56 protein-coding genes (1 of these 56 running past the window's edge) are annotated in these 56,102 nt (G+C 75.5%); 33 read left to right on the plus strand and 23 right to left on the minus strand.

Features of this window, described 5'->3' with window-relative positions:
- Window positions 1-37 precede the first annotated feature (37 nt).
- The 7 genes from OO48_RS12790 to OO48_RS12820 all read left to right on the plus strand — a co-directional run bounded on the left by OO48_RS12790 (window position 38) and on the right by OO48_RS12820 (window position 13,281).
- Window positions 38-3,445, plus strand: a complete 3,408-nt coding sequence (locus tag OO48_RS12790; RefSeq protein WP_051732095.1) for a discoidin domain-containing protein — start codon at window positions 38-40, stop codon at window positions 3,443-3,445.
- Between the two features lie 141 nt (window positions 3,446-3,586).
- Entirely contained in the window at window positions 3,587-4,987 is a 1,401-nt protein-coding gene (locus OO48_RS41170) for a DUF1996 domain-containing protein (protein WP_033215402.1), read from the plus strand.
- A gap of 103 nt (window positions 4,988-5,090) precedes the next feature.
- A complete protein-coding gene (locus tag OO48_RS12800) occupies window positions 5,091-5,678 on the plus strand; it encodes a hypothetical protein (protein WP_051732068.1) in 588 nt (195 codons plus the stop codon).
- 197 nt (window positions 5,679-5,875) lie between these two features.
- Window positions 5,876-6,925, plus strand: a complete 1,050-nt coding sequence (locus tag OO48_RS12805) for a LacI family DNA-binding transcriptional regulator (protein ID WP_033215404.1) — start codon at window positions 5,876-5,878, stop codon at window positions 6,923-6,925.
- Between the two features lie 786 nt (window positions 6,926-7,711).
- The gene (locus OO48_RS35100) at window positions 7,712-8,182 is read left to right on the plus strand and encodes a hypothetical protein (RefSeq protein WP_063830671.1); all 471 of its coding nucleotides are present in this window, start codon (window positions 7,712-7,714) and stop codon (window positions 8,180-8,182) included.
- Window positions 8,183-8,184: 2 nt separating this feature from the next.
- Entirely contained in the window at window positions 8,185-12,009 is a 3,825-nt protein-coding gene (locus OO48_RS35105) for an ATP-binding protein (protein ID WP_051732070.1), read from the plus strand.
- A gap of 30 nt (window positions 12,010-12,039) precedes the next feature.
- Complete coding sequence (locus OO48_RS12820; RefSeq protein ID WP_033215406.1) at window positions 12,040-13,281, plus strand: tetratricopeptide repeat protein; 1,242 nt, start codon at window positions 12,040-12,042, stop codon at window positions 13,279-13,281.
- 19 nt (window positions 13,282-13,300) lie between these two features.
- On the opposite strand, the gene OO48_RS12825 is transcribed toward OO48_RS12820, so the two are convergent.
- The 8 genes from OO48_RS12825 to OO48_RS39225 form a co-directional block, all read right to left on the minus strand.
- Window positions 13,301-13,570 carry a hypothetical protein gene (locus OO48_RS12825; RefSeq protein WP_033215408.1) on the minus strand — a complete coding sequence of 90 codons (270 nt, stop codon included), beginning with the start codon at window positions 13,568-13,570 and terminating at the stop codon, window positions 13,301-13,303.
- 145 nt (window positions 13,571-13,715) lie between these two features.
- On the minus strand, window positions 13,716-13,952 hold the full coding sequence (locus tag OO48_RS12830; RefSeq protein ID WP_033215410.1) for a ferredoxin: 237 nt from the start codon (window positions 13,950-13,952) through the stop codon (window positions 13,716-13,718).
- Window positions 13,949-15,181: a cytochrome P450 gene (locus OO48_RS12835; protein WP_033215412.1), complete on the minus strand. Its 1,233-nt coding sequence runs from the start codon at window positions 15,179-15,181 to the stop codon at window positions 13,949-13,951. Before OO48_RS12835 ends, OO48_RS12830 begins: the two co-directional genes overlap by 4 nt.
- A gap of 234 nt (window positions 15,182-15,415) precedes the next feature.
- Window positions 15,416-15,820, minus strand: a complete 405-nt coding sequence (locus tag OO48_RS12840; RefSeq protein WP_033215414.1) for a RidA family protein — start codon at window positions 15,818-15,820, stop codon at window positions 15,416-15,418.
- Window positions 15,821-15,917: 97 nt separating this feature from the next.
- Window positions 15,918-16,733 carry an ATP-grasp domain-containing protein gene (locus OO48_RS12845; protein WP_033215416.1) on the minus strand — a complete coding sequence of 272 codons (816 nt, stop codon included), beginning with the start codon at window positions 16,731-16,733 and terminating at the stop codon, window positions 15,918-15,920.
- Between the two features lie 298 nt (window positions 16,734-17,031).
- Window positions 17,032-17,538, minus strand: a complete 507-nt coding sequence (locus OO48_RS12850) for a GNAT family N-acetyltransferase (protein WP_033215418.1) — start codon at window positions 17,536-17,538, stop codon at window positions 17,032-17,034.
- A gap of 37 nt (window positions 17,539-17,575) precedes the next feature.
- Window positions 17,576-18,715 carry a hypothetical protein gene (locus OO48_RS12855; protein WP_157845435.1) on the minus strand — a complete coding sequence of 380 codons (1,140 nt, stop codon included), beginning with the start codon at window positions 18,713-18,715 and terminating at the stop codon, window positions 17,576-17,578.
- Window positions 18,716-19,000: 285 nt separating this feature from the next.
- Window positions 19,001-20,521, minus strand: a complete 1,521-nt coding sequence (locus OO48_RS39225) for a DUF2252 domain-containing protein (protein ID WP_033215422.1) — start codon at window positions 20,519-20,521, stop codon at window positions 19,001-19,003.
- Window positions 20,522-20,660: 139 nt separating this feature from the next.
- Here OO48_RS39225 and OO48_RS39230 point away from each other — a divergent pair, with 139 nt between their 5' ends.
- Together OO48_RS39230 and OO48_RS12870 are read left to right on the plus strand one after the other, a co-directional pair.
- Window positions 20,661-21,299: an ATP-binding protein gene (locus OO48_RS39230; protein WP_245194618.1), complete on the plus strand. Its 639-nt coding sequence runs from the start codon at window positions 20,661-20,663 to the stop codon at window positions 21,297-21,299.
- Window positions 21,300-21,320: 21 nt separating this feature from the next.
- A complete protein-coding gene (locus tag OO48_RS12870; RefSeq protein WP_033215424.1) occupies window positions 21,321-21,722 on the plus strand; it encodes a pyridoxamine 5'-phosphate oxidase family protein in 402 nt (133 codons plus the stop codon).
- 430 nt (window positions 21,723-22,152) lie between these two features.
- On the opposite strand, the gene OO48_RS12875 is transcribed toward OO48_RS12870, so the two are convergent.
- Entirely contained in the window at window positions 22,153-22,878 is a 726-nt protein-coding gene (locus tag OO48_RS12875) for a MerR family transcriptional regulator (protein ID WP_033215426.1), read from the minus strand.
- Window positions 22,879-22,940: 62 nt separating this feature from the next.
- On the opposite strand from OO48_RS12875, the gene OO48_RS12880 reads away from it, so the two are divergent.
- On the plus strand, window positions 22,941-23,402 hold the full coding sequence (locus OO48_RS12880; protein ID WP_033215427.1) for a DUF6194 family protein: 462 nt from the start codon (window positions 22,941-22,943) through the stop codon (window positions 23,400-23,402).
- A gap of 45 nt (window positions 23,403-23,447) precedes the next feature.
- Here OO48_RS12880 and OO48_RS12885 read toward each other — a convergent pair whose 3' ends face one another.
- The gene (locus OO48_RS12885) at window positions 23,448-24,224 is read right to left on the minus strand and encodes a methyltransferase domain-containing protein (protein WP_033215428.1); all 777 of its coding nucleotides are present in this window, start codon (window positions 24,222-24,224) and stop codon (window positions 23,448-23,450) included.
- Between the two features lie 179 nt (window positions 24,225-24,403).
- On the opposite strand from OO48_RS12885, the gene OO48_RS12890 reads away from it, so the two are divergent.
- Window positions 24,404-25,186, plus strand: a complete 783-nt coding sequence (locus tag OO48_RS12890) for a hypothetical protein (protein ID WP_033215430.1) — start codon at window positions 24,404-24,406, stop codon at window positions 25,184-25,186.
- A gap of 23 nt (window positions 25,187-25,209) precedes the next feature.
- Here OO48_RS12890 and OO48_RS12895 read toward each other — a convergent pair whose 3' ends face one another.
- On the minus strand, window positions 25,210-26,823 hold the full coding sequence (locus OO48_RS12895) for an ADP-ribosyltransferase domain-containing protein (protein ID WP_033215432.1): 1,614 nt from the start codon (window positions 26,821-26,823) through the stop codon (window positions 25,210-25,212).
- A gap of 141 nt (window positions 26,824-26,964) precedes the next feature.
- Here OO48_RS12895 and OO48_RS12900 point away from each other — a divergent pair, with 141 nt between their 5' ends.
- From OO48_RS12900 to OO48_RS12915, 4 genes are all read left to right on the plus strand, one after another.
- The gene (locus OO48_RS12900) at window positions 26,965-27,648 is read left to right on the plus strand and encodes a macro domain-containing protein (RefSeq protein WP_033215433.1); all 684 of its coding nucleotides are present in this window, start codon (window positions 26,965-26,967) and stop codon (window positions 27,646-27,648) included.
- A gap of 116 nt (window positions 27,649-27,764) precedes the next feature.
- Complete coding sequence (locus OO48_RS12905) at window positions 27,765-28,397, plus strand: hypothetical protein (protein ID WP_033215434.1); 633 nt, start codon at window positions 27,765-27,767, stop codon at window positions 28,395-28,397.
- A gap of 99 nt (window positions 28,398-28,496) precedes the next feature.
- Entirely contained in the window at window positions 28,497-30,038 is a 1,542-nt protein-coding gene (locus OO48_RS12910; protein WP_033215435.1) for an alkaline phosphatase D family protein, read from the plus strand.
- The gene (locus tag OO48_RS12915) at window positions 30,031-31,293 is read left to right on the plus strand and encodes a hypothetical protein (RefSeq protein WP_033215436.1); all 1,263 of its coding nucleotides are present in this window, start codon (window positions 30,031-30,033) and stop codon (window positions 31,291-31,293) included. Before OO48_RS12910 ends, OO48_RS12915 begins: the two co-directional genes overlap by 8 nt.
- 49 nt (window positions 31,294-31,342) lie before the next feature.
- Here the strand turns inward: OO48_RS12915 and OO48_RS12920 are convergent, their stop codons facing one another.
- Window positions 31,343-31,816 (minus strand): MarR family winged helix-turn-helix transcriptional regulator, encoded by a 474-nt coding sequence (locus OO48_RS12920; RefSeq protein ID WP_033215437.1) that lies wholly within the window; start codon window positions 31,814-31,816, stop codon window positions 31,343-31,345.
- Window positions 31,817-31,935: 119 nt separating this feature from the next.
- Between OO48_RS12920 and OO48_RS12925 the strand changes: the two genes are divergently transcribed.
- A complete protein-coding gene (locus tag OO48_RS12925) occupies window positions 31,936-33,036 on the plus strand; it encodes an epoxide hydrolase family protein (protein WP_033215439.1) in 1,101 nt (366 codons plus the stop codon).
- 7 nt (window positions 33,037-33,043) lie between these two features.
- On the opposite strand, the gene OO48_RS12930 is transcribed toward OO48_RS12925, so the two are convergent.
- The gene (locus tag OO48_RS12930) at window positions 33,044-33,568 is read right to left on the minus strand and encodes a 2'-5' RNA ligase family protein (RefSeq protein WP_033215440.1); all 525 of its coding nucleotides are present in this window, start codon (window positions 33,566-33,568) and stop codon (window positions 33,044-33,046) included.
- Between the two features lie 140 nt (window positions 33,569-33,708).
- On the opposite strand from OO48_RS12930, the gene OO48_RS35110 reads away from it, so the two are divergent.
- Window positions 33,709-34,200 (plus strand): ribosomal maturation YjgA family protein, encoded by a 492-nt coding sequence (locus tag OO48_RS35110; protein ID WP_051732071.1) that lies wholly within the window; start codon window positions 33,709-33,711, stop codon window positions 34,198-34,200.
- 83 nt (window positions 34,201-34,283) lie between these two features.
- Window positions 34,284-35,381 carry a baeRF3 domain-containing protein gene (locus OO48_RS12940; protein ID WP_033215442.1) on the plus strand — a complete coding sequence of 366 codons (1,098 nt, stop codon included), beginning with the start codon at window positions 34,284-34,286 and terminating at the stop codon, window positions 35,379-35,381.
- 65 nt (window positions 35,382-35,446) lie between these two features.
- On the opposite strand, the gene OO48_RS12945 is transcribed toward OO48_RS12940, so the two are convergent.
- The gene (locus tag OO48_RS12945) at window positions 35,447-36,190 is read right to left on the minus strand and encodes a VIT1/CCC1 transporter family protein (protein ID WP_033215444.1); all 744 of its coding nucleotides are present in this window, start codon (window positions 36,188-36,190) and stop codon (window positions 35,447-35,449) included.
- A 91-nt stretch (window positions 36,191-36,281) separates the two neighbouring features.
- Between OO48_RS12945 and OO48_RS40655 the strand changes: the two genes are divergently transcribed.
- A complete protein-coding gene (locus OO48_RS40655; protein WP_280842399.1) occupies window positions 36,282-36,416 on the plus strand; it encodes a hypothetical protein in 135 nt (44 codons plus the stop codon).
- Between the two features lie 7 nt (window positions 36,417-36,423).
- Here OO48_RS40655 and OO48_RS12950 read toward each other — a convergent pair whose 3' ends face one another.
- Together OO48_RS12950 and OO48_RS12955 are read right to left on the minus strand one after the other, a co-directional pair.
- The gene (locus OO48_RS12950) at window positions 36,424-37,002 is read right to left on the minus strand and encodes an EF-hand domain-containing protein (RefSeq protein ID WP_033215448.1); all 579 of its coding nucleotides are present in this window, start codon (window positions 37,000-37,002) and stop codon (window positions 36,424-36,426) included.
- 108 nt (window positions 37,003-37,110) lie between these two features.
- Window positions 37,111-37,791 carry a transglycosylase SLT domain-containing protein gene (locus OO48_RS12955; protein WP_033215450.1) on the minus strand — a complete coding sequence of 227 codons (681 nt, stop codon included), beginning with the start codon at window positions 37,789-37,791 and terminating at the stop codon, window positions 37,111-37,113.
- A 279-nt stretch (window positions 37,792-38,070) separates the two neighbouring features.
- Between OO48_RS12955 and OO48_RS12960 the strand changes: the two genes are divergently transcribed.
- Window positions 38,071-38,709 carry a DUF6542 domain-containing protein gene (locus OO48_RS12960; protein WP_033215451.1) on the plus strand — a complete coding sequence of 213 codons (639 nt, stop codon included), beginning with the start codon at window positions 38,071-38,073 and terminating at the stop codon, window positions 38,707-38,709.
- Complete coding sequence (locus tag OO48_RS12965; RefSeq protein ID WP_081952085.1) at window positions 38,702-40,420, plus strand: LCP family protein; 1,719 nt, start codon at window positions 38,702-38,704, stop codon at window positions 40,418-40,420. Before OO48_RS12960 ends, OO48_RS12965 begins: the two co-directional genes overlap by 8 nt.
- Window positions 40,421-40,511: 91 nt before the next feature.
- Here the strand turns inward: OO48_RS12965 and OO48_RS12970 are convergent, their stop codons facing one another.
- A complete protein-coding gene (locus tag OO48_RS12970; RefSeq protein WP_033215452.1) occupies window positions 40,512-41,441 on the minus strand; it encodes a M56 family metallopeptidase in 930 nt (309 codons plus the stop codon).
- A gap of 3 nt (window positions 41,442-41,444) precedes the next feature.
- Window positions 41,445-41,885 (minus strand): BlaI/MecI/CopY family transcriptional regulator, encoded by a 441-nt coding sequence (locus tag OO48_RS12975; protein WP_033215453.1) that lies wholly within the window; start codon window positions 41,883-41,885, stop codon window positions 41,445-41,447.
- 255 nt (window positions 41,886-42,140) lie between these two features.
- Between OO48_RS12975 and OO48_RS12980 the strand changes: the two genes are divergently transcribed.
- The 5 genes from OO48_RS12980 (at window position 42,141) to OO48_RS13000 (ending at window position 46,991) form a co-directional block, all read left to right on the plus strand.
- A complete protein-coding gene (locus OO48_RS12980) occupies window positions 42,141-43,253 on the plus strand; it encodes a glycoside hydrolase domain-containing protein (RefSeq protein WP_342449644.1) in 1,113 nt (370 codons plus the stop codon).
- A gap of 195 nt (window positions 43,254-43,448) precedes the next feature.
- Window positions 43,449-44,804: a histidine-type phosphatase gene (locus OO48_RS12985; protein WP_033215454.1), complete on the plus strand. Its 1,356-nt coding sequence runs from the start codon at window positions 43,449-43,451 to the stop codon at window positions 44,802-44,804.
- Between the two features lie 183 nt (window positions 44,805-44,987).
- Window positions 44,988-45,275 (plus strand): hypothetical protein, encoded by a 288-nt coding sequence (locus OO48_RS12990; protein WP_033215455.1) that lies wholly within the window; start codon window positions 44,988-44,990, stop codon window positions 45,273-45,275.
- Window positions 45,276-45,495: 220 nt separating this feature from the next.
- A complete protein-coding gene (locus OO48_RS12995; RefSeq protein ID WP_051732073.1) occupies window positions 45,496-46,047 on the plus strand; it encodes an SsgA family sporulation/cell division regulator in 552 nt (183 codons plus the stop codon).
- Between the two features lie 605 nt (window positions 46,048-46,652).
- Window positions 46,653-46,991, plus strand: coding sequence for a hypothetical protein (locus tag OO48_RS13000; RefSeq protein ID WP_033215456.1), 339 nt, complete (start codon window positions 46,653-46,655; stop codon window positions 46,989-46,991).
- 20 nt (window positions 46,992-47,011) lie between these two features.
- Here OO48_RS13000 and OO48_RS13005 read toward each other — a convergent pair whose 3' ends face one another.
- Complete coding sequence (locus tag OO48_RS13005; RefSeq protein ID WP_033215457.1) at window positions 47,012-47,518, minus strand: macro domain-containing protein; 507 nt, start codon at window positions 47,516-47,518, stop codon at window positions 47,012-47,014.
- Window positions 47,519-47,835: 317 nt separating this feature from the next.
- Here OO48_RS13005 and OO48_RS13010 point away from each other — a divergent pair, with 317 nt between their 5' ends.
- Window positions 47,836-48,174, plus strand: a complete 339-nt coding sequence (locus tag OO48_RS13010; protein WP_157845436.1) for a hypothetical protein — start codon at window positions 47,836-47,838, stop codon at window positions 48,172-48,174.
- Window positions 48,175-48,325: 151 nt separating this feature from the next.
- On the opposite strand, the gene OO48_RS13015 is transcribed toward OO48_RS13010, so the two are convergent.
- Window positions 48,326-48,964: a gamma carbonic anhydrase family protein gene (locus OO48_RS13015; RefSeq protein ID WP_033215589.1), complete on the minus strand. Its 639-nt coding sequence runs from the start codon at window positions 48,962-48,964 to the stop codon at window positions 48,326-48,328.
- Window positions 48,965-49,226: 262 nt separating this feature from the next.
- On the opposite strand from OO48_RS13015, the gene OO48_RS38220 reads away from it, so the two are divergent.
- Together OO48_RS38220 and OO48_RS13020 are read left to right on the plus strand one after the other, a co-directional pair.
- Window positions 49,227-49,388 (plus strand): hypothetical protein, encoded by a 162-nt coding sequence (locus OO48_RS38220; protein ID WP_157845437.1) that lies wholly within the window; start codon window positions 49,227-49,229, stop codon window positions 49,386-49,388.
- Window positions 49,385-49,708 (plus strand): hypothetical protein, encoded by a 324-nt coding sequence (locus tag OO48_RS13020; protein WP_033215460.1) that lies wholly within the window; start codon window positions 49,385-49,387, stop codon window positions 49,706-49,708. Before OO48_RS38220 ends, OO48_RS13020 begins: the two co-directional genes overlap by 4 nt.
- A gap of 130 nt (window positions 49,709-49,838) precedes the next feature.
- Here the strand turns inward: OO48_RS13020 and OO48_RS13025 are convergent, their stop codons facing one another.
- Complete coding sequence (locus OO48_RS13025; RefSeq protein WP_033215590.1) at window positions 49,839-50,291, minus strand: PIN domain-containing protein; 453 nt, start codon at window positions 50,289-50,291, stop codon at window positions 49,839-49,841.
- Between the two features lie 195 nt (window positions 50,292-50,486).
- On the opposite strand from OO48_RS13025, the gene OO48_RS13030 reads away from it, so the two are divergent.
- Window positions 50,487-50,858, plus strand: coding sequence for an MHYT domain-containing protein (locus OO48_RS13030; RefSeq protein ID WP_280842401.1), 372 nt, complete (start codon window positions 50,487-50,489; stop codon window positions 50,856-50,858).
- A 149-nt stretch (window positions 50,859-51,007) separates the two neighbouring features.
- Here the strand turns inward: OO48_RS13030 and OO48_RS13035 are convergent, their stop codons facing one another.
- Window positions 51,008-51,952 carry a helix-turn-helix transcriptional regulator gene (locus OO48_RS13035; RefSeq protein ID WP_033215462.1) on the minus strand — a complete coding sequence of 315 codons (945 nt, stop codon included), beginning with the start codon at window positions 51,950-51,952 and terminating at the stop codon, window positions 51,008-51,010.
- A 163-nt stretch (window positions 51,953-52,115) separates the two neighbouring features.
- Here OO48_RS13035 and OO48_RS13040 point away from each other — a divergent pair, with 163 nt between their 5' ends.
- The 3 genes from OO48_RS13040 (at window position 52,116) to OO48_RS13050 (ending at window position 54,890) form a co-directional block, all read left to right on the plus strand.
- On the plus strand, window positions 52,116-52,967 hold the full coding sequence (locus tag OO48_RS13040) for an NAD(P)H-binding protein (RefSeq protein WP_033215466.1): 852 nt from the start codon (window positions 52,116-52,118) through the stop codon (window positions 52,965-52,967).
- A gap of 206 nt (window positions 52,968-53,173) precedes the next feature.
- Entirely contained in the window at window positions 53,174-54,169 is a 996-nt protein-coding gene (locus OO48_RS13045) for a GlxA family transcriptional regulator (RefSeq protein ID WP_033215467.1), read from the plus strand.
- Window positions 54,170-54,269: 100 nt separating this feature from the next.
- Entirely contained in the window at window positions 54,270-54,890 is a 621-nt protein-coding gene (locus OO48_RS13050) for an isochorismatase family protein (protein ID WP_033215471.1), read from the plus strand.
- On the opposite strand, the gene OO48_RS13055 is transcribed toward OO48_RS13050, so the two are convergent.
- Window positions 54,880-56,102: the 3' portion of an MFS transporter gene (locus tag OO48_RS13055; protein WP_425338536.1), read on the minus strand. Its footprint extends 130 nt past the window's final position; 1,223 of the gene's 1,353 nt are visible here — the last part of the coding sequence; its start codon lies off the right edge, out of view; its stop codon occupies window positions 54,880-54,882. The genes OO48_RS13050 and OO48_RS13055 overlap by 11 nt on opposite strands.

Raw genomic sequence — 56,102 nt, forward strand, 5'->3', positions numbered from 1 at the left:
CGCCAGCCCCACCCCCTCCGCACCCCCCGTCCGCGCCCTGGCCGCGGCCCTCGCCGCCGCCCTGGTCGCGGCGCTGGTCCTGCTGCTGCCCGCCACCCGCGCCCAGGCCGCGCCCGTCCTGCTCTCGCAGGGCAGGACCGCCACCGCCTCCAGCACCGAGAACTACGGCACCCCCGCGTCCAACGCCGTCGACGGTGACACCGGAACCCGCTGGTCCTCGGCGAATTCCGACCCGCAGTGGCTCCAGGTCGACCTCGGCGCCCCCGCCGCCCTCAGCTCCGTCACCCTGCGCTGGGAGGCGGCGTACGCGAAGGGCTACCAGATCCAGCTGTCCACCGACGGCACCACCTGGACCACCGCGTACACCACCGCCAACGGCGCCGGCGGCACCGAGACCGTCCCGATCACCGGCACCGCCCGCTACGTGCGGATGAACGGCACCGCCCGGGCCACCGGCTACGGCTACTCGCTCTGGGAGTTCCAGGTCTACGGCGCCACCGGCGGCGGCGACCAGGGCTGCACCACCGCGAACGCCGCCAAGGGCAAGACCGCCACCGCCTCCAGCACCGAGAACTACGGCACCCCCGCGTCCAACGCCGTCGACGGCGACGCCGGAACCCGCTGGTCCTCGGCGAATTCCGACCCGCAGTGGCTGCAGGTCGACCTCGGCTCCGCGCAGAGCGTCTGCGGCACCTCGGTCACCTGGGAGAGCGCGTACGCCAAGGCGTACCGGATCCAGCTCTCCACCGACGGCACCACCTGGAACGACGCCTGGACCACCGCCAACGGCGCCGGCGGCACCGAGAAGCAGGACTTCACCGGCACCGCCCGCTACGTCCGCCTGTACGGCACCGCCCGGGCCACCGGCTACGGGTACTCCGTCTGGGAGTTCCAGGTGTTCACCGGCGGCTCCGGCTCCACCGGCACGCCCAGCAACCCGCCGACCAGCCCGCCGCCCACCGGCACCACCCCGCCCGGCAACTGGAACACCGTCTTCACCGACAACTTCGCCGGCAGCAGCGGCAGCGCCCCCTCCGGCACCAACTGGACGGTCCGCACCGGCACCTCCGAGCCCGGCGGCGCCGCCAACTGGGGCACCGGCGAGATCCAGAACGACACCGCCAGCCCCGCCAACGTCGCCGTCGACGGCAACGGCCACCTCAACCTGACCGCCGTCCGCGACGGCGCCGGCAACTGGACCTCCGGCCGGGTGGAGAGCAAGCGCGGCGACTTCGCCGCCCCCGCCGGCGGGCAGCTGCTCATCTCCGCGCAGATCAAGCAGCCCGGCGTCGCCGACGGCACCGGCTACTGGCCGTCCTTCCGCGCCATCGGCGGAGGCGACCGCAGCGGCGGCTGGCCCGGCACCGGCGAGACCGACATCCTCGAGGACGTCAACGGCCGCAGCCAGACCTCCGCCACCCTGCACTGCGGCACCGCCCCCGGCGGCAACTGCAACGAGTACAACGGCATGACCAGCGGACTCGCCTCCTGCCCCGGCTGCCAGAGCGACTACCACACCTACAGCCAGGTCATCGACCGCACGGTCAGCGACGAGCAGATCCGCTGGTACCTCGACGGCCGGCAGATCTGGCAGGTCAACGAGTCCCAGGTCGGCACCACCGACTGGAAGAACGCCGTCGACCACGGTTTCAAGCTGGTCTTCAACCTCGCCATCGGCGGCTCCTTCCCCGACAGCGTCTGCGGCTGCACCACGCCCAGCGCCACCACCACCTCCGGCGGCGCCCTGTCCATCGGCACCGTCACCGTCGCCACCACCACCGGCACCGCCCCCGCGCCGCTCGCCGACCCGCCCGCCGCCACCGGCAAGAACACCGTCAAGGTCACCGGCGGCCAGGGCAACTGGGGCCTGAGCGTCAACGGCCAGCCCTACCAGCTCAAGGGCGTCACCTGGGGCCCGGCCCAGTCCACCGCCGACGCGCACATGCGCGACCTCAAGGCGATGGGCGTCAACACCCTGCGCACCTGGGGCACCGACGCGGCCAGCAAGCCGCTGCTGGACGCCGCCGCCGCGTACGGCATCAAGGTCGTCAACGGCTTCTGGCTCAACCAGGGCGCCGACTACGTCAACGACACCGCCTACAAGACCAGCACCCTCGACTCCGTCAAGCAGTGGGTGGCCACCTACAAGGACCACCCCGGCACCCTGATGTGGGACGTCGGCAACGAGGTCATCCTCACCACCCAGGACCACGCCTACAACGGCGCCACGGTGGAGCAGGAGCGCGTCGCCTACGCCAAGTTCGTCGAGCAGGTCACCCAGGCCATCCACGCCGTCGACCCCGACCACCCGGTCACCTCCACCGACGCCTACACCGGCGCCTGGCCGTACTACAAGCAGTACGCCCCGAGCCTCGACCTGCTGGCCGTCAACTCCTACGGCGCGGTCTGCAACGTCAGGCAGGACTGGATCAACGGCGGCTACACCAAGCCGTACATCGTCACCGAGTCCGGCGACGACGGCGAGTGGGAGGTCCCGAACGACGCCAACGGCGTCCCGACCCAGCCCACCGACACCCAGAAGCGCGACGGTTACACCAGGGCCTGGAACTGCGTCTCCGGCCACACCGGCGTCGCGCTCGGCGCCACCATCTTCAACTACGGCACCGAGAACGACTTCGGCGGCACCTGGTTCAACCTGATCCCCGGCGGCTGGAAGCAGCCCGCGTACTACTCCGTCGCCAAGTCCTACGGCGGCAGCGCGCAGAGCGGCAACACCCCGCCGGTGATGCCGAACGTCACCCTCAGCAGGACCTCCGACGTCCCGGCCGGCGGCACCTTCACGCTCAACTCGCCCGCCACCGACCCCGACGGCGACCTGGTCCGCTACCAGCTGTACTACAGCTCCAAGTACGTGGACGGCGGCACCGGCTTCAGCCAGGTCCGCTTCACCCAGACCGGCGACGGCCAGTTCACCGTCACCGCGCCCAGGACCCTGGGCGTCTGGAAGGTCTACGTCTACGCCTACGACGGCCACGGCAACGTCGGCATCGAGTCCAAGTCCTTCCGGACCGTCGCCCCGACGCCGAGCGGCACCAACGTCGCCAAGGGCAGGACCACCACCGCCTCGACCTACCAGGCCGTCGGCAACGGCGCCCCCTACCCGCCGTCCAACACCACCGACGGCAACTGGTCCACCCGGTGGGCCAGCGAGTGGGCCGACCCGCAGTGGCTCCAGGTCGACCTGGGCCAGACCACCTCGTTCAAGCACGTGCAGCTCGGCTGGGAGTCCGCGTACGGCAAGGCGTACCAGATCCAGACCTCCAACGACGGCACCAACTGGACGACCGTCTACACCCAGGCCAACGGCACCGGCGGCATCGACGACATCGACGTCAACGGCAGCGGGCGCTACGTCCGGGTCACCATGACCCAGCGCGGCACCGCGTACGGCTACTCGATGTACGAGTTCGGCGTCTACGCCTGACGACCGCCCCGGCGGAGGGACGTCCGGGCCGTGCCACCGGACCGGACGCCCCGCCCACCCCCCACAGACCCCCGGTGCCGCGCGGCAGGGAGCGCCGCGCGGCACCGGGCCCCCACCCACCCTTCCTCTTCCGGAGGTCCGATGAAACACCGCACGTCGCGCGGCGCGCCCCACCGCACCGCGCTCGCCGGCGCCGCCGCCGCGATCCTCGCGGCCGGCGCCCTCACCGGCGGCGTCCTCACCCAGCAGGCGGTCGCCGCGACCGACCCGCTGATCAGCCAGTCCAAGCCGGTCACCGCCTCGTCCGTGGAGAACGCCGGCTTCCCCGCCGCGGCCGTCGCCGACAACAACCTCGCCACCCGCTGGGCCAGCGCCTGGACCGACTCCCAGTGGGTCCGGATCGACCTGGGCGGCACCGCCAGCATCAGCCACGTCGAACTCGACTGGGAGGCCGCGTACGCCAGCGGCTACCAGGTGCAGACCAGCAACGACGCCACTAGCTGGAACACCCTCTACACCAAGGCCAACGGCACCGGCGGCACCGAGCAGATCGACCTCGCCGGCAGCGGACGGTACATCCGGCTGAACCTCACCAAGCGCGGCACCCAGTACGGGTACTCGCTGGAGGAGTTCAAGGTCTACGGGCAGGTCGCCACCCCGGGCGGCGCGGGCTACGTCCTGGCCAACCCCCAGGTCACCGGCGCCACCCCGGCCACCGGCAACCCGCCGCACGCCTACTTCCACGAGTTCCAGGCCAACTGCACCGCCACCCACGACCTGCCCGACGACCCGATCGTCTACCCGGGCAAGCCCGGCGCCTCCCACATGCACACCTTCATGGGCGCCCTCAACACCAACGCCAACTCCACGCTGGAGTCGCTGCAGGCCAGCACCACCAGCTGCCTCGCCCCCGGCGACAAGTCCGGCTACTGGATGCCCACCATGTACGACGGCAGCACCCCCGTCGACCCGGTCGGCCTGCAGACCATCTACTACAAGAGCGGCATCAACGACTACACCGCCGTCCGCCCGTTCCCGGCCGGCCTGCGGTTCGTCGTCGCCAGCCCCACCGACAGCGCCACCGACTTCACCACCCACCCCGGGTACGTGGCCGGCTGGGAGTGCGGCAACAGCTACCGCACCTCCGACCTGCCCACCGAGTGCCCCGGCGGCGGCCAGCTCAACATCCGCTTCCAGGCCCCCAGTTGCTGGAACGGTCTGTACCTGGACACCCCCGACCACAAGAGCCACATGGCCTACCCGATCGAGGGCGTCTGCCCGGCCGACCACCCGGTCGCGCTGCCGATGATCGAGTTCAAGATGGCCTTCCCGGCCAACCTGGACCACCTCGCCCAGCTCCACCTCTCCAGCGGACGGGGCTTCTCCTTCCACTACGACTTCTTCAACGCCTGGGACGCGCCCACCCTGGCCGCACTGGTCGACCACTGCATCGTCGGTGGCCTGCAGTGCAACGCCCGGGGCTACGACGAGACCCTCCCCAACCGGGGCGCGGCGCTCAACGAGCAGTACCTTCTGCCGTAAGCACCGAGCCGTAGCCCGAACGCGGAACCCCGGCCCCGCCGCCACGGGCCCCCACGTCCGGCGGCGGGGCCGGCCCGCGCCCCACCCCCACGGAGGACCACCGATGAGGCTTCGCCGCACCGCCGCGCTGCTCCTGCTCCCGCTCCCGCTGCTCGCCGCCGCCGGATGCGGATCAGGCGCCGGTACCGGTACCGGCACCGACGCCGCGCCCCCCGCCGCGAGTTCGCCCGCCGCGCCCGCGCCCGCGCCCAGCGCGCCCGACCGGCCCTCCGACGCCACCTCGATGATCTGCAACCCGTACTTCCGGCAGGAACTCGCCGGCGCCCTCGGCACCGACGTCACCCAACCGCTCGCCCCCACCTGGGAGAAGCGCGTCTACAGCTGCGCCTACCACTACGCCGGCGGCACCATGACGCTCTCCGTCAAGGAACTCCCCGACGCCGTCACCGCGCTCGCCCAGTACGACGGACTGCGCGGTAGCGCCGGCGCCGTCACCGACCTCAACGGCCTCGGCGAGGCCGCGTACAAGCGCGCCGACGGCACCACCGTGGTCCGCAAGGACAGCTTCGTGCTCACCGTCGACGTCGCCGAGCTGCCCGAGACCTTCGGCACGCCCCCGCGCAGCCGCGCCGACGTCGCCGTGATGACGGCCACCACCGTGATGATCTGCTGGCAGGAGCACAGCTCGTGAGCGGACGCCCGCTTCCGCTGGGCCGCGACCGGGGGAGCGCCCCCGGTCGCGGCCCCGGTCGCGCGCCCGTTCCGGCGCTCGGCCAGGCACCCGTCCGCACCCCGGAACGGGCGCCCGGGCGCGCCTTCGAACCCGGTTCGGACCAGGGGGCGGAACGCGCTGGGAGAGCGCTCTCCGAGCGTGCTATAAAGGGCCCCATGAGCAGCGAAGCCCTCAAGCGCGCCAGCACCCTGGAGGACGTGGCGCGGGTCGCGGGCGTCTCCAGGGCCACCGTCTCCCGCGTCATCAACGGCGTCCGCAACGTCGACCCCGCCATCCAGGAGGCCGTCCGCCAGGCCATCGCCCGCACCGGCTACGTCCCCAACAGCGCCGCCCGCTCGCTGGTCACCCGGCGCACCGGAGCCCTCGCCCTGGTCATCTCCGGCAGCGACGCCCCCGAGACCCCCGACCACCACGTCGGCGGCGAGATCTTCGCCGACCCGTTCTTCGGACGCGTCGTCAGCGGCGTCTTCACCGGCCTGCGCCCGCTCGACCTGCACCCCGTCCTGATGCTCGCCGACAGCGCCGAAGCCCGCGACAAGGCGCTCACCTACCTCCGGCAGGGCAACGCCGACGGCGCCATGGTCGTCTCCACCCACAGCCGCGACCCGCTCCCCGCCCAGCTGCTCGCCGCCGGCATCCCCACCGTCCTGTTCGGCCGTCCCCCGACGCCGCTCTCGCTCTCCTGCGTCGACCTCGACAACCGCGAGGGCGGCCGGATCGCCGCCGACCACCTGCACGCCCGCGGCCGCCACCGCGTCGCCGCCATCTCCGGCCCGCTCGGCGTCCGCGCCGCCCGCGACCGGCTGTCCGGCTTCCGGGAGGCCATGGCCGACCACGGCATCCACCAACTCCCGCACGTCGAAGGGGACTTCACCCGCGAGGACGGTGAGCGCGCGATGGCCTCGCTGCTGCGCCGCTACCCCGACCTGGACGGCGTCTTCGCCGCCAACGACCTGATGGCGCAGGGCGCGCTGGCCGTCCTCGCCGAGCACCGGCGCCGCGTCCCCGAGGACATCGCGGTGATCGGCTTCGACGACTCCTCCGCGGCGACGGCCGGGCGGCCCCACCTGACCACCGTCCGCCAGCCGGTCGAGGAGATGGCCGCCGAGATGACCCGCGTCCTGCTCGACCACCTCGCCCGGCCCGGCCGCGCCGCCACCACCGTCCTGTTCGAACCCACCCTGATCGAGCGCCAGTCCGCCTGAACGGCGGCCGGCGCCTCCGGGCACGGCCCGCCCGCGTCATCGATCCCCGACGTCATCCGCCCCGGCAGCGGCTGCCGGTGCCGGTGCCGGTGCCGGTCCTTGGCCGGTCCTGGCCTGGCCTGGGCGGATGCTCTCGCTGTCGACGAACGACGACGACGCCGCCGACCTGCTCACCGCGCTCGCCCCGCCGCCCGGGCCTCCCCGAGCCCTCCTGCCCCGACCCCGTCGGCTGGGAGCGCACCGAGAACCCCTTCCACCCGGAGGACCACGTCCCGGTCGGGATCCGCACCGTCGACGGCGTTCCCGAGATCGCCGAGGACGACCAGCGCGCACCCTGCTCCGCCGCGGCACCGCGCTCGCCCTGGTCCTGCGTCCCTCGCCCCCGGGCGCTGCACCACCGGCGCCGCCGGGACGGGCGCGACCTGCCGTCTCCACCCGATCCGCCCCGGCCGGAACCGGCACCGCCCCGACCTCGACGGCCGCCGGCTCGAAAGCTCGCCGGCACCGACGTCCGCCCGCCTCCTCCCGCTCACGCCCGCCCGGTGGCGCGGGCTGCGCCCCGGCCGGCGGATCACCGTGCACGAGGGGAGTCCGGCGGTCGCCACGGGCGTCGTCCCGGAGGCCCGCCGCGTCCGCGAACCCGCTCGGACCCGCCCGCGACCACCGAAATCACCCATCCGGCCCCGACCGGCCCGGGCCGGGCTAACCTGGTTCGGAACGGGCGGAGTTGGGCCGGCGGCCGGCGGCCGAGGGCCGCCCGCCGGAGCGGAGTCGGGAGGACGGATGTTGGCCGAGTCACTGACGGCGCTCGCCGGCGCGGGGGCCAGCGCGCTGATCGGCGCCATGGCCACCGACCTGTGGCAGGGCGCCCGCAGCGGGGTGGTCCGGCTCTTCGGACGGGGCGGCGAGGCCCGCGGGGAGGCGATCGGCGCGCAACTCGACGAGGACGCCGCCCTCGTCGGCCGCGCCGAGCCGGCCGCCGTGGACGAGATCCGGACCGAACTGCTGCCCGTGTGGCGCCGACGGCTGCTCCTGCTGCTGGAGGAACACCCCGACTCCGAGGACGAGTTGCGGGAACTCGTGGCCCGCGTCCAGGACGGCCTGCCCGCCGGACACCAGGTGTGGACGCAGTCGAACACCGCCCGCGACCACGGCACCCTGTTCGCCGTGCAGGGCGGCAACCTGCACTACCACCAGACGGCCGGGAGGCAGGTGCCACCGCCCGCCGACGAGGAGGGCGCGGACGGGACCGGCTGACCGTGGACCTCCCCGACGAGGTCCACCAGCAGGTCCGCGCCGTCGCCGGCTTCGCCTACGGCGCGATCGGCGCCGACATCCACGTCTTCGGCGACGGCACCCCCGTCTACCTGCTGTACGCCCGCGACCCCCGCGGCGGCGCCGACGGCCTGCGGCGGGACTCCGCCTGGCTGCGCGCCCAGCCCAGCAGGATGCTCGACGCCCGCAGCGAGATCGTGGAGTTCACCGGCCGCGAGGCCGAGTTGGACCGGCTGCGCGCGTGGCGCGACCAGCCCGCGCGGACGGCCGTGCGGTGGCTGCACGGACCGGGCGGCGCCGGCAAGTCCCGCCTCGCGGCCCGCTTCGCCGCCGAGTGCGCCGACACCGGCTGGCTGGTCGTCGACGCCGTGCACGGCACCGACACCCACCCGCCCGCCGAGGGCAGCCAGGACCTGCGCACCGACCGCCGCGCCGGGGTGCTGGTCCTCGTCGACTACGCCGACCGCTGGCCCGACGCCCACCTCGCCTGGCTCTTCCACAACGGCCTGCTGCGCGGCCAACTCCCCGCCCGGGTCCTGCTCATCGCCCGCTCCGTGCGCCCCTGGCCGGCCCTGCGCGCCCAACTCGGCCGCCTCCGGCGCCCCACCGACCTCTCCGACCAGCCGCTGGACCCGCTGGCCGACTCCGGCCACCAGGGGGAGCGCGCCCGGATGTTCGAGGCCGCCCGCCGGGGCTTCGCCGCCCACTACCCGGACCCCGACGCCCTCGAAGCCCTCCGCCCGCCCCACCAGGACCTCGCCCGCCCCGAATTCGGGCTGACCCTCGCCGTCCACATGGCCGCGCTCACCGCCGTCGACGCCCGCGCCGCCGGCCGGGAACCACCCGGCGACCTCGCCGGGATGACCGCCTACCTCCTCGACCGCGAGCACGAGAACTGGCGCCGCCCCGACCCGCGCACCCCGGGTGCCCCGGACGCCGCCGCCGACGACCGCCGCGGCCTCGACCTCGCCCGCACCGTCTTCACCGCCGTCCTCACCGGCCCGATGCGCCGCGACGCCGCCCGTCCCCTGCTGGACCGCCTCCTGCTGCGGACCCCGGCCGACCACGCGCTGACCGCCCACGCCGTGCACTACCCGCCCACCGACCCGGCGGCCGCCAACGTCCTCGAACCGCTGCTCCCCGACCGGCTCGCCGAGGACTACCTCGCCCTCACCCTCCCCGGGAGCCCCGTCACCGGATACCCGACCGACCTGTGGTCCGTCACCGGCACCACCCGCATCCTCGGGCGCGACGGAGCGGCCGCACCGCCCTGGACCCCCCGCGCCCTCACCTTCCTCGTCGCCGCCGCCGAACGCTGGCCGCACGTCGGCCCCGCCGTCCTCTTCCCGCTGCTGCGCCGCGACCCCGCCCTCGCCGTCCGGGCCGGCAGCGCCGTCCTGGCCGCGCTCGCCGCCCTCGACCCCGTCGACCTCGACGTCCTGGAGGCCGTCGAGCCGCTGGCGTCCCCGCGCGACGTACGGGTGGAGAGCGGCGCCGCCGCCCTGGCCGCGCGCCTCGCCACCCACCGCCTCGAAACGGCCACCGACCCCGTCCGGCGGGCCCGGCTCCTGACGGACCTGGCCGCCGCCCACCTCAGGGCGGAGCGCAGGAACGACGCGCTGGCACTCGTCGAGGAGGCCGTGCGGCTCACCCGGGCGGCCGCCCGGCAGGACCCGGCGCACCGGCCCCGCCACGCCGCGGCCCTGCTCCGCCTGGGCGGCCTCTTCCCCGGGGAGATCGGCGCCGAGCGCCAGGCCGCGCTGCTCCGCGAAGCCATCGGCCTGCTGGAGCAGGACCCGGCGGACGACACGGCCCCGGTCTCCCTGGTCCAGGCGCACACCCGGCTCGCCCTCGCCCTCCAGCAGACCGGGGACACGGCGGCCGCCCACGCGTCCGTGGCCGAGGCGCGACGGCTCCTCGACGGGATCCTGGACCGCGACCCCCTGCGCTACCTGGCCCTGGCCACGGACGTGAACCACCTGGAGGCGGTGCACGGCTACCTGCTGGCCGAGTCCGGGCGCTCGGCGGAGGCCGCCGAGGGCGCCGGCCGGACGGTGGAGTTCCTGACCGGGATGGCCCGCCTCCACCCGGCCGGCCACGGGGAGGGACTCGCGGACGCCCTGCACGTCCAGAGCCTGCACCTGTGGGACGCCGGACGGCACGCCGAATCCGTCGACGCGCTCCTGAAGTCCGTCCGCCTCCACCGCCAACTCGCCGAGGTGGACCCCCGCTTCCGGCGCCCCCTCGCCGCCCGCCTCGACGAGGCCGCCGCCAAGCTCATCTCCCTGGAACGGCACGCCGAGGCCGCCGCGGTCGCCGAGGAGAGCCTCGCCCTGCACCGCGAGCGCCTCGCCCGCCTGCCGGACACCGCCGACGGCCGGGACGCCGCCGAAGCCGAACACCGCGCCATCGGCACCGCGCTGCACTACCTGCGGACGCGGCGCGGCGCCGACCGCCTCGCCTGGGGAACGCCGGCCGAGATCGACGCGGCGGCCGAACGGCTGGTCCGGGCCGCCGACCCGGCGGGGCTCTGGGACCTCATGCGGGCGGTCCCCGTCACCGACGCGCTGCGGATCGCCCACCGCCACCCGCCCGCGCACTGGGCCCCGCCCGAGGACCCCCGCGGCCTGGTCGCCCGGCTCACCGCGCGGCGCCACCGCCCGCGGGCCGCCGAGCGCACGGCCCGCGCCGCCGCCGAGTCGGCCGTCTGGCACCTGCCCGGGCGCGGCGGCCGGGAGACGGCCGGCCCGACCGGGGCCGGACCGCTCTCCTTCGCCCCCGGCGGGCCGGGGCGGGCGCCGGTCATGGCCCGGGAGACGCGCCTGCCCGGCGGGACGGACCCCGACGGCGCGACCGCCACCCGCATCGACGTGTACGACCTCGGCTCCCGCTCGGTGCTCTGGTCCGCCGACCACCGCAGGACCGGCCCCGCCGCCGTGGCCTGCCTCGGCGCCGACGCGGTCCTCGCCCTGCGCCCGCGGCCGTACCGGGCGGGCCCGGAACTCGTCCGCTACGGGCCGTCCGGGGCGGAGGTCCTCGCGCACGGCCCGGCCCTCGACGGGGCCCGGCTCCTCGCCACCGCGCACGTGTTCGCCGTCCTGCCGCGGGGCACGACGGCCGCCCTGATCGGCACGCACGACGGCCGGCCGGAGCAGGTCGACCTGTACGACCGCCTCGGTCTGGAGCAGGTCACCGTCCACGCCCTCGACCCCTCCGGCGAACTGCTGCTGCTGGCGGACCGGCACCGCGTGCTCCTCGCCGACGCCGCGCTGCGGCCGCTGTCGGCCGACGGCTGGTGGCGGGTGCCCGAGCAGCACGGCACGGTCGAGTCCGCGGTGTTCCTGTCGTCCGAGGAGTTCGTCACCGCCGCGTCGACCGGCGGCGCCTACCTGTTCCAGCGGGAGTCCGACCGGGTCGCAGTGACCGCCTGGCACGTCGGGCCGCCGCTGGAGGACCTGGTCGCCGTCCCCGGGTGGCGCGTCGTCGCCGGCCGCTCCCGCGACGGGGCGCGGACGCACTTCCACGACGCGGTCGCCCTCGCCCCGGTACCGGCGCCGCGCCCGCTCGCGGGAGGGCCGCGCGGACGGGCGCCGCTCCCGCCGGCCGCCCCGCCCGGAGGCCGCCACGTGGTCCACGGCTCGACCGTGCACGACCTCGGCGACCCGCTCTCCTTCGCGGACCGGCCGCTCGCCTCGCTCACCCCGGCGGACCTGCGACTCCTCGGCGCCCACCTCGACCGGGGGAGGGCGCCGTCGGCCGCGGTCCGCGAACTGCTGGAACTCGTACGGGACCTCGCGTCCCCCGTCTGACCGCCACCGAGGCAGGGAGAGTGACCGCCGGTGTTCCGCCGCAGACGCCCGAAGGGCACCCCGCAGACCCCCGAAGGGGCGACGCCCCCCGAGGCCCCCGACGCCCCCGAGGCCCCCGACCGCTCGGACCGGCCCGACCGCTCGGACCGGCCACCGGGCCCCTCGCCGGAGTCCGGCGGCCCGGAGGACCCGCTCGACCTCCAGCTGGACGCGCACGACGACGGGCCGGAGATCCTCGGCGCGGACAGCGTGCTGGGCCTGCGCGACAGCCTGCTCGACGCGCAACGGAGGCTGGGCCCGGGCCACCCCGACGTCCTGCGGTTGCGCCACAACTACGCCTACCTCCTGTACGCCTGGTCGGCCGCCGCCCCGCCCGGCGACACGACCATGCAGGACCGGGCGATCCCCCTGTTCCTGGTCAACCTGGACCACCAGACGGCGGCCCTCGGCCCGTGCGCCGACGACACCCTGCTGACCCTGGACGCGATCGGGAGCGCCCACCTCTCGGCGGGCCGCCCGACCGAGGCCCTCCCGTACCTGCGACGGGCCCTGGAGGGCAGCGAACCGGGCTCCGACCGCGACGAGGAGCGGATCCTCGACCGCCGCGAGAAGCTGTCGGACGCCTACGCGGCGGCCGGCGACACCGAGCGGGCGACCGCCCTGCTGGAGGAGACCGTGGCCGGCAGCAGGCGCCTGCTGCCGCCGGGCGACGAACGGCTGGCGGCCCGCAAGCAGAAACTGTTCTCCGCCTACCACCGGGCGGGCCGGCCCGAGGCCACCGCGCTGTGCCGGGAGATCATCGCCGACAAGGAGCGCTTCTACGGCCCGGACCACCTCAGCACCTACATCTGGGTGGACAACCTGGCCCACCTGCTGCACGACGCCGACGACCTCGACGGGGCGATCGCCTGCTACGAACGGGTCGTCCGCGGCTTCGAACAGATCCACGGGCCCGACAGCGACGCGATCGCCTACCGCTACCACAACCTCGCGATCGCCCACCTGGAAGCCGGCCGCCCGGAGACGGCCCTGCCCTACCTGAAGGCGTCCCTCGCCGCGCGCGAACACAGCCGGGGCCTCGACGACCCGGGCACCCTGGACGCCCTGATCTCCCTCATCTCCGGCTACGACCAGGCCGGCCGGCTCCCCGAGGCGATCGCGGCGACCGAACGGCTGGTCGCGGACCTGGTCCGCGTCGGCGGCCCGCAGCACCCCAAGCTCCCCGAGGTGCACGCCTACCTGGCGGAACTCAGGCGCGCCGCCTCCGGCTAGCCGGGTCCGGCCGAACGGTTCAGCCGCCGTTCCGGGCGATGGTGATGATCTGGTAGACGATGAAGGCCGTCGCCCCGGCGCTCAGCAGCATGATCAGCGGGCCCATCTTGCGGTGCTCGCCGAGCACCAGGAAGGCGCGCGCGTCCTGGCCCTTGCGGGCCAGGTCCTCGACGACCGCGCGGTTGCGGGCGGTGTAGTGGGTGGCGACGCCGCGGAAGTCCACGAACAGCGCCAGGCCGAAGCAGAAGAAGCCGAGCGGGAACAGGCCCAGCAGGATGAAGATCAGCACGGCGGTGAGGATGGCAGCGGGCGACGGCCGCCGTCCAGGGGGTTTGGCCGAAGTTTTACCGAGTGACGCCCCGTCAGGCGCGGGGCCGGGTCCGCGCGGTCGGGCCCCGGCGGCCGGGTGGCGGCCGCCGGGACGGCGGGGGCGGTCACCAGGCGGGGGCGATCAGCTCCCCGGTGGCGGCGTCGCGGACGGTGATGGCCTCGACGGGGCACATCTCCGCGGCCTCGGTCAGCTCGGCGGAGCCCTCGGTGGCCGGACGGGCGGGCGCCGCGCGGCCGTCGGGGGAGAGGACGAGGTCGGCGGGGGCGGTGCGGGCGCACAGGCCGCTGCCGATGCAGCGGACCCGGTCGACCGCGACGACCAGCTGCGGGGCGTCGCTCACCAGGCCACCTCCAGGCGCAGCGGGCTGCGGGTGAGCAGGCCGGTGCGCCACTCGATCCGGTCGACGGGGGTGGCCAGGCGCAGTCCGGGCAGGGCGCGGGCGAGGTGGTGCAGGCCGAGTTCGAGTTCCATCCGGGCCAGCCAGGCGCCCAGGCAGTGGTGCGGTCCGGCGCCGAAGGTCAGCGATGGGGTGCCGAGCGGGGCGAACAGGTCGAGCGGGCCCGGCGGGTAGACCTCCGGGTCGGCGTTGGCGGCCGTGGTGTCGGCGGCGACGACCGCGCCCGCCGGGATGACCACTCCGCCGATCTCCACGTCCGCGGTGGCCCGGCGCAGTTGGCCGGGCGCGTTGGTGCGGTCGCCGAGCGGGACGGTGCGCAGGATCTGCTCGGTCGCGGCGACCGCCGCGGCGGGGTCCTCGCCGATCCGCCGCCAGGCCCCGGCGGCCGCCCCCGGGTGCTCGGCGCGCCGCGGATCGAGCAGGTACACCAGGGCGTTGCCGAAACTCGTCATGGTGGTCTCGTGCCCGGCGATCACCAGCCCGATGGTGAGCGAGGTGATCTGGGCCTCCGTCATCTCCCCGGTCTGGTCGGCGGCCCGCACCAGCGAACTGACCAGGTCCTCGCCCGGGTTCTTCCGGCGCTCCAGCACCAACTGGTGCCCGAACTCGCCGAACTCCCGGATCGCCGCCGCGATCTCCTCGGCGCTGTACGCCGTGGTCGACAGCGCGTGGTCGCTCCAGTAGCCGAGCCGGTCGGTGTCCAGGCCCTCCAGCTCCATCAGCCGGCTGATCACCCGCACCGGCAGCGGCTTGGTGAGCGACTCCACCACCTCGGCCGGCGAACCGGACGCGACCAGGCCGTCCACCAGTTCCCGCACCACCCCGGCCACCCAGGGCCGCCAGCGCTCGATCGCCCGTGGCGTGAAAGCGCGTTGGACGGTGCGGCGGATGGCCTGGTGGCCGGGGCCGTCGCTGTTCAGGATCGAGGACGGGTCGTCCAGGATGTTCGGCGTCAGCACGGTCGGCGGGGCGTCCGGCGCGTACAGCGAGGCCCGGCCCAGGGCCGGGTGGGCGAGCGCCTGCCGGACGTCCGCGTGCCGGGTCAGCACCCACACCGGTGTCCCGGTCGGCAGCACGGCCTGCCGGGGCGGGCCGGCCTCGCCCCGCAGCAGGCAGTGCAGCGGCACCAGCGGTTGCGGGTCGGCGGATCCGGTGGTCGCGTCAGTGGTCATCCGTCCTCCTGGCAAGACACCTGCGGCTCCGAGGGCGCGGCCGGACGGCAGCCCCTCGCCTCCGACCGTATGCGGCCGCCCGGCCCGCGAGTAGGACGCAAACCAGCCACCGGCGGACCGACCCGCACTCCAACGGGCGTTCGGGAGGAGGACGTTCGTGCGAGCCGGTGGCGTACCACCGGCCCGCGCGGGTGCGCACCGGCCCGCACCGGCGGCCCGGGTGGTCCGGGCGGCTCAGTCGGCGACGACGGCCAGCGCCTCGATCTCGATCAGCACGTCCGGCCGGAACAGCGCCGCGACCTGGACGGCCGAACTCGCCGGCGGCCGCGCGGTGTCCACGTGCTCGTCGCGGGCCTTGCGGACGGCGGGCAGGTACGCCACGTCGGTGACGAAAACGGTGAACTTCACGACGTCCGAGAACCCGGCCCCGGCCGCCGCCAGGCAGCGGCGCAGGTTCTCGAACACCTGCCCGGCCTGCGCCTCCGGGTCGCCCGCGCCGACCAGTTCGCCCCGCTCGTCGAACGCGACCTGCCCCGAGACCTGGACCAGCCGGCCCGTCCCGGTGACCACCTGCGTGTAGCCGGTGCCCGGCGCGACGCCCGGCGGCTCGGTGATGTGGGTGAGGTGAGAAGTGCTCATGGCGCCCATCCTCACCCCCGCCGGGCGCCGCACGCACCCGACTTTCCGGTGGGCGGCGCTGCTCGGCGCGGCTCGGCGGGGGTGCGGCGCGGGCGGGTCAGCGGACGACCTCGGGCAGCGGGCGCACGAACGGGCGGTCGGCGGGCGGGAGTTCGGCGAGCGGGCCGGCCGCGCGCAGCACCACGTCCAGCACGGCGTCCGGGTCGCAGGCGTAACCGCCGCTCGCCCAGGCCGCGTTGGCCTCCACGACGGCCCAACCCGCCCCGGTGCGGCCCAGGTCGACCACGGCGGCGCTCGGCAGCGCGGCGGGGCCGACCGACGCGGCCAGCACGTCGGCGGCGAACGCCGACAGCCCCGTTCCGTCCCGGCCGGCCGACTCGTGACCGGCCACCGCGAGTCCACCGTCCAGGGCGTAGCGGGACGCGGCCCGCACCGCGCCGTCCAGGACGAACAGGCGGTACTCGACCTCGAACCGGACCACCTCGCTGACCAGCACCGGAGTGCCGCCGTCCAGCAGTTCGGGCCCGGGCAGGGCGGCGCCGTCCGGGTACACCCGGGCGGCGAAGTGCTTGTCGGCCGGGGCCTTCACGAACGCCGGACCGGACAGCCGGCGCGCCTGCGCGAGCGTCGTCAACTCGACCCGGCGGCCGGTCGCCTCGCGCGGCAGCGCGGCCAGCCAGCCGTCGGACGGCTCCAGCGGAGCGAGCCCCAGCTCCCGCCCGACCGCGTCGGCGAACAGCGGCCCGCCGTACAGGTGGACCCGCTCCCCGAGCAGCTCCTGCGGGGCGCGCCACGAGGGCGCGGTGAACGCCCGCAGCCCGCGCCGCCCGGCGGCGGTGCGCAGTTGCAGGCCGGTCCCGTTGATCCGGGGCGCGAGGAGCAGGGTGGCGGCGGTACCGGCGGTGGCGGACATGCCGGTGATCCTGCCGGACCGCGGCCGTCCCCGGCCAGGGGTTTGCGACCGGCGCGGCCGGGGGCTTCCGGCGGGACGGGGTCAGCCGGCGGACGGCCCCGACGTGCGGCGGGCGTCGCGCAGGGGCGGCCGTTCAGGCTCCCCCTCGGCCTCCAGCAGCGCGATCAGCTCGCCGACCGGCCACGGGGTGCGCCTCGCGCACCGGCGGGTATCGCTCGTCGTCCGTGCGGCGGGACGGCGGCAGCGCACCCGCCCGGCCCGCATCCGGGGACCGCGCCGCCGACCCGGGGCGGGAGCCTCACAGCTCGCGGCGCATCACCAGGCGCGGCCACCGGTCCAGGCCGTGCGCCGCCTCTCGGGCGCGGACCTCGCGCAGGCCGGGGCCGAGGGCGTCGTCCGGCACCGGGCGGAAGCCGCAGCGGGCGTAGTAGGGGGCGTTCCACGGGACGTCGGCGAAGGTGGTGAGCGTCAGCGCCGGCACGCCCCGGGCCCGGGCCAGCGCGGCCAGGTGCTCCAGCAGGGCCCGCCCGACGCCCCGGCGGGCGTGCGCGGGGTGCACCGAGACCTGCTCGACGTGCAGCGCGCCGTCGATCCGTTCGGCGATCAGGTAGGCGATCGGGCGGTCGGCGCCGTCCACCGCCACCCAGGCCAGCCCGGCGGCCAGGAACGGCGCCAACTCCGCGGCGGAGAACGGCTCGTCGTCCGCGATCTCGGGCATCCCGACCTCGCGGAAGCAGGCTCCGGCCGCCCGCTCGACCTCCTGCAGCTGCGGCACTTCCCCGGCCCCGGCCTCACGTATGCGCATCACCCCATTGTGCGCGAGCGCGGCCCGGACGGTGCGGTCAGCGCTCGTTGCCGTCGTGGACGCGCTCCAGGACCTTGGGCGGCAGGTTCTCGTCGACGCCCGTGCCGACCACGACGATCATGTACTCGTCGTCCGCCCACAGGCAGGTGATGTCCTTGCGGGCCCGGGTCCGCGCGCTGTCGTCCGGGTCGTAGGAGTCGCAGTACATCTTCCCGCCGATGTCCGACTTGACGAGGTGCGGGGCGTCGTCGTCGCCGGCGGACGAGGAGACCAGCACCTCCAGCTTGTTCTGGAACGTCGGGCTGGACTTGCCGATCACCACGTTCCAGCGCTCCTTGCGGTCGTTCCCGTTGATCGGGTCGTCGGCCTCGACCTCCGGCACCGAGCCGTACACGGCCCCCTGCACGTCCCGCACGCCCATCTTGGTCATGCTGGAGCTCATGTCCTCCCACTCCGGGAAGCCGCCGTCCGCCGAACTGGCCCGCATCTTGTCCCCCTCGACCGAGCCGGGCAGGGTCGGGACGCTGTCGCTGCCGAACAGGGTGCTCCCCAGCAGGATCAGGCCGCCCACCACCACGACGGCGCCCACGCCCAGGGCGATCCGCTTGCGCTTGGCCAGCACGGCCGGGTCGACCGGCGGCCCGGCGGGCGGCAGGCCGGGGTAGCCCGGGTAGGCGGGCGCACCCGGCGGCGCCACCGGCGGGGCGGGCGGAGCCGGCGGCGCGGCGGGGGAGGGGATCACCGGGGCCGCCGGGGCGTCGGCGGGCGCGGGTCCGAAGCCGGGCGCCGGTCCGAAGCCGGGCGCCGGTCCGAAGCCGGGCCCGGCCGCGGGGGCCTGCTCCAGCACCGGCGCGGGGCCCTTCGCCAACGAGGGCGCGACCCCGTCCGCCAGGGTGCCCCCGTCCGCCGCGCCGCCGCCCGGGCGCAGCGACCGGGCCAGCACCGCGTTGAAGCCGAGCACCTCGTCGACGGCCCCGACGAGCGCGGCGCGGGCCGCGGCGTCCTGCGGGGCGGCCTCGGCCGCCGTCAGCGCCTGCTGCCAGCGCGGCAGGCGCTGCAGTTCGTGGCGCACCCGGGCCACCGCCTCCGCGTCCAGGCCCGCCCGGGCAGTTCCGTCCTGCTGTACCAGCGCGTCGACCACCACATCGGCCGACACGGCCCCGTCCCCCGAAACCATCGTCAATCTCCTGTCCCAGCTCTTGTGTTCGGCCACCAATGTGGCAGCACCCGGTCATCCGCCGCGACGGCGCACGGGAATGGAGACGGAACCGCAACCAGGGCGGTTGCGGTCCGGACGGTGACGATCCGCCTTTCCCACCCGGGCGGCCGGACGTTCGCACACCCGCGCGCCGGAGCGCCCGCGGCTCGAACGCCCGTACGCCGCGCGGCTCGTGGGGCGGGGTGCCCGTTCCGGGCGCCCGGAACGGGCAGCCGTTCCAGACAGCCGTTTCAGGCGCCCGGTTCAGACGGCCGGCGCGGGTTCCGCCGCGAGGCGGCCGGCGCGGATCGCCGCGAGCAGCGCCGCGTGGTCGGCCTCCGACTGGTCGGCGTAGGCGACCGCGAACCGGGAGACCGCGTCGTCCAGGCGCTCGTCCTTGCCGCAGTAGCCGGCGATCAGCGCCGCGTCCGCGGTGTGGGCGTGGGCCCGGGCCAGCAGCGCGCCGGTGAGCCGGCCGTAGTCGTCCAGCTGGGCGGAGGTCAGCGCGGCCGGGTCGACACTGCCCTTGCGGTTGCGGAACTGCCGCACCTGGTACGGCAGTCCGGCGACGCTCGTCCAGCCCATCAGCGGGTCCGACACCACCTGCATGCGCTTCTGCCCCAGCACCACCCGGCGTCCCTCGTGCCCGCCCCCGTCCGGCACCGGGAACCCGGCCCGCACCAGGTGCGGCAGCAGCACCGACTCCCTGGCCTCCTTCACCTGCAGCACCAGCGGCCCGCCCCGGCGGTCGGTGAGCAGCACCACGTACGAGCGGGTGCCGACACTGCCGGTGCCCACCACCCGGAACGCCACGTCCTGCACCCGGAACCGGGCCAGCAGCGGGTGCAGCTCCGTCGGGACGGTGTGCCGGTACTGCGCCAACGATCCTGCCACCAGCTCGGCCTGACGATCCGTCACCTCACTGAGGATCGGCGGAGCCGCGGCGAACCGCCAACCCCCGTCCTCGGTGCGGACGGTGGAGCGCGACGCGAACTTCGCCCCGGTGTTGCGCAGCGCCTTCGCCGAGACCGCCGCCAGCAGCTCGCTCAACTCGTGCGCGCCCGCGAACTCCACCAACTGGTGGTCAGCGATGGCGTCCCAGGCGTTCCAGGCGTCCAGCGCCGGCAGCTTCGCCAGCTGCCGCACCGTCCGCCGGTACGTCGCCGCCGCGTCGAACGCCGCCTGCCGGCAGGCCGATTCGTCCGCGCCGGCCTGCCGACCGGCCAGCACCAGGCTGGCCGCCAGCCGCTTCAGGTCCCACTCCCACGGGCCGGAGACGGTCTCGTCGAAGTCGTTCAAGTCCAGCGCCAACCGGCCCCTGGCGTCCCCGTACAGGCCGAAGTTGGCCGCGTGCGCGTCCCCGCACAGCTGCGCCGCGACGCCGCTCGCCGGGGTGGTCGCCAGGTCGTGCGCCATCAGGCCCGCCGAGCCGCGCAGGAACGCGAACGGCGAGGCCGCCATCCGGCCCACCCGCAGCGGCACCAGGTGCGGCAGCCGGCCGGCGTTCGCCGACTCCACCGCCGCGACCACCTCCGGGCGGGACGCCGAGAGCACCAGCCGCCCGTGCGACTCCAGTGGCACCCGCTCGCGCAGCAGCTTGCCGCGCCGCTTCGGGCCCTCCGCGAGCGCGATCCCCTCCAGCTCCAGCAGCGCCGCCGACGGGCGGGCCGGCACCGCGGCGGGGTCCCCCGCGAACCCGTCCACGGCGAACTCCCGTGACGGCCGACGGGGTTCCGCCCCCTCGACCGCGCCAGAGCCCTCCGTCCACGCCTCCACCACCGACACCGGAACTCCCCTCCGAACCCGGCGGGGGCCGCCCCCACCAGCGGTGACGCTACCGCCCCCGGCCGCCGCCACCACGCCCGGGTCCGGCCGACGGCCCGCGCCCGGCCCGCCCCCTCTCCGCCTCCGGCAGGATGGGGGCGTGCCGAACAGTTCCCCGGAAGAGACCCCCGACCGCGCGGACGCCCGCCGCCCCGACACCCCCGCACCGGTCGTCCGGGTACCGACCGGCCTGGTGATCCTCGTCGGCCCACCCGCCTCGGGCAAGACCAGCTTCGTCCGGGCGCTGATCGCCCGCGGACAGATCGACCCGGAAGCCGTGGTCTCCAGCGACGAGATCCGCGCGGAACCGCCCGCCGCCCCCGCCGCGGACGCGCAGACCGACCCCGACGCGGCGGACGCCCGGATCTTCGGGGAACGCGACCGCCGGATCGCCGCCAGGCTCGCCACCGGTCGCGGCGCGATCGCCGAGTCGACGAACGTCACCCCGCAGGCCCGCGCCCGGCTCATCGCCATCGCCAGGCGCTTCGGCGCCCCGGTGACGGCGCTGCGGTTCGCCCCGGACCTCGCCGACCTCCTGCGGCAGCACGCCGAACGGGGCCGCCCCGACCTCACCGCCGAGGACGTCCGCGCCTACGCCGCCGTCATGGCCCGAGAAGCCGGGGCCGACCGGCTCCGCGCCGAGGGCGCGGACGCCGTCCACGACGTCCCCGGCCGCCGCCAGGCGGTCACCCCCGCCGAGGCCGCCGCCCGGTTCTCCTTCCTCCCGCACCCGTCCTGACGCGGCACTAGCATGCGGACCATGGCACACGACATCCACCACCTCGACCCCGACTACCTCGCCTTCTGGCGCGAGTACCAGCTGTGCACCCTCACCACGCTGCGCCCCGACGGCACCCCGCACGTCGTCCCGGTCGGCGCGACCTTCGACCCCGAGACCGGCACCGCACGGGTGATCAGCAGCCGGGAGAGCCGCAAGGTCCGCAACGTGCTCGCCGCCGGCGAGGCCGGGCAGCGGGTCGCCCTCTGCCAGGTCGACCGGGCCCGCTGGGCCACCCTGGAGGGCCGGGCCGTGGTCCGGCAGGACGCCGCCTCCGTCGCCGACGCCGAACGCCGCTACGCCGAGCGCTACCGGCAGCCCCGGGAGAACCCCGATCGGGTGGTGATCGAGATCGCCGTCGACCGCGCCCTCGGCCGGGCCTGACGGACCGTCGGCGAACGGGACCGCCGGGCCGGCGCGACCCGCAGGGGCGGGTGCGCCCGGCGCCCGGCCCTGCCGCGTTCCGCGCCCCCGTCCGCCCCGGTGCCCGAGTGCGCCCCCGCCCCGCCGGGCGCCGGACTTCGCCGGTCGATCGTGCCGGGACCGCCCGGTGCGTCCGCCGCGCCCGGAGGGGAAGCGGAGGCCCGGGTGCGAAGTGCTCGTCGTCCTGCCGCCGCCACCGCCCGAGAGGTGCCCGGCGGCGCTCGCCGAGGCGATGGAGTCCTACTCCGCCGTGGAGGGCAGGTGCGACGCTCAGGGCCCGAACGGCGCCCCCTGGGCCGGGGAACCGCGCGCCACCGGGGCACTTGCCCCCGGACGCCGTGGTCCTCTCCGTGTCCTGCCACTGCGTCCTGCCACTGCCGACCGGCCCGGTTCAGCCCTCGGCCCGGGTGAGGGACAGCACCGCGCCGAGCTCGGCGGCGCCCTCCAGCAGGGCCAGCGAGCGGGCGGTGAGACCCGCGTCCCGGGCCGCCAGCGCCGCCGCGACGTCCGCCGCCCCGCGCGCGCCGCGCAGCTCGGGCAGCAGGGTGCGCAGCGGTGCGATCCGGTGCCCGGCCAGGCGCAGTTGGTGGACGATCCGGGCGTCGCGGACCTGGGCGGGGGAGTAGCGCCGGGTGCCGCGCAGCGGGTCGCGGTCGGGGACGACGAGGCCCTCGGCGTGCCAGTGCCGCAGCGTGGAGGGGCGCACGCCCAGGGCGGCGGCGAGTTCGGCGACGCCCATCGCGTCCGAGGCGCGGACCTCGCCGATCGGCTCGTCGGCGATCGCCCCGGCCGCCTCCCGGGCCAGCCGCAACCGGGCCCGCTCCGCGTCCAGCCGGGCGTGCGCCGCGTCGAGCAGGGCCAGCGCCTCCGCCAGGGGCGGCCGGTGGAAGGCCCGGACGATCCGCTTGGCCTCGACCGGCCCCGCACCCGCCGCGAGCGCCCGGTAGGCCAGCGCGGAGTGCAGGTGCACCTCCGTGTGGACCCGGTACCCGGCCGGGGTGCGCGCCGCCGGCGGGAGCACCCCGTCCCGTTCCAGGTTGCGGACCTGCTGCACGGAGCACCCGGCGCGGCGCGCCACGTCCACCGTCCGCAGCACCCCCGAGTTGAGACTTCTCACCCGGAATCCCGCCTCTCGACCGCCGAAGTCTCCACAAGCGCGTGAATGCCAGGCTAGAGCACATGACCATCGACGAGATCATCGGCTTCGTGGACGGCCTCGACGGCGTCCTGACCCTGCGCCCCGCCCCCGGCGACGGCACCCCGGAGATCAGCTGGGGCGACGCCTTCTTCTACTACGCGCCCGACGGCACCGTTCCGAAGACCGGCCAGCCGTTCGCGACGGTGGTCACCAAGGACCACCCCGGCGACCGGGCCTCCCGCCTGGACCGGCCGGGCGCCTTCCGGGTGAACATCGCCGCCGGGAAGGAGGAGACCGCCCGGCGGACCGGTCGGCGGACCGGCCGCGAACCGGCCGCCGGAGCGGACGACACCGTGATCGCCCACCCCGTCTACGCCGCCGCCGGCTGGCTGGCGGTGGTCAACCCGGCCGAGCGCACCGCCGAAGACGTCCGCGAACTCCTGCGCACCGCGCACCGCTCGGCCCGCACCCGGTACGAGCGGCGGACCCGGCCGGCGGAGTGACGGCGGCGGCCCGGAGCGGCCGGACCGGACGGACGGGCGGCGCCCTCAGGCCCGCGCCGTGACCACGTGGAAGGTGACGGCGGCCAGGAAGTGGCCGGTGGCCAGGTGGGTGAGCCAGCGGTCGGCGTCGTCGGGGGAGAAGTAGCCGGCCGCGACCGCCCGGTTGGTGACGCGCTGCAGGCCCAGGACGCGGTCGGCGGCGGAGACCTCCCGGAAGACCGGCGTCAGCGGCCGCACGTCCACCACCTCCAGGCCGGACTCGGTGGCCAGCCGCGGCAGTTGGCTGCCGATCCGGGCGTTGCGCACCGCCTGGTCGGTGACGTACCGGGTGTACGCGGCGGTCAGCGCGGCGTCCGGATGGTCGACGGTCAGCGTCCCCCAGTCCGGCTCGCCCAGCACCAGCAGCCCGCCCGGCCGCAGCACCCGGCGGGCCTCGCGCAGCGCCAGCGCCGGATCGGCCACGTGCTGCAGCACCCGGTCCGTCCTGGCCCGGTCGCAACTCCCGTCCGCCAGCGGCAGTTCGTGCAGGTCGCCCAGTCGGACGTCGACCTGCGGCAGGTGCCCGGTCCGCTCGGCGGCGGTGTCCACCGCCTCCCGGTCGTGGTCCACCCCCAGCACGGTGCCCGCCGGGCCGACCGCCTCGGCCAGCACCGACAGGTCGGTGCCCGGCCCGCAGCCCAGGTCGACCAGCGTCTGCCCGCGTTCGACCGCCAGCGCCGCCAGCATCACCGATTTGTACTCCCGGCCGAGTTCGGAGACGGCCAGCCGGTCCAGGTAGGCGATCGGATCGGGCGGCACGGACTCGAACACACGGGAGGTCATGCCGGGCAGTCAATCAAACCAGCCCCCGTCAGGGAAGATCCCGGCACCTGCCGGGGGCCGCGACAAGGGGCGCACGCCGTCCCGAAGGGCGCACCCCCGCCCGGTCCGGAAACCCGAGTGCGACGGCGCACCCCCGTCCGCCATGATGCGGTACGCCGACGAACGGAAAGGAGAGCCCGGTGTCCTCGTACGACGTGCTCGTCGTCCTGCCCCCGATGCCGCCCGCACAGTACCGCGAGGCCGCGGTCGCCGCCCTCCGGCCCTACTTCAGCGAGCTGGAGGTGCCCGAGTACCGCGACTACCAGCCGGAGGACCCGAACGACGAGTACTGGGTGCGGGCGAACCGGGAGCGCGGCATCATCCCGGACCGGGACGACGTCAGCTGGGCCGAGGTCGCCCACGCGATGAACACCTGGACGGGCAACGCCCCGGGCCACGGCAGCCACCTCTACGTCGACGAGGCCGGACGCGGCTACTTCCTCACCACCCGCAACCCGCGCGGCAAATGGGACGGCCTCGGCCTGCGCCTGGGCGGCCCGCGCCTGCTGCACCGGCCGGACGCCGCGCAGAACCCGCTGCTGATCAGGTACGACGGCTACGGCGACGTCCCCGCCGACCGCGACCCGCTGCTCGGCCTGCCCGACCGCTGCGACGGCGGCCCGCGCGGCCTGCTCGACTTCGAGGCGCTGCGCGCCACGCACGAACGCCTCGCCGCCGAGCACCACGACGCTCGGACGGCCGGCCGCCCCGCCCCGTCCCACCGGCCGTTCCGGTTCACCGACGACCGGGCCCGGAACACCGCACTGGCCCGCGCCAACGCGGTGCCCGGGTACGCCCTGCTGCGGCTGGACGGCAGCTGGACCGACAAGCACGACGACGCCGACTACCTGGCCGACGCCAACGCCTACCTGGACGCCCTCGACCCGGACACCGTGCTGCTCGACGTCTCCTGCCGCTGCTGACCGGCCGGTGCGCCGCGCGCCGCTCAGGACACCAGCGGGCCGTCCGCCGACTCGGTGAGCGTCACCGTGCACAGCCCGCCGCGCTCGGCGACCACGTCCGTCACCGTCAACCGGGTGCCCGGCAGCAGGATGTACTCCTCCTCCTCGGTGAACGCCGAGAACTGCCGGATCCCCACCGCCCGGGCCGGGCGCACCTCGAACAGCGTGCGCCGGCCCCGGCTGCCGAGGAAGGAGCGGGCCACCGCCGGGCGCGAGGTGCAGGAGGAGACGCCCCACCAGGTCACCGTCCGCCCCAGCGGGTACTGCGCCCGCAGGTCCAGCGCCACGCCCCGCCACAGCGGCTCCGGACGCACCGGCAGCCGGCCCACCGCGTCGAACAGCAGCCGCAGGTACGGCAGGTACGGGGTCAGCCGGGCCCGGTCCGGGTGGCGCAGCGCCGCGTTCAGCTCGCGGTAGAACGCCGACTCGCAGGTGTACAGGTGCAGCGCCGCGACCGCCTCCGCGTCCAGCGCCCCCGCCGAGGCGTCCGCGTGCCGCTTGCCGAACTCGTGGGCCGGGCCGACGTGCCGGTCCAGCCCGCGCAGCAGCGCCGCGACCGGCTCCACCGCCTCCCGGAAGCCCAGCCGTTCCAGGTCGAACACGCCGGTGACTGGCGGCAGTTCGAGACCCTCGTCCTTCACCGAGGCGAGCCGCTCCAGGTACAGCTGGTGCAGCTCCATGGTGGAGGCGATGAACGCCCCCATCCGGGAGGCCGTCCCCTCGTCGGTACGGCCCTCGGCCGCCGCCGCGGCCTGCCAGCCCGCGCTGGGCAGCCAGTCCACCGGGTCCGCGCCCAGGCCCTCCAGCGCCGCGTTGACCTGCGCGAAGTGCTCCCCGTCGCAGAAGACGTCGCCCTGCGCCGCCGGGTTGGGGTGGTCGATGTGCCGCACCCGCACGTCCGGGTAGCGCCGCGCGATCCGCTCCACCGACTGCTTCAGCGCCCGCGCGTGCGTCCCCCACCAGGCGAACACCACCCCGCGGTCCTCCTCCGGGCCCTCCTGCTTGGCCCGCAGGACCTCCTCCACGATCCTCTCCGCCACCGGCTTCCAGAACTTGGTGTGCACCGCCGGGGAGGTCGACCCGTCGCTGCTCGCCGTCAGCGCCGCGTTCAGCAGCAGCACGCCCTGGGTCAGCATCGCCTGGAACCACTCCGGCGGCTGCACGGTGCCCTGCTGCGCCAGCAGCGCCCGCAGCTCGGCGATCGGGGTCTTCTTCGGGATGCCGTACTTCCACATCGCCGCGGCCTTGATGATGCAGCGGATGCTCACCACCCGGCCGAACTGGCTGTCCTTCCAGTCCTGGAAGGTGTTGTCGAACATGGCGATGCCGGTCGCGCTCTCCGGCCGCGGGTACGGGTTCTGCCCGAACACCACGACCTTCCACTTGCCCGGCGGGTTCGGCTTCAGCGCCTGGAAGGTCAACTCCCGCACCGGCACCACGTCCTGGGGACGGTTCGGCCCGATGAACGACGCCGCGTCCGGATGCAGCTCGATCCACCGCTTCAGCACCGGGAGCCACTCCTCGCCGCCGCCCTTGAACAACTCGGCGAGCGCCAGCGGGTCGTGCGGAGCGGCGGCGGACGGGGCGGGTTCGGTCATGGCGGGCTCCAACCGGGAAGAGGGGCGATCGGAAGATCACGTTAGGACCCGCCGCCGACAGGCCGCCGGCCCGGCGCTGTCGGTGCCCACCGGTAGCGTCGGTACCGACAACGAGCCCCCGGCCGAACGGAGTTCGCCCGCATGACCGTCAAGCACGCCCCCCAGCCGCTGCGCGTGGTCCTGACCGACCTCAACACCGGCGTGGTCGCCGCCTGGCGCACCGCGTTCGCCGGCACCCCGGGCGTGGAGATCCGCACCGGCTCGATCCTGGACGTGGACGTCGACGCCTGGGTCACGCCCACCAACTCCCGCGGACGGATGGACGGCGGCCTCGACGCCGTGATCAAGCGGCACCTCGGCGCGGGCATCCAACTGCGCGTCCAGCGCGCCATCCGCGACGGCCACGGCGGCGAACTGAAGGTCGGCGGCGCGGTGTGCGTGCCCTCCGGCGCGGCCGTGCCCCGCTTCCTGATCTCCACCCCCACCATGCGCACCTCCGCCCAGAACGTCAGCCAGACGCTGAACGTCGCCCTCGCCTGCGCCGCCGCCTTCCAGGCCGTCCACCGGCAGAACGCCGCCACCCCCGGCAGCATCGCCTCCGTCGCCCTGGTCGGCCTCGGCGCCCAGACCGGCCAGGTCCCGCCCCAGGTCTGCGCCAACCTGATGTGGACCGGCCACTCCCTGTTCGAGGACCACGAGTTCACCGACGAGGACGACCTGCGCGCCACCGTCACCGGCCAACTCGACGACCTCCTCGCCGCCCCCGCCGACCGCCCGCACCGCCTCGCCGTCCCCGCCACCACCCGAGGCACCCGCCGCCGCTGACCCTCCCGGCGGGCGCCCTGCCCGCCCGCAGCACATCCGCACCGGGCCCGCCCGTCGGAAGGTTGGAACGCCCCTCGCGTGGAAATCCTCAGCTCGGGGAGTCAGGGGGGACGGACATGAACGCGTGGCAGACCGCGGGCCTGGTGGTCATCCCGGTGCTGGCCGGTTGGTCCGCGCTGCGGATCGTCGTGCGGCAGGGCGCCCGTAAACTGGACTACTTCTCCGCGCTGTTCTGGTCGGGCGTCGCCGTGGGCCTGGGCCTCGGCGACGGGCCCGGCTGGCTGCTGGCGGCCGGCTGCCTGACCTTCGCCGCCACCCTGCTGGCGCACCTGCTGGTGGCCGCCGCCCGCAGGCTGAACAAGCCGCTGGTCACCGTCGACCCCGGCGCCTTCCGGGCCCGGCTGGTGGAGATCTGCACCGCGGACGGCTCCCCGGAGGCCCTGCTGGCCGGCGTCGGCCCCGACGGCACCATCACCGTGTGGGGCCTGGAGCCCGCCGGCATCGGCCGTGAACGCCACCGCCCCGGCGGGGCCTGCGCCAGCTGCCTGCTGGAGGAGGTGGTCACCGAGCTCGCCGCCAACGGCGAGGAGACGGTCGAGCAGTACCGCGCCCAGCTGCGCCGCCGCGCCAACCAGCTGTTCCTGCTGCGCCGCGGCGTCATCTCCGGCGACTGGACGGCCGAACTGCGCCCCGTCCAGGGCTTCAAGACCCCGTTCGAGTACGCCCCCTGCCCGGTGCACAGAATCTGACGGCCCGCCAGTAAATGCCAACTCGCGACGCTGCCATGTCACTTGAACACCCCCGCAACAGGGGCTGGAATTCACCGCGGTCCGCGAGCATGGGCGGCCATGAGCAACCTCAGTCGCCGCATCTTCCTCCTCGGCGGGCTCACCACCGCCGGCGCCGCCGCGCTCCAACTCGGGGCGTCGGCACAGCCGTCGGCCGCCGCAGCCGCCCCCTTCCCCTTCACGCTCGGCGTCGCCTCCGGAGACCCCGACGACAACAGCGTGGTGCTCTGGACCCGACTGGCCCCCGCCCCGACCAACGCGGACGGCCAGGGCGGCATGCCCAATGCCGACGTCGCCGTCGACTGGCAGGTGTCCACCGACCAGAACTTCGCCACCGTCGTCAGCTCCGGCACGGTCACCGCCCGCTACGCCCAGGCCCACTCGGTGCACGCGCTGGCCGGCGGCCTCGCCCCGGACGCGGAGTACTACTACCGGTTCCGGGCCCAGGGGTTCATCTCCCCGGTCGGCCGGACCCGCACCGCGCCGGCGCCGGCCTCGGTCGGGCGCGACTTCACGATGGCCTTCGCCTCGTGCGCCCACTACGAGAGCGGCTACTACACCGCCTACCGCCGGATGGCCGACGACCGCCCCGACGTGATCCTGCACCTGGGCGACTACATCTACGAGGGCGGCGCCACCGCCAACGGCGTGCGCCAGCACCTCGGCAGCGAGATCGTCTCGCTGGCCGACTACCGCCGCCGCTACGCGCTCTACCGCACCGACCCGGACCTGCAGGCCGCGCACGCGATCGCGCCGTGGCTGGTGGTGCCGGACGACCACGAGGTGGAGAACAACTACGCGGGCACGGTCCGCGCCGACAGCAGCCCCGTCCTGACGGCCGCCCAGTGGACGGCCCGGCGCACCGCCGCCTACCAGGCGTACTTCGAGAACATGCCGCTGCGCGCCGCCGCCGCCCCGGTCGGCAACAGCATCCAGCTCTACCGCCGGATCCGCTGGGGCACCCTCGCCACCTTCCACATGCTCGACACCCGCCAGTTCCGCGACGACCAGGCGTGCGGCGACGGGTCGAAGGTCTGCGCCGACGCCGACCTGGCGTCCCGTTCGATCACCGGCTCGGCCCAGGAGTCCTGGCTGCTGGACGGGCTCGGACAGCACCTGAGCACCTGGGACCTGATCGGCCAGCAGGTCTTCTTCGCCCGCAACGTGAACTCCGCCGGCGCGATGAACATGGACGCCTGGGACGGCTACCGGGCCAGCCGGGCGCGGATCCAGCAGGGCATCATCGACCGGGCCGTACGCAACCCGGTCGTCCTGACCGGTGACGTGCACGCCTCCTGGGGCAACGACCTGAAGGCCGACTACGCCGACCCGTCCTCGGCGACGATCGGTTCCGAGCTGGTCTGCACCTCCATCACCAGCGGCGGCAACGGCAGCGCCACCACGGCAGTACCCAACGGGTCGCTCAACCCGCACCTGCGCTTCTACTCCGACCGGCGCGGCTACGTCCGCACCCGCGTCACGCCGTCGCAGCTCACCGCGGACTTCCGGTCGGTGGCGACGGTGACCGAGCACGGCGCCGCGGCGACCACCGCCCGGACCTTCACCATCCACGACGGGAAGCCGGGGCTGGCCGATGCGTAAGCTCTCCGTGCTCGGCGCGCTCGCCGCCGGCCTGGCCGCGGTCCTCGCCCCGGCCGTCCCCGCCTCGGCGGCCGGCCCCACCTCCTGGACGGCCGCGAACAGCACCGCCACCGGCGACCAGGACGCCTCCGCGGTCGCCGCCAACCGCCTCGGCGACACCGCGGTGGTCTGGGAGGACGACCGCGACACCACCGACCCGGGCGACGACGCGCACAGCGACGTGTGGGTGCGGGTCTTCCACAACGGCGCCCCCGGCTACGAGCAGAAGCTCTCGGCGGGCGGGACGGCGGGCACCGCCTGGCGCCACCTCCAGCCCGACGTGGGCCTCGACGACCGGGGCAACGCCGTCGTGGTGTGGGCGGAGGACCCGGACGGCAACGGGTACTACAACGTCGTCTACCGGGTGCTCTCCCCGACCGGCGCGGTCCTCGGCTCCGGCCGGGCCAACGCGGACGCCGGCGGCCAGCAGCTCCACCCGCGCGTCGCGGTCGACCCGGACGGCGCGCCGGGCAGCGCCACCGCGGTCGCGTTCACCGTGGTCTGGGAGGACGTCCAGGGCGCCGCGGCGGCCACCGTGAAGGCGGCCGGCTTCACCGGGACCACCACCAAGGCGTACGAGGTGACGGTCAACGCGGCCGGCGGCGCGCACCACGACCCCGACGTGGCGACCTCCGCCTCGGGCGACGCCGTCGTGGTCTGGGACGAGGACACCGACGGCAACGGCTCCTACCAGATCGGCCTGGTCGAGCTGGCCAAGGCCAACGGGGCGGTCACGCTCACCCGCCGCAGCGCCAACGGCTTCGGCGGCGGGCAGCAGCAGCGCGCGTCGGTGGCCGCCGACTTCAACGGCGACTTCGTCGTGGCCTGGGAGTCCGACCACACCGGCACCCGCGGCGTCTGGGCCCGCTCGTTCACCGCGGCCGGCGCTCCCGGCTCGGCCGAGGTCGAGATCTCCACCGGCACCGGAGCGGGCAGCCCCGGCGTCGGCATCGACGACCAGCGCCGGGCCGTGGTCGGCTGGAGCGTCACGGGCGCCGACCCGGCGGTCCGGGCCCGGGGCCTCAACCCCGACGGCACCTTCACCGGCCGCCTGCCGGTCCAGTCCGTCAGTCAGGACACCGCCGGCCGGCAGGAGCAGCTCGCGGTGGCCTCCTCCCCGTTCGGCACGCTCACGATGTCGTACACCGACGACCACGACGGCAACGGCTTCGACCAGGTCCTGCTGACCCTGGGGGCGAGCAACTCCGACTGGTGACGGCCGCCCGGCGGCCCGCCGCCGGGGCCCTGCCGAGGGCTCCGGCGGCTCAGGCGTGCCCGCCCCCGTGCGGGGGGCGGTGGTGGGCGTTCAGCAGGGTGAGCAGGCGGGTGAGTTCGGCCCGCTCGGCGGGGGCGAGCGGGGCGAGCAGGTCCTGCTGGGCGGTGGTGACCAGGGCGTCCAGGTGGTGCAGGCGGGCGCGGCCGGCGGGGGTGAGGGTGATGACGTTGCGGCGGCGGTCGACCGGGTCGGGGTCGCGGACCAGGAAACCGGCGTCGGCGAGCTCGTTCAGGACGGCGACCATGTCGCTGCGGTAGACGCCGGTGCGACGGCTGAGCTCGGCCTGGCTGGCGGGGCCGGTCTCGTCCAGCGCGACCAGGACCGCGAAGTGCCACTTGCGGGCGCCCTCGGCGGCCAGCCGCTCGTTCACCAGCCGGTCGGCCGCGGTGGCGGCGCCGGCCAGCAGGCGGCTGGGGATGGCGCGCAGCCGCTCGGGCGTGGCGTCCTCGGGTGCGGGGCTCATGCTCTGTCCTCCCACTGTTGCGTTAGTGCCACTAACAGTCTAACTTCATTAGTGCGACGAACGTTTATGGCGCTAACGACCGTGGCGCCCGCCACGCCCGCACACCAGAGGTGAAACCCGTGATCGAGCCCTTCCGCATCCACGTCCCGCAGGCCGACCTCGACGACCTCGCCGACCGCCTCGCCCGCACCCGCTGGCCGAACGAGATCGACGGCGCCGGCTGGGACTACGGCTTCCCGCTGGCCCGCCTCCGGCAACTCGCCGAGCACTGGCGCACCCGCTACGACTGGCGCGCCCACGAGGCCGCCCTCAACGGACTCCCGCACTTCACCACCGAGATCGACGGCCAGCGGATCCACTTCCTGCACCTGCGCGCCGACCGCCCCGACGCCCTCCCGCTGATCCTCACCCACGGCTGGCCCGGCTCCTTCCTGGAGTTCTTGGACGTCCTCGAACCGCTGCGCCGCGACTTCCACCTGGTCGTCCCCTCCATCCCCGGCTTCGGCTTCTCCGGTCCCACCCGCGAACGCGGCTGGGACGTCGCCCGGGTGGCCCGCGCCTGGGCCGAACTGATGCACCGCCTCGGCTACGAACGCTACGGCGCCCACGGCGGCGACTTCGGCGCCGGCATCTCCACCGCACTCGCCGCCCACGCCCCCGACCGGGTGGTCGGCGCCCACGTCACCTACCTGCCGCTGCCGCCCGACCCGGACGCCGGGCCGCTGTCCGCCGCCGACGAGGCCAGGCTCGACAAGGTCCGCGCCCTCCAGGCCGCCCGGCCGCCCTACCAGTCCCTGCAGGCCACCGCCCCGCAGACGCTCGGCTACGCGCTCACCGACTCCCCGGTCGGCCAACTCGCCTGGATCGCCGAGCGGTTCGCGCACTGGACCGACCCCGCCGCCCCCGTCGACGACGAACGCCTGCTCACCGACGTCGCGCTGTACTGGCTGACCGCCACCGCCGCCTCCTCCGCCCGCCTCACCCGGGAGACCCCGCGCGGCGCCACGTCCTGCCCCGTCCCGCTCGGCGTCGCGGTCTTCGCGCACGACATCACCCTGGCCGTCCGCCCGCTGGTCGAACGGCGCTACGACGTCAGGCACTGGTCGGAGTTCGACCGGGGCGGCCACTTCGCCGCGATGGAGGCGCCCGACCTGCTGGCCGGCGACATCCGCGAGTTCTTCACCGGACTCACCCCGGCCGGGGCCGCGACGGAGAACTGACCGGGCGTCACCCTCCCAGCCGGTCGACCAGTTGGGAGTCCGTGTCGAAGGAGCGGGCCGCGTCGAACACCCCCGTCAGGTCCGGGTGGCGGCCCAGCAGCCGGTGCGCCAGCGCCAGTCCGTCCGGCTCCACCCGCCGGGTCAGACCCAGGTGCGGCATCCAGCGGCCGGGCAGGTACAGCGGACTGGGGTCGGGCGCGACCGCCAGCAGCCGCCACACCTCCCGGTGCAGGTCGATCAGCGCCGGACCGGGCACCACGCCCCAGGCCAGCACCCGGCGGCGGCTGCGCGCCCCGAACGACAGCAGCCCCGACAGCCGCACCTCCAACGGCAGTGCGCCGGACAGGAGTTCGCCGACCGCCGCGAGCCGGTCCGGCGCGAGCGGACCGCACACCGCCAGCGTCAGGTGCGGGCGGTGCCCCGGGTGCGGGTTGTCCGCGAGCGAGTCCACCCCGCCGTCGGCCAGCCGCCGCCACACCGTCCGCACCGCCCGGTCGAACGCCGGATCGCAGGTCAACTCGATGGTCCGCATGCCACCACGGTAGGACCGGCCCCGGCGGGACCCGTGCCCGGCCCGTGTGATGGGCTGTGCGGATGCGCACCACCGACCGGCGTCCGCCGCACCGAACCGGCCCCCGCGAAGAAGGACGCCGGCCCCGCCCGGCAACGGAAGTGACGGCCCGTCGGAAGGGCGCGCCCGGCGCCCCCGGGAGCACCCCGCGGCGCTCGGCGGACACCCCGGGGGAGCGGCGGGCCAGGACCGGATGGCTGGCCGGCGCGGGTGCGGTGCTGCTGCTCGGACCGGTCGCGCCCGCGCTGGTGCCGGGCGGCGCGGCGTCCCTGCTCGGCGGGGCGCTGTACACCGCGCTGCTGTACACCGTGCTGATGGCCGCCGCGCCCCGCCTCGGCCCGTGGACCGCCGGCGGCACCGCGCTCGCCGCCAGCTGGGCGGTGGAACTGTTCCAGGCCAGCGGCCTGCCCGCCGACCTCGGCCGGCACAGCCTGCTCGGCCGGCTCGTCCTGGGCACCACCTTCGACCTGACCGACCTGCTCGGCTACGCCCTGGGCGCAGCCGCCCTGGTCGCCGTCCACCAGTTGGCCCGCCGCCGCGCCCGCCCGGCCCGACGGTTCGACGCGCCGGAGGGCAAGCCGGAGGGCGGATAGGTACATTTGGGACATTCGGGAGCAGAACACAGGCTTCGCGCGTCCACGCACAGAAGGCCGAACCGCCTTCGGAAAGGGTCTCCATGCACCCCGCCCTCAGCCCCGCCGTCCTCGCCGAACTGCGCCGGCCCCGCCCCTACCCGGCGGTGTCCATCCTGATGCCCACGCACCGCCGCGAGCCGGACAACGCGCAGGACCCGGTCCGCCTGCGCAACCTGGTGGCGGAGGCGAAGGAGAAGGTCCAGGCCGACCCCGAGGTCTCCCGCGCCACCCGGATCGACGTCCTGGAACAGCTCGACCAGGCGCTCGCCGAAGTCGACCTGGTGCACGCCGAGGACGGCCTGGCCATCCTGGTCGCCCCCGGCGAGCACCAGGTCTGGTCACTCGGCCGCACCGCCCCCGCCCGGGTGGTCCTGTCCGACACCTTCCTCACCCGCAACCTGGTCTCCTCGCAGATCGCCGAACGCCCCTACTGGGTGCTCGCGGTAGCCGCCGACCGGGTGGTCCTGTGGGGCGGCGACCAGGAGCGCGTCACCGAGGAGCGGGCCCACGGCTTCCCGCTGGTGCGGGTCTACGACAACCCCGACCCCGAGCGCCAGGAGCGGATCGGCGACAGCCCCAGCACCTTCCGCGACGAGGAGACCAAGACCTTCCTGCGGCAGGCCGACACCGCGATCGGCAAGGTGCTCGCCGCCGACCCCCGCCCGCTGTACGTGGTCGGCGACGCCCCCGCGCTCGCCCTGCTCGACACCGTCGGTCCGATCGCCAAGGCCACCACCTCGCAGATCCCGCACGGCGGCCTCGCCCAGGCCACCGCCGAGACCGTCCGCCAGGTGGTCGACCCCGCCGTCCGCGCGCGCGCCGACCAGGAGATCACCGAGGCCCTCGCCCGCCTCGACAAGGCCCGCGGCCGCCAGGCCTTCGCCGCCGGGCTCGACGAGGTCTGGCAGACCGCCGCCGAGGGCCGGATCGCCCTGCTGGTGGTCGAGGAGAACTTCCGCACCACCGCCCGCGACGACGGCGACCACCTCGTCCCCGCCGAGGAGGGCGAGTCCGGCGCCCGCGAGGACGTCGTCGACGAGGTCATCGAACGCGCCCTCGACACCGGCGCCACCGTCAGCTTCGTTCCCGACGGCACCCTCTCCGACGCCGGCCGGATCGCCGCCGACCTGCGCTACTGACCCCCGAACGCGCCAGGGCCCGCACCGGGACGAACCCGGTGGCGGGCCCCTCGCCCGTCCGGCCCTCAGCCGGTGGACGCCCCCAGCAGCACGCCCACCGCGTACGTCACCGCCATCGCCACCCCGCCGCCCAGCACGTTGCGCAGCACCGCCCGGCGCGGCTCCGCCCCGCCCAGCCGGGCGCTCGCCCAGCCCGTCACCACCAGCGCCGCCAGCACCGCCACCACCGTCACCCACACCCGCACCGACTGCGGCGGCAGCACGATCGCCAGCAGCGGCAGCAGCGCACCCACCGTGAACGCCGCGAAGGACGCCCACGCCGCGTGCCACGGATCGGTCAACGCGTCCGGATCGATGCCCAGTTCGGTCTCCGCGTGGGCCGCCAGCGCATCGTGCGCGGTCAACTGCACCGCCACCTGGTGGGCCAGCCCCGGATCCAGCCCCTTCGCCTCGTACATGCCCGCCAGCTCGGCCAGCTCCGCCTCCGGCGTCAGCCGCAGCTCCCGCCGCTCCAGCGCCAGCGCCGCCCGCTCCGCGTCCCGCTGGGTGCTCACCGACACGTACTCGCCCGCCGCCATCGACAGCGAACCCGCCAGCAGACCGGCCAGACCCGCCGTCAGCAACTCGGTGGACGAGGCGTTCGCCCCCGCGACGCCCACCACCAGGCCCGCCGTCGACACCACGCCGTCGTTCGCGCCCAGCACCGCCGCCCGCAACCAGTTCAGCCGTCCGCCCAGCGCACCCCCGTGCGCCTCGTCGTGGTCCGGCGGCGGTACGGGGCCCTCGCCCTCCGTGCGGGAATCGGTCATGCCGCCAGTGTGCCTGCCGGACGCCGATCCATCCCGCAGCCCGGGCGGGGGCCGGGAAACGCGTTGCCGCGGGCGGTGGCGGTGGTCCAGGATGACGGCATGTGCTTCCGAGGGGGAGCGGGCAGCCGGCACCGGCCTGCCCGTCGCCCTCGCCCTCACCACCCGGGACGCGGCCGACCTCGCCGAACACCGGCGCACCGCCCGGCAGGTCCCGAGGGCCCGCTGACGGGCGCTCAGAGCGTGGTCGGCGCCGGATCGCCCTGCGGGTCGCCGGCCCACCAGTTGCCCGGGGCGTCCGGGTCGCGGCTGGTCCAGTACTCGATGATCGCGTTCTCGAACTCCTCGGCGGACAGCGCGCCGTCGCCGTCCCGGTCCAGGTGCGCGAAGGCGGTGTCGGCGTCGCTGCGGCGCAGCTGCGGGAAGTGGCCGCGCTGGAAGGCGAAGAACTCGTCCGCGTCGACCTCGCCGTTGCCGTCCGCGTCCGCCACCGCGAGGAAGGCCCGGGCCAGCGCCCCCAGGGTGGCCGCCGCGGCCTCCGGGTCGTCGGCCAGCGAAGCGGTGGACGCCAGGAACTCCGCCCGGCTCATCGCCCGCGCCCCGGCGGGCAGGTGCGGCAGGTGCAGCTCCCGCCAGATCGCCAGGTACGCCCCGACGATCCGGTCCTCCTGCGCGGAGCCGGCCGGGTGCCCCAGCGAGCGCGCCACCGACTGCCCCATCAGGACGTGGTCGCGTTCGGTGAGCTGCCCGTCCCCGTCGGCGTCGAGGTGGTCGAAGCCGTGGCTGATCTTCGCGATGAGCAGGTCGTCGGACACAGTGACCCTCCGGTGATCGGTTGTTGACGGAGCGTCATCCTATCCGGCGGTGGCGGCGCGGGTGCCCGCGGGTGCCGGTGGTGGCCCGCGGGTGCGTCGGCGGGTGCGTCAGTGGGCGGCCAGGGCGTCGGCGGACTTGGACCAGTTGTCGTGCAGCCGGTCGAGGTAGGAGCGGGCCTCGGGGCCGGGCTTGGTGCCGCGGGCGAAGGCGAGCATGTTGCCCGCGCCGGTGTTGTAGCCCAGCGCCATCAACTCGTCGCGGTCGAGCGCGGCCGAGGGGTGCGCGGGCAGCTGGGCGCCCAGGTCGTGCAGGTGCCAGGCGGCGGCGCGGACGGCGAGCGCCGGGTCGTCGGGGAGGTCCTCCCAGGGGCGGTCGGCGAAGGGGCGGCCCTGGCGGGTCTCCTCGTAGGCGGCGCGGTGCATGTTGGCGATGCCGAACGCGGCGTCGGGCTTCATCTTCTGCCAGGCGCGCTCGACGTCCGGGCCGTGCGGCTTGTACGCCTCGTTGAACAGGACCGCCATCACCAGCTGCGGGTTCACCCCGGCCTCGGCCGCGTACCGCTTCACCTCGGCCGCGAAGCGCGGCGGCGAGTAGTCGCCCGGGGACCGCGCGGCGGAGGGCGAGGGCGAGGGCGAGGGCGAAGAGGAGGCGGAGGCGCCGGCCGAGGCGGTGGCGGCCGGGGCGGCGGCGGGCGGTGCGCCCTGGTCGCCGCCGCGCTCGTAGGCCCAGATGCCCAGGACTGCCAGTGCCAGTACCGCCCACGGCCACTTCGCGCCGCGTTCCGCCACCGGTGGCTCCTTCCGTCCGTCGGATCCGGGTGCTTGTCGAGGCTCCCGCGTTCCGGGGTGCCCGTCGGCCGTGTCCTGGCGCCGGGCTGTCGCGTTCTGTCGGATGTCGCCCGATGTCGGGTGGCGGCCTGTGGCGAGCTTACGTATCCGGAGCGGATTTGTATGCTTCGTCCGAATCTCTACATCCGTGTAGAGGAACCGGGTGGTGCCCGCCTGCGTCTGTCAGCCCGGAACGGTCGGGCGCCGCAGGCGCGGCGCGGCGGTGGACGAGAGGTGTCGATGACGGGGCGAAGGCCGGCAGGCGCACGCGGCGGCGCGCCGCTGCGGCGGGACGAGCGGGACGAGCAGGGCGGGCCGGAGGAGCGCGGCCCCCGGGAGGGAACCCTCCTCGGCCACCCCGTCCCCGCCCAGCGCGGCCCGCACCGGGACGAGCGGCCCGCCCCCGGACCGGACGGCGGCGGACCCCGGCGGCCCGCCCGCCGCGAAGCCGCGCGCGGCGGCACCCGGCGGAACGGACGCCCGGCCGCGCGAGGCGACGGCACCGGGCCGAACCGGATGCCCGCCGTCTTGCCCGCGCTCGGCCTGCCGGTGCTCGGCGCGCTCGCCGACGAGTTGCTCAGCCCGGGCCTCGGCCCGCTCTACGCCGCCTGCGCCGTCCTCGGCGCGGCCCTGGCCGCACTGGTCAGCAGCCGGGCCGGCTGGTGGTGGGTGGCCAGCGGCGCACCAGTGGTCACCCTGGCCGCCGCCGGCTGCGCCGACTACCTGGCCCGCGGCGACAAGTACCGGGGCGCCGGCCTCGGCACCGAGGGCCTCAAGCTCGTCAGCGCCCAGTTCCCGTGGATGCTCGCCGCCCTCGCCGCCGCCCTGCTGGCCGTCGGCGTGCGCAAGCTCCGCGCCCGGAGGCCCCGCCGTGTCTGAACGCCGCCCGCTCCGCCGCGTCGTGCGCCGCCGCCCCGCACCGGGCGTGATCGCCGGGAGGGTCGCCGTCTGCTGCCTGTCCCTGACCGTCCTGGGCATCAGCGGCTTCGCCTGGTACACCACCGGCCAGCTCGACGGCGTCGAACGCTCGCACGCCCTGGACGGCACCGGGAAGGGCGCGCCCGCCCACCTCGACTCCTCCGTCAACATCCTGCTGATCGGCCTGGACAGCCGGAAGAACATGGACGGCACCGACCTGCCCAAGGAGTTCGTCCAGGACGAACTGCACGCCGGCTCCAGCGAGATCGGCGGCTACAACACCAACTCGCTGATCGTGCTGCACATCCCGCCCAGCGGGAAGGCCCAGGCGGTGTCCGTCCCGCGCGACGACTGGGTGCAGACGTACGACGCGGACGGCACCGCGGGCAAGATGCACAAGATCAAGGAAGCCTACGGCTACGCCAAGGAAGCCGCCGAGCAGCGACTGCGCGCCGAGGGCCTCACGGGCGCCGACCTGGAGCGGCAGAGCCGCGAGGCCGGGCGCTCCGCCACCATCCACACCGTGCAGAGACTGCTCGACGTCCCGATCGACCACTTCGCCGAGGTCAACCTGATCGGCTTCTACGACATCGCCAAGGCGCTCGAACCGATCCCGGTCTGCCTCAACGCGGCGGTCGACGACCCGATCGTCTCCCGGGTCACCGACAGCAAGGGCAACGTGGTCAAGCCCGGCGGCGGCACCGGGCTGAAACTCCCCGCCGGAGTCAGCCAGTTGAACGCCGCGGACGCGCTGTCCTTCGTCCGGCAGCGGCACAACCTCACCAACGGCGACCTCGACCGCACCCACCGGCAGCAGGCGTTCATCGCCTCCGTCGAGCACAAGCTCAAGCAGCAGGGCGTGCTCGGCGACCTCGGCAAGATGCAGGACCTGCTGGACGTGGTCAAGAAGGACGTGGTGGTGGACGACCGGTGGCAGATCCTCGACTTCGCCCAGCAGGCCCCCAACCTGACCGGCGGCAACGTCGAGTTCAACACCCTGCCGATCGACAAGTTCGCCACCGTCGGCGGCCAGGAGGTCAACCAGGTCGACCCCGCCAAGCTCCGGCGGATCGTCAAGCAGCTGTTCGGCCAGCCCGTCGACGCCGACCCGGCACCCGTCCCCGACGGCGCCACCACCGCCCCCGCGCCGACTCCCGCGTCCGGCCCCGCCGAGGCGCCCGCCACCACCGCCCCCGCGCCGACTCCCGCGTCCGGCCCCGCCGAGGCGCCCGCCGCCACCGCCCCCGCGCTGACTCCCGCGTCCGGCCCCGCCGCCGACGCGACCGTCGACGTGCTCAACGGATCGTCCGTCTCCGGTGCGGCCGGCGAGGAGTCCAAGGCCCTGACCGCGCTCGGCTACCGGACCGGGAAGCCCGGAACCGCCGACACCCGCCCCAGGACCACCACCGTCAAGTACGGCACCGGCGCCCAGGACGCCGCCCGGCAGCTCGCCGCCCGCTACGGGGTCGCCGCCACCGCCTCCACCGCCGTCGCCCCCGGCCACGTCCAGGTCGTCCTCGGCGCCGACCGCGCCGCCGCCACCCCCTCCGGCGACAACGGCGACAACGGCGCCGCCGCCGCCACCGCCGCCACCGCCCAGCCCGGCCCCGCCGCCACCCTGCAGATGCAGGGCCCGCCGGTGAAGGCCGGCGGCGTCCCCTGCGTCGACTGACAGCGGGGGAGCGGCACACCGGCAGCGGGAACGGCGGCCCCGGCCGGGGCCGACTCCACCGGCAGCGGCGCCCCCACCGGCAGCGGCGGCCTCACCAGGGAGTGGCGGCCTTGACCAGCAGCAGCAGCGCGACCGCCGCGTTCAGCGCCGACACCGCCGACACCGCCGTACCCGCCGCCGCCACCATCGCGGCCAGCCCCGCCGGAGAGGCCGGCGGCGGCCAAGCCTCGCCCAGCGCCGGACTCAGCAGCGCCGTCACCCGGCGCGGCACCGGCCCCGGGGCCGCGAAGGCCGCGAAGGCCGGCGGCGGAGCACCCCGGGTGACCAGGGCCGCCCGGGCCACCGCCCGCGCCGTCAGCCGCCGGTCGCCCACCGAATCCGCCGCCTCCTCGTCCGCCCAGCGCTCCGTCGCGTACCCCACCGCCCTCTGCAACGGCCGCAGGAACGGATTCACGCAGCTCGCCAACTGCGCCGCCAGCAGGTAGCGGTGGTGCCGGTTCGCCAGGTGCGAGCGCTCGTGCGCCAACAGCGCCCGCTGCTCGTCCGCGTCCAGGCTGTCCATCATCGTCGCCGACACCACCACCCGGCCCGGCCCGCCCGGCACCGCGTACGCGTACGGCTCAGGGTCCGGCAGCACCACCAGGTCCGAATCCAGCGGCATCGGCGCCAGCACCCGGTGCGCCCGGGCCCGGATCCGCAGGTGGCGGCGGAGCGAGCGCGAACACGCCGTCAGCACCGTCACCAGACCCGCCACCGCCGCGGTGCCCACCTCCTCGTGGAACGGCACCGCCGTCCGGATCTCCGGATCCGACCAGCTGTCCGGCAGCGGGTTGCCCGGGATCTGCGCGGTGCCCACCACGAACAGCAGGCCCAGCGCCAGCGTGCTGCACACCGCCATCGTCACGCCGATCCAGGACAGCAGCCGCACCGCGTTGCGCGGGTGCAGGTGGTGCTCGGCCAGCCGCGCGATCGGCAGCGAGGTCAACGGCAGCACCAGCGGGAGGAACACGAAGGAACCCATCGCTCAGCGCCCGTCGTCCCGGCCCCCGGCACCGGGGGCGGCCTCCGCCGCGTTCAGCAGCGAACGCAGCAACTGCTCGTCCTCCGGCGTCAGCGCCGTCACGAACGAGGCCAGCACCGCGTCCCGGTCCGGCTCGGTGTCCAGCATCCGGCGCATCCGCCGGGCCGTCAGCCCCGCCGCGTCCGCCGCCGCCGACCACACGTACGCCCGGCCCGCCCGGCTGCGCACCACCGCCTGCTTCGCCAGCAGCCGCGACAGGATGGTCATCACCGTGGTGTACGCCAACTCGCCGCCCACCTGCTCCTGCACCCAGGACGCCGTCACCGGCCCCGGCGCCCGGTGCAGCACCGACAGCACCTCGGTGGCCAACTCGCCCTGCCCGCGCCGCCGCCGACCGCCCTCGTCGCCCTCGCCGTGGCCCGGGTCGACACCCGCCAACTCCATGGGAGACTCCCTCCGGCACGGCCGCCCCGCGCCCGACTCGGACAAGTTCGACCCCCATCCTAGGGCCGAGGCAGCCGGCACCAGGGCCCGGCCGCGACCGCCCCGGCCCCGCCCCGGCCCGGCCACGTCCGGCCACGTCCGGCCACGTCCGGCCACGTCCAGGCCCAAGCGGGAGGGCGGAGCCCGCGGGGAAGGCCCGTCGAGCGCCCGTTAGGGTGTGCGCACCATCCGCACGAACCACCCAGTGGAGAGCACGTGTCGCACCGCCGCGCCCGCGAGTCGTCCGGACCCCGCCCCCGGGGCCGCCGCGCCGTGCTGCTCTCCGCCGCGGCCGTCCTGGTGATCGGCTCCGGCGCCGCCGCACTCGCCGCCGCCGGTGGCGGGGACGAGCACCCCGCGACCGCCGCACCCGCGCCCGCCGCCGCCACCACCGCCGACGGCGACGGCACGGCGACGCCCGCGCCCGCGTTCGGGGAGAGCACCTCCGCCTCGCCCTCCGCCTCCACTTCTGCCTCCGCCTCGGCATCCGCGTCCGCGTCCGGCAGTCCCTCCGCGTCCGCCTCCGCCGCTTCGAGCGCCACGGCCGGTGCCGGCCAGCCGGCCAAGGGCGCCGGACCGTCGCCCGCCGCACCCGTCGCCAAGCCGGGCGGCGCGCCCGCGACCTTCACCGGCCTCGCCTTCGACACCTGCACCGCGCCCAGCCTCGCCACCATGAACGCCTGGCACGGCACCAGCCCCTACGGCGCCGCCGCCGTCTACATCGGCGGCAAGAACCGCGGCTGCGCCCAGCCCCAGCTCACCGCCGGCTGGGTCAAGTCCGTGAGCAGCAGCGGCTGGAAGCTCGTCCCGCTGTACGTCGGCGCCCAGCCGCCCTGCCAGACCGGCAGCAGCCCCGAGAAGCTCACCGCCGACACCGCCGCCCCGCTCGGCACCACCGACGGCCAGGACGCCGTCGCCAAGGCCGCCGCCCTCGGCATGCGCCCCGGCAGCACCCTCTACCTCGACGTCGAGGCGTACAACACCGCCGACACCTCCTGCGCCGACGCCGTCCTCGCCTACGTCCAGTCCTGGAACCGGGCCGTGCACGGCGCCGGCTACTGGGCCGGGTTCTACGGCTTCGCCTCCTCCAGCGCCGCCGGCATCGCCGAGGCCGCCGGGGAGAACGCCCCCGACCTGCCCGACGCCGTGTGGTACGCCCGCTACGACGGCGCCGCCGACACCACCGGCAGCTTTCCCTTCGCCGCCGGACTGTGGAGCGGGCACCGCCGCGCCCACCAGTACCAGATCAACCAGAAGGAGACCTACGGCGGCGCCACCGTCACCGTCGACCGCAACGCCTGGGACGCCCCGGTCGCGGTCGTCGGCTGAACACCGGCCGGGCACCGGCGGGCCGACGGGAGCCGCCCGTTCCTCCCGGGCCGTGCCCGTTCACCCCGGATCCTTCCGTTCACCCCGGGGACACCGGACGAACGGACGGACGTGAACGGGGGTTCGGACGCGGCTGTCAGGGTGCGGCGGTCGACCGGATAGACCGGTTAACCTCCCCTCGAGAGGCTCCCCACCGTGAAGCGCACCGCCGTACTCACCGCCGCCACCCTGGCCACCGCACTGGCCGCCACCCTCGCGACCGCCGGCACCGCCGGCGCCCAGGGGGCCGCCCGCGGCGATTCCTACGGCACCAAGACCCCGTACGCCCCGCAGCAGGACCTCCGGCGCTACCAGCAGGCCCCCGCCGGCTACACCCCGGTGTTCACCGAGAACGTCGCCCGGCACGGCTCGCGCGCGATGAGCGACCGCGAGGACGGCGACGCCGTCCTCGCACTGCTCGCCGAGGCCGAGCAGGCCGGCGGGCTGACCGGCCTCGGCGCCCAACTCGCCCCGCGGGTGCGGACGCTGCTCGACGCCGGGGCCTCGATCGGCTACGGCAACCTGTCCGCCCGGGGCGCCGACGAGCAGCGGCAGACCGCCCTGCGGATGGAACAGCGGCTGCCCGGCCTGTTCGACGCCATCGCCGCCCAGGGCGCGCCGATCGTGGTCGAGACCTCAGGCGTCACCCGGGCCACCGCCAGCGCCGACGCCTTCACCGCCGGACTCGTCGCGGGCGAACCCGCCCTGGCCGGCTCCCTCAAGGCCCCGGTCACCGACAAGAACCTGCTCTACTTCCACAAGCAGCCGCAGAACGCCGACTACCAGGCGTACGTCGCCCACGACCCGCAGCTCGCCGCCACCCTCGCCGCGATCGACGCCGACCCGCGCACCGCCGAGGCCGCCCGGCACACCGTCCGCCGCCTGTTCACCGCCGCGTTCGCCGACACCCTCACCACCGAACGGCAGACCGCCTTCGCCCGCTCGCTGTACGCGCTCTACAGCGCCGCGCCCGACCTCGCCGTCGAGGCCCGCGGCACCGACCTGGACCGGTTCCTGACGCCCCCGGACGCCCAGTGGTTCGGCTACCTCGACGACGCCGAGGAGTTCTACCAGAAGGGGCCCGGCTTCACCGGGCGCACCATCACCTACAAGATGGCCGGCGTCCTGCTCGACGACCTGTTCGCCCAGGCCGAGCACAAGGCCGCCGGCACCAGCGGCGCCGGCGCCGTGCTGCGCTTCACCCACGCCGAGGAGATCGAGCCGCTGGCCGCCCTGCTCGGCCTGCCCGGCAGCACCCGGCAGGCCGACCCGGCGCAGCCCTACGACTACGCGAACAACCCGTGGCGCGGCGCCGACGTCGCGCCGATGGCCGCCAACCTCCAGTGGGACCTGTACCGGGCCGCGCCCGACGCCAAGGGGAAGCCGGCCTACCTGGTGCGGATGCTCTACAACGAGAAGGAGACCGCGTTCAAGGACGCCTGCCACCCGATCGCCAAGGGCTCCTACTTCTACGGCCTGGACGAGCTGGAGCGCTGCTTCGGCCGCGCCTGACCCGCGCTTGACCCGCGTCTGACCCGCTGCTGACACGGGGCCGGCCCCGGGCGGGCAGAGAACCGGGCCGGCCCGGACGGGCGCGTAAGGTGGGGGAGACCGGTGTCCGGCGGCGGAACCCGCAGGTGACGCGGCGTCGGCACCGCCGTACGGCTGAGCACTGACGGAAGGACGGCCCGCGCCATGGCAGTTGACATCCGGGTGGAGCCCCTGGGCGACCGCGAGTACCTGGTCCGGGTCGAGGACGGCCAGGTCCGGGCGGCGACCCGGGTCCGGGTCACCGACGGGGTGCTGGAGCGGCCCGGCCTGTCCGGCGGCGACGAGGGGCTGATCGTGCGCGAGACGGTGGCGTTCCTGATCGAGCGCCAGCCCGTCATCGACATCCCGCCGATGATCGACCTGGACGACCTGGCCGACGCGTACGGCGACGCCTACCCGGAGGAGCTGGCCCGCCGGCTCGCGCAGGCGTAGCGGCGGCCCCCGCCGCAGTGGGCGGACGGCACCCCGCCCACTGCGGCCGTCACCGGGCCGTTCGGGGGCGGAACGAATGAGGTGTCACCGATCGAGCCCGGCGTCGTTGTCCTGGCGTGCACGTTCGAGAGGCGCCGTGGCGCGCAGCGGGTTCCCGCCCGGCAAGTGAAGAATCGTTTCTCCCCTGTACGGGACGGGAGACGGACGGCGGTGCGGTCAGGTGACCCCGGACCAGGAACCCACCCCGTCCACCGTCCCCCCGCAGCGCTGCGCCACCACCAGGCCCACCTTGCACCTGGTCGTCGAAGTGGTCGTCACCCCCGAACTGCTCGTCCCCGTCGCCGCCCGCCTGCGCTACCGCGCCGACGACCCCTATACCGTCCACCTCGACAACCACGTCGACCTGCCCGAACCCGTCACCTGGGCACTCTCCCGCGAGCTCCTGCTCGCCGGACTCACCCGCCCGGCCGGCCTCGGCGACATGTCGATCACCCCCGGCGACGGCCCCGACCACGGCCACGTCCTGCTCTCCCTGCACGGCGAAGAGGCCAGCGCCCTGCTGCGCATCCCCGCCCGGGCGCTGCACGACTTCCTGCGCCGCACCGAATGCGTCGTCCCGGTCGGCCTCGAACGCGATCACGTCGACCTCGACGCGCTGGTCCGACGCCTCCTCCACGGCGACAGGGACGGCGACGGGTACGGGGACGGGGATGCGGACAGTGACGGCGACAGGGGCGGCGACGGGGACGGCGACGGGGACGAGCCGGGGTGACCCGCCGTCAGCCGCGCTCGCGGTGCCCGAGCGCGGTGTCCCACTCGTCGAACAGCACGGTCGGCGCGGAACGCCCGCGCGGGCCACGATCACCGGCCACAACCGGCGGCCCAACTCCAGCACGCCCCGCAGCGCCCCCAGCAGACCCGGCGCCGACGCCCCCGAAGTCGCCGCCCGCAGCCCCGCCACCGTTGCGGCCGACGGCGCGATCCCCGAACACCACGCGCGCGGATCGCCCCCGGCCGGCCGGCGGGCGGTGAAGAACAGCCAGAACTCGACGTCACTGTGCTCGTCCGCCGCCCCGGCCGCGAACGGGCCGTACATCAGCGCCGCGTCCAACTCCCTTTCCACCTCGCACACTTCATGGACCCGCTCGATCAACTCCTCCTGGAACAGCACCCGTCCACCCGGGCGCCGCCTGCCCCGCCCGGCAACGCGTCCTCCCGCCGCCCGCCCCCCGTCCGGCCGGTCTGTTCGAATGCGACCCAGGACGGAGCGGACGGACCGACCGGCGCTGAGGGGCCCTGGGGCGTCGCCACCCGGGTCCGCCGCGACCGGGTCGCGGCGGACTCGGCCCACTGAACGCACCGAAGAGGACAGGCACCTTGGGCATCGAGATCGAACTGCACTCCGCCCGCCCGAAGCGGCTGGACCAGGAACCCACCGGGGCCTCGTTGCTGCACGACTCCTGCCGGCACGGCAACGGACCGGCCCGGGTGCTGGACGAACTGCCGATCAAGCGCTCGTGGCAGCTCTGGCAGATCGACCCGTACGGCGACGCGCTGTTCGACGGACGCGACGCCGCCGCCGCGCTCCGCGAGATCGACGAACTGCTGCGGCACCGCACCGACGAGGAACAGCGGGACGCCGTGGTCGACCTGGAACGGATGCTGGGCGCGTGCGTCGCCACGCCCGGCAGTCGGCTGTGGTTCATCGGCGACTGAGCACCGCCGCCACAGTGCGCTCAGCCCGGGAGGGCGGCGCGGAGCAGGTCGCGGGACGGGACGTCGAAGGCGACCAGGCGGACCAGGGCGACGTCGGTCGGGGTAGCGGTGAGCGTCTCGACGGCGATCCGGGCGGCGAGCTCGGACGGGAAGCCGTACACACCGGTGGCGATGGACGGGAAGGCCAGGCTGGAGACGCCGAGCCGGTCGGCAACGGCCAGGCAGCGCCGGTAGCAGGACGCCAGGATCCCCGCCTCGCCCCACCCGCCGCCGTCCCAGACCGGACCGACGGTGTGGATCACGTGCCGGACGGGCGGGAACAGGTCGAAGGCCGGCGTCGCCACCGCGTCACCCGGTTCGCACGGAGCCAATGCCCCGCCCGCCTCGGCCAACCGGGGCCCCGCCGCCCGGTGGATCGCCCCGTCCACCCCGCCCCCGCCCAGCAGCGACTCGTTCGCGGCGGTGACGACCGCCTCGGTGTCCTGCTCGGTGATGTCGCCCAGAACGACCTCGATACGCGCTCCCATCCCACCAATCTCCCGCAACCGGCCCCGCCGACAAGCCGGTTATCGCTGCGGGCGGCGGGCGGTGGGCGGTGGGCGGTGGGCGGCGGATGGGAGTATTCGCGCCAGGACGGTCAGGGGCTCGTTCGTGAGGTTCTCCTGTCGCTTCTCCAGCCGGGCCCACCCGGTTGTGCAATGCCGTATTGCTGCTTCGGGGTGGCGAAAGCCGGCCGAGCGGACGCGGCGCGGGGTGCTTCACCGGCAGAAGGACCCGGGCCTGTCCGGATCGGCAAGGATTGCGTGATTTGCGCGGATCCGGAGGGCTCCCGCACTCTCTAGGCATGACCTCACCCGTGTACCGGGGCCCCGCCCTGCTGCTGGCCGACGGACTGGAGATCCCGGTCCAGGCCGAACTGACCGGCAACGTCCCGGAGGTGGGCCTGCCCGGTTGGACCGGCATGCTGGAGAGCGGCGACACCCGGTTCAGTGCCGGCACCGTCCGGTTCGGCCGACTGCGGCTGCCCGACGGCTGGGAGGGCGGCTTCGCGGTGATGCGCCGACTGCTCGGCGTCTCCACCGTCTGGGTGCGCGGCAACGACGTCGAGGCGTCCCCCGCCGACTGGCCGCAGGCGACGCCGGACCGGCCGGCCCCCCGGCGGGAGCGTCCGGCGAACGGCTGAGCCCGGCGAACGGCTCAGCCGGCGGGGCGGGCGCCGGTCGTCCGGTCGTCCGATCGCCGCTGGTCATGCGGCTACGGACGACCGTCGGACGTGGTGCATCAACCAGCTGACGAACATCAATCATTTGATGGACGTCGATGACGCGGCGCGATCAATCGGCCACCGCCCGGTCCTCCAGGTGCGCGCCGAACTCCGCCGAGCGGACCTCGGCGATCCGCTCGTGCCGGGCGACGCGGTCGGTCCAGGAGGCGTCCACGCCGAAGGCCGTGCCGGCGAAGCCCAGCCGTCCGATCGCCTCCGGCATCCCGGGGTCGCCCGGCGCGAGCAGCCGCACCGGGTCGCCGAGGGCCGTGGTGTACGGCGGGACGAAGTACTCGGGGGGCAGCACCGTGCGGGTGTGCACCAGGGCGGCGACGGCGACCACCGAACCGGTGCCCACCACCGCCTCCTGCAGCACGCTGACCGAGGCGGCCAGGTAGCAGGCCCGCTCCACGGTGCAGCCCAGCAGGGTGGCGTGCGGACCGACGAACACGTGGTCGCCGACCAGCACCGGCTGGTCGGCGGCGACGGCGGAGGCGCGCAGGACGGCGTTCTCGCACACCACCGCCGCCTCGCCGACCTCCACCCGGGAACCCTCCGCGTCCAGCACCGCGCCGTACATCACCCGGGCGCGCGGGCCGATCCGGACGTCGCCGACCAGGGTGGCCGTCGGCGCGACGAACGCGGTGGGGTGGACCCGGGGGACGACGCCCCGGTGTTCGAAGCGGAGGCCCTGCGCATGTGTGGTCATGCGCGCGAGCATCGCGCACCGCCGACCGCTCGGCTGGCGGGAATCGGACACGACGGGCGAAGCGCCGCACCGGCGCGGGCAGTGTCGCTCCCGGCGCACCGGCCACCGTCCGAGCCCCCGTGTCGGGCGGCTGACACACCGTCCGGGCGGGGTGGAGGGCGCCCTCCGGGCGGGCGGGGGTAAAGCTCCGGTGTGGTCCGAGGGCGAACCGCTGCCACGGAGGGGACCGGCGCGCTACGGTCTGTGGTCTGGAGGTGGGCCGATGGCCGAACAGCAGACCTGCCCGGGGTGCGGCGGGGCGCGCGGGACGGAGAAGACGGAGCACTCCGTGGAGACCGACCAGCAGGGGAGACAGCAACCGGTGCAGCGCAGTTACTGGTCGCCGTGCTCGGTGTGCGGCGGTTCGGGGGTGGTGCAGCGATGAGGCTGCTCTTCGTCTGCCAGGCCTGCGGCTGCCACTACCTGGTGCCGGTCGGCCTGGACTACCCCGACGGCGGCCGGGCCAGCGCCGTCTGGTGCTCCTCCTGCCAGCGCGCCGCCGCCGAACGCGGCGCCACCGAACCCGTCGAACTCGCCGCCGTCGCCGTGCTGCTGGCCGTCCGCGCGCTCAAGGCCGCCCTCGCCGCACGCCCCTCCCCGGCGGCCGACGAGCAGCCGCCCCGGCCCGACCGGCGCCCCAGCCGCCCCGCGATCAGCTCCCGGGGCCGCACCCGCCCGGCGGTCACCCGGACCAGACCGGCCTGAGCCGGCGGGTGCCGGGCGCGGGGCGGCGGGGGCGCCGCCCCGTCAGTTTGCCTCAGTGGCAATCGGGCTGGCGCGGCGTCAGCCGGACGGGCGGTCGAGGGGGGCGGATCGGCGCGGTCGGTCCGGCCGGTCAGTGCGGTCGGTCAGTGCGGTCGGTCCGGCCGGGGGAGCGGCGCACCGCACGTGGGCCGAGCAGTTCCGCCCCCAGGGCGGCGACCCGTTCGCGCAGTTCGCGGTCGGCCGTCACCACCAGCAGCCGGCGGCCCGCAGCGGACACGGGCACGGACGCGGATGTGGGGCCGGATGCGGGCCCGGACACCGAAGCCGACTCCGCGGCGACCAGCTCCACGATCCGGTCGTCGCCGCTGCCCGGCGCCGACACCACCCGCACCCCCGGGACCTCCGCGACGCCGCGCGCCGCGCCCTCCACCACCAGCACCACCGTCAACGGCCCCGGCAGTCCGGGCAGTCCGTCCGCCGCCACGTCCACCAGCGCGTCGCGCAGCCGCTCGGCCGCGCCCCGGCGGTCCCGCCACCACCCGTCCGGGACGGAGCCGACGACGTTGGCGCCGTCCACCACCAGGAGCGGAGGCCGCCCGGCGGGTGGTCCGGCGGGGAGGCCGGAGTCGGAGTCGGAGTCGGAGTCGGAGTCGGCGGGAGTCTCGGCGGGTCGTTCCACGGTCGCCAAGCCTGCCACGGGAGACCGGCCCGCGCTCCGGTGGGAACCCGAAACGGACGCGGAAAGCCGTGAAGGAGGGAAAGGCGGGGTAAAGGCCGAATCACGACATACGACACCCCGCTGGTCGTCGCCTCCGTCGCGATCGCCATCGCCGCCGCCACCACCGCGCTGTGGATGACGCTCAACGTCAAGGGCCTGCCCTCCGCGCTCGGCTCCGCGCTGGTCGCCGGCGTCGCGGTGGTCGCCATGCACTACACCGCGATGGCCGCCGTCACCGTCACGCTCGACGGCCGCCCCCTCGGCGGCGGCACGCCCGCCTCGCAGTTCGTCCTGCCGCTCGCCATCGGCATCATGGTCGTGCTGGCCGTCGCGGGCATCGCCGTCGCCCTCTCCCCGCAGGGCCCGGAGTCCGGCGAGGGCTCCGCGGTCGAGCCGATCCGGGTCGACCTCTTCGGCCAGGAACGCTACTGACCTCGCGCGCCGTACCGCCGCGTATCTGCATCGCCGCGTACCCGCACCGCCGCGTACCCGTGTCCGGTCGCGCCCTGTCCGGCCGGACCGCACCACGTCGGGCGATGCCCTACCGGACCGCACCACGCCGGGCGGCGGGTGAGCGCGGGTCAGGTCTCGTGCAGCTCGCGCCAGGCGGACGGGGTGAGGCCGCGGGTGCGCTTGAAGGCCGTGCTGAAGGCGAACGCGTCCCGGTAGCCGACCCGGTGGGCGACGGCGGCGACGGTCGCGTCGGTGTCCCGGAGCAGGTCCGCGGCCAGCACCATGCGCCAGGCGGTGAGGTGGGCGAGCGGGGGCTCGCCGACCGCGCGGGTGAACTGGGCGGCGAAGGCCGTGCGGGAGCGGCCCACCCGGGCGGCGAGTTCGGCGACCGTCCAGTGGCGGGCCGGGTCGGCGTGCAGCAGCCGGATCGCCTCGCCCACCGCCGGGACACTCAACGCGGCCGGCCAGGAAGGCAGTTCGGCGTCCGGCCGACCGCACCAGGCGCGCAGGGCGAGCGCCAGGACCAGGTCGAGCAGCCGGTCCAGGACGGCCTCCTGCCCCGGATCCTGCCGGACCGTCTCGGCGGCGAGCAGCCGCAGGGCCGTCCCCGTCCCCTCCCCGGCGGGCACCGCGGCCAGCGGCGGGAGCAGCTCCAGCAGGTGCGCGCCCGCCGCGCCCCGGAAACCGTAGGCGCCGTGCAGCAGCGTCGTCGCGCCGGGCAGGCCGTCCCCGTACGTGCGCGGCGCGAGGACGCGGTCGGAGACCGCGGCGGCATCGACGACCTGCTTGGTCCCGGCGCGGATCAGCACCTGCGGCGCCGTGTCGGGCCGGTCCGCCAGGACGTAGGGCCCGGCGCTGCCGCCGATCAGGGCGAGGTCCCCGGGCGCGAGCAGCACGGGGGCGTCGGACGGGCGCTCCGTGAGGCGGACGGAGGCGGGGCCGTCCAGCGCGGCGACCACGGTCAGCGCGGGCGGATCCGCGAAGGCCACCGACCACGGGGGCCGCTGGACGAGCTGGTGGATCCGGGTGTGCTGGGCACGGGCCCGGTGCAGCAGATCGCTCAGGACGTCCATGACCGGCCAGGCTAGCCGCCCGGTGACGACGCGTCACGGGAGGGGGCGGGGCCGCCGACGGGGACACCCGCCGGAGGGGAGCGGGCCCGAGCCGGGACGATCGCGAAGGGATCCGGGACGCGGACCCATGGGGCGTCCGCGCCCGGCAGGGTTGGCTGGAGGCATGAACGAGATCCTCGTACTCGGCGGCACCGGCACCACCGGCCGCCGCGTCGCCCGCCGCCTCACCGCGCAGGGCCACCGCGTCCGCACCGCCGCCCGCACCGGCGGCGACCACCGCCTCGACCTGGACGACCCCGCGGGCTGGGCGCCCGCGCTCGACGGCGTGACCGCGCTCTACCTGGTCGAACCCGAACTGCGCCCCGGCACCGACCGGCGCGAGCGCCTCCCGCTGCTGGTGGACCGCGCCGTCGCGGCGGGCGTCCGCCGACTGGTGCTGCTCTCCGCGCACGGCGTCGGCGAGGCCGACGACAGCCACCCGCTGAAAGCGGCCGAACGGGCCGTGCAGGACAGCGGCGCCGACTGGACGATCCTGCGGCCCGGCTGGTTCGCCCAGAACTTCAGCGAGACCTTCTGGCGCCCGGCCGTCCTGTCCGGCGTCCTCGCGCTGCCCACCGGGGACGGGCGCACCGCGTTCGTCGACGCCGAGGACATCGCCGAGGTCGCCGCCGCGGCCCTCGCCGAGGACGGCGACCGGCACGCCGGCCGCGCCTACGCGCTGACCGGCCCGCGGGCGATCGACTTCGGCGAGGCGGCCGAGCTGATCTCCGCCGCCACCGGCCGTCCCGTCCGCCACCAGGACGTCACCGCCGAGGAGTTCGTCGCCACCGCGACCGCGCACGGCGCGCCCGCCGAGGCCGCGCGGCGGCTGGCCGGACTGCTGACCGACGTCCGCGAGGGCCGCGGGGCGGTGGTGTCCGACGGCGTCGAACGGGCGCTCGGCCGGCCGGCCCGCTCCTTCGAGGAGCACGTGGCCCGGGCCGCCGAGGCCGGCTGCTGGACGCCCGCGGACTGAACGGGGCGGCAACTGGACGGCGGCCGGGGCAGCAGCCGGGTCGGTCATCGGGGCGGCAACCAGGGTGGTAACCGAGGCGGCAGCCAGGTCGGTGACCGGGGCGGCAGCCAGGTCGGTCATCGGGGCGGACCGGACAGGGGGTGACGGCCGGATTCGCCAGAACGGTGTCATTGCGGACGCCGGGCGGGGAAGCCGAGGATGGGGGCATGTCCTCCAACCGCCGCGTGGTGATCGCGGTCTTCCCCGACGTCGACCTGCTCGACGTCACCGGCCCGGCCGAGGTGTTCGCCCTGGCCGGGCGGGAGAGCGGCGGCCGGGCCGGCTACCGGGTGGAACTGGCCGGACCGGCGGAGGGCCTGGTGCGCACCTCCGCCGGCGTCCGGCTGGCCGTCGACCTGACGTTCGACCAGGTCACCGGCCCCGTCGACACCCTGCTGGTGCCGGGCGCGGTCGAACCCGGGTCGGACGGGGAAGGGCCCCGGCCGCGGATCGACCGCGAGGTGGTGGCCTGGCTGGAACGGCTCGCCCCCTCCGCCCGGCGGGTCGCCTCGGTCTGCGTCGGCGCCCACCTGCTGGCCGCCGCCGGCCTGCTCGACGGCCGGCGCGCCACCACCCACTGGTCGACGGCGGCCCGGCTCGCCGCCGACCACCCGGAGGTGACGGTCGACCCCGATCCGATCTTCGTCCGGTCCGGGAGGATCTGGACCGGCGCCGGGATCAGCGCCTGCATGGACCTCGCCCTCGCCCTGGTCGCCGAGGACCACGGCGAGGAACTGGCGATGGCCGTCGCCCGGCAACTGGTCATGTACCTCAAGCGGCAGGGCGGCCAGAGCCAGTTCTCCGTCCCGCTCAGCGCCCCGCCCACCTCCCGCCGGGACATCGACGACCTGCGCCTGCACATCGCCGAGCACCCCGCCGACGACCTCTCCGCGAGCGCGCTGGCCGCCCGGATGTGCCTGAGCGAGCGCCACTTCGCGCGGGTGTTCCGGCAGGAGACGGGGACGACCCCGGCGGCGTACGTCGAAGCCGCGAGGCTGGAGGCCGCCCGGCGCCTGCTGGAGGGCACCGACCGGCCGCTCGAACACGTCGCCGCCGCGAGCGGCCTCGGCTCGGTCGAGACGCTCCACCGCACGATGCGCCGCCGCCTGGGCACGACACCGGCCGCGTACCGCAGGCGCTTCCGGGTGACGACCGGCCCCTGAACGGGCGCCTCCCGAGCCCTTGACCACCACCTGACCACTCCATGACCACCCCCTGACCACTTCCTGCCCGACCCCTGAGAAACACGAGGAGATTACTGTCATGAGCATGCAAGAAACGTCCGCGACGCTGCGCACCGTGATCGGCCTGGACGGCACCCCGCCGCGCCTCGCCGAGGCGACGGTGGTGCTGATCGACTACCAGAACACTTACCTGGAAGGCGTGATGGCGCTGGAGGGCGCCGAGGAGGCGCTCGCGGCCGGGGCGCGGCTGCTGGCGGCGGCCCGGGCGGCCGGCGCGCCGGTGGTGCACGTGGTCAACGACGGCGGGCCGGGGACGCCGTACGACGTCCGGGCCGAGATCGGGGCGATCAGCGCGCCGGTCGCGCCGGCTCCGGGGGAGCGGGTGGTGGTGAAGACCTTCCCCGACGCCTTCCACGGGACCGAACTGGCGAAGGTGCTGGAGGAGGCGGACGGGGACGGGCCGCGCCGCGACCTGGTGCTGGCCGGCTTCATGACGCACATGTGCGTGGCGTTCACCGCGCAGGGGGCGTTCCGCGAGGGGTGGCGGCCGACGGTGGTCGCCGAGGCGTGCGCGACCCGGACGCTGCCGGGGCCGGACGGCCGCGCCGTGCCGGCGGCGCAGCTGCACGCCGCGGCGCTGGCGACCGTCGGAGACCTGTACGGGACGGTGGTGGCGCGGGTCGCCGACCTCACCGGGTGAGGGCCAGCCGGTCGGCGCCGTAGTGGCGCTGGGCGTAGGCGGCCGCGGTGGTGGCCGCGCCGAGGGCGAGCCAGCCGAGCGGGCCGGTGGCCAGGACGGCGCCGGTGAGCAGGAGCGGGCCCGCGGCCTTCTCGGTGGAGTGGGCCATGCCCGCCACCCCGAGGTACTCGGGCCGGGCCCGCTCCGGGGCGAGCGCCACCGACAGCTCCCAGGAGACCACCGAGCGGACCAGCTCGGCCAGCGTCACCAGCACCGCCGCGAGCAGCAGCAGCGCGGAGGCGGCCGGCGTGCCCGCGCGGTGGGCCAGGGCCGCCGCCGCGCAGCAGCCGAGGATCGCGAACCCGTACAGCGGGACCACCCGCACCGCCTGCCGGGCGCTGTGCACCAGGGCGGAGACCCGGAGCTGGGCGAAGACCACGACCAGGGTGTTGATCGCCAGGAAGGCGGGGATCAGCGCGTGCGGGGCGCTGGTGGAGTGGATCAGCCACAGCGGCAGGCCGACGTTGAGGATCGCGTCGTCGATGGTGAGCACCGCGTCCAGGGCGACGAAGCGCAGGTAACCGGCGTCCCGCCAGGGGTTGGGGCGGGGCCCGGCGTCCGGGGCGGCGAGGCGGCCGTCGGCGGCCCCGGCCCGGTGCCGGTCGCGGAGGGAGGCCACCAGGGCGGCCGAGAGCAGGAAGGAGGCCGCGTCGGCGACCACCAGCGTCCGGTACGCGGTGGCCGTGCCCACCGCCAGGCCGATCGCGGCCAGGCCGGCGCCCGCCGCGTACCCGGCGTTCATCGCGGTGCGCGACAGCGCCCGGTAGGCCGAGTGCTGCCCCTCCGAGACCTCGGTGGCGTACAGGATCTCCATCGAGCGGGCTGCTCGGTCACCCAGCGTGGCCAGCGCCACCACCAGCAGCAGCGCCGTGAACGAGGAGCAGAACAGCACCGCCGTCAGCGCCGCCACCCGCAGCAGGTGGCACCCGATCAGCACCCGCCGCCCCCCGTACGAGGCGGCCAGCCGGCCCGCGACCGGGGTGCCCGCGATGCCCGCCACCGAGGAGGCGCCCAGCAGCAGCCCGACCTCGGCGGCCGTCAGCCGGCTCAGCTCGGTGAAGTACAGCACGCAGACCGCCGACCAGACGCCGGTGCCGGTGCGGTCGACGAACAGCGTCAACAGCATGGTCCGGCCGTCCCGCCCGCCCGGCGGGCGGAGCAGTTGGGCCGTCA

Source organism: Kitasatospora phosalacinea, assembly GCF_000716545.1.
GTDB classification, from domain to species: domain Bacteria; phylum Actinomycetota; class Actinomycetes; order Streptomycetales; family Streptomycetaceae; genus Kitasatospora; species Kitasatospora phosalacinea.

Coding starts and splice junctions, on each gene's coding strand:
- OO48_RS12990 (WP_033215455.1), top strand. CDS start 44,988: ATGGCAGTTGACATCCGGGTGGAGCCCCTGGGCGACCGCGAGTACCTG.
- OO48_RS13050 (WP_033215471.1), top strand. CDS start 54,270: ATGAGCATGCAAGAAACGTCCGCGACGCTGCGCACCGTGATCGGCCTG.
- OO48_RS12920 (WP_033215437.1), bottom strand. CDS start 31,816: ATGAGCCCCGCACCCGAGGACGCCACGCCCGAGCGGCTGCGCGCCATC.
- OO48_RS12870 (WP_033215424.1), top strand. CDS start 21,321: ATGGCACACGACATCCACCACCTCGACCCCGACTACCTCGCCTTCTGG.
- OO48_RS12960 (WP_033215451.1), top strand. CDS start 38,071: ATGACGGGGCGAAGGCCGGCAGGCGCACGCGGCGGCGCGCCGCTGCGG.
- OO48_RS13020 (WP_033215460.1), top strand. CDS start 49,385: ATGAGGCTGCTCTTCGTCTGCCAGGCCTGCGGCTGCCACTACCTGGTG.
- OO48_RS12970 (WP_033215452.1), bottom strand. CDS start 41,441: ATGGGTTCCTTCGTGTTCCTCCCGCTGGTGCTGCCGTTGACCTCGCTG.
- OO48_RS12800 (WP_051732068.1), top strand. CDS start 5,091: ATGAGGCTTCGCCGCACCGCCGCGCTGCTCCTGCTCCCGCTCCCGCTG.
- OO48_RS12885 (WP_033215428.1), bottom strand. CDS start 24,224: ATGACCTCCCGTGTGTTCGAGTCCGTGCCGCCCGATCCGATCGCCTAC.
- OO48_RS12805 (WP_033215404.1), top strand. CDS start 5,876: ATGAGCAGCGAAGCCCTCAAGCGCGCCAGCACCCTGGAGGACGTGGCG.
- OO48_RS12910 (WP_033215435.1), top strand. CDS start 28,497: ATGAGCAACCTCAGTCGCCGCATCTTCCTCCTCGGCGGGCTCACCACC.
- OO48_RS13040 (WP_033215466.1), top strand. CDS start 52,116: ATGAACGAGATCCTCGTACTCGGCGGCACCGGCACCACCGGCCGCCGC.
- OO48_RS12975 (WP_033215453.1), bottom strand. CDS start 41,885: ATGGAGTTGGCGGGTGTCGACCCGGGCCACGGCGAGGGCGACGAGGGC.
- OO48_RS12835 (WP_033215412.1), bottom strand. CDS start 15,181: ATGACCACTGACGCGACCACCGGATCCGCCGACCCGCAACCGCTGGTG.
- OO48_RS12915 (WP_033215436.1), top strand. CDS start 30,031: ATGCGTAAGCTCTCCGTGCTCGGCGCGCTCGCCGCCGGCCTGGCCGCG.
- OO48_RS41170 (WP_033215402.1), top strand. CDS start 3,587: ATGAAACACCGCACGTCGCGCGGCGCGCCCCACCGCACCGCGCTCGCC.
- OO48_RS12840 (WP_033215414.1), bottom strand. CDS start 15,820: ATGAGCACTTCTCACCTCACCCACATCACCGAGCCGCCGGGCGTCGCG.
- OO48_RS13010 (WP_157845436.1), top strand. CDS start 47,836: ATGACCTCACCCGTGTACCGGGGCCCCGCCCTGCTGCTGGCCGACGGA.
- OO48_RS13035 (WP_033215462.1), bottom strand. CDS start 51,952: ATGGACGTCCTGAGCGATCTGCTGCACCGGGCCCGTGCCCAGCACACC.
- OO48_RS12930 (WP_033215440.1), bottom strand. CDS start 33,568: ATGCGGACCATCGAGTTGACCTGCGATCCGGCGTTCGACCGGGCGGTG.
- OO48_RS12940 (WP_033215442.1), top strand. CDS start 34,284: ATGCACCCCGCCCTCAGCCCCGCCGTCCTCGCCGAACTGCGCCGGCCC.
- OO48_RS12945 (WP_033215444.1), bottom strand. CDS start 36,190: ATGACCGATTCCCGCACGGAGGGCGAGGGCCCCGTACCGCCGCCGGAC.
- OO48_RS12905 (WP_033215434.1), top strand. CDS start 27,765: ATGAACGCGTGGCAGACCGCGGGCCTGGTGGTCATCCCGGTGCTGGCC.
- OO48_RS12845 (WP_033215416.1), bottom strand. CDS start 16,733: ATGTCCGCCACCGCCGGTACCGCCGCCACCCTGCTCCTCGCGCCCCGG.
- OO48_RS40655 (WP_280842399.1), top strand. CDS start 36,282: ATGACGGCATGTGCTTCCGAGGGGGAGCGGGCAGCCGGCACCGGCCTG.
- OO48_RS13045 (WP_033215467.1), top strand. CDS start 53,174: ATGTCCTCCAACCGCCGCGTGGTGATCGCGGTCTTCCCCGACGTCGAC.
- OO48_RS12895 (WP_033215432.1), bottom strand. CDS start 26,823: ATGACCGAACCCGCCCCGTCCGCCGCCGCTCCGCACGACCCGCTGGCG.
- OO48_RS13005 (WP_033215457.1), bottom strand. CDS start 47,518: ATGGGAGCGCGTATCGAGGTCGTTCTGGGCGACATCACCGAGCAGGAC.
- OO48_RS38220 (WP_157845437.1), top strand. CDS start 49,227: ATGGCCGAACAGCAGACCTGCCCGGGGTGCGGCGGGGCGCGCGGGACG.
- OO48_RS12855 (WP_157845435.1), bottom strand. CDS start 18,715: ATGGTTTCGGGGGACGGGGCCGTGTCGGCCGATGTGGTGGTCGACGCG.
- OO48_RS12850 (WP_033215418.1), bottom strand. CDS start 17,538: ATGCGCATACGTGAGGCCGGGGCCGGGGAAGTGCCGCAGCTGCAGGAG.
- OO48_RS12880 (WP_033215427.1), top strand. CDS start 22,941: ATGACCATCGACGAGATCATCGGCTTCGTGGACGGCCTCGACGGCGTC.
- OO48_RS13015 (WP_033215589.1), bottom strand. CDS start 48,964: ATGACCACACATGCGCAGGGCCTCCGCTTCGAACACCGGGGCGTCGTC.
- OO48_RS12900 (WP_033215433.1), top strand. CDS start 26,965: ATGACCGTCAAGCACGCCCCCCAGCCGCTGCGCGTGGTCCTGACCGAC.